Annotated in this window: 40 protein-coding genes and 2 pseudogenes (1 of these 42 cut by a window edge); 20 read left to right on the top strand and 22 right to left on the bottom strand. The window is 66.2% G+C overall.

Annotation, left to right across the window (positions count from 1 at the left end; all coding sequences use genetic code 11):
• Together NDI76_RS19280 and NDI76_RS19275 are read left to right on the top strand one after the other, a co-directional pair.
• Positions 1 to 442 (top strand): annotated as a pseudogene (locus NDI76_RS19280) (C4-dicarboxylate ABC transporter permease); the annotation flags it as partial.
• Complete coding sequence (locus NDI76_RS19275) at positions 439 to 681, top strand: hypothetical protein (RefSeq protein ID WP_310925800.1); 243 nt, start codon at positions 439 to 441, stop codon at positions 679 to 681. The pseudogene NDI76_RS19280 and the gene NDI76_RS19275, both read left to right, overlap by 4 nt.
• Positions 682 to 715: 34 nt before the next feature.
• Here NDI76_RS19275 and scpC read toward each other — a convergent pair whose 3' ends face one another.
• Positions 716 to 2191, bottom strand: coding sequence for a succinyl-CoA:acetate CoA-transferase ScpC (scpC, locus tag NDI76_RS19270; protein ID WP_310925799.1), 1476 nt, complete (start codon positions 2189 to 2191; stop codon positions 716 to 718).
• A gap of 220 nt (positions 2192 to 2411) precedes the next feature.
• Between scpC and NDI76_RS19265 the strand changes: the two genes are divergently transcribed.
• On the top strand, positions 2412 to 3200 hold the full coding sequence (locus NDI76_RS19265; RefSeq protein ID WP_310925798.1) for an enoyl-CoA hydratase/isomerase family protein: 789 nt from the start codon (positions 2412 to 2414) through the stop codon (positions 3198 to 3200).
• Between the two features lie 134 nt (positions 3201 to 3334).
• Here the strand turns inward: NDI76_RS19265 and NDI76_RS19260 are convergent, their stop codons facing one another.
• The 7 genes from NDI76_RS19260 to NDI76_RS19230 form a co-directional block, all read right to left on the bottom strand.
• Positions 3335 to 4474 carry an acyl-CoA dehydrogenase family protein gene (locus NDI76_RS19260; protein WP_310925797.1) on the bottom strand — a complete coding sequence of 380 codons (1140 nt, stop codon included), beginning with the start codon at positions 4472 to 4474 and terminating at the stop codon, positions 3335 to 3337.
• A gap of 61 nt (positions 4475 to 4535) precedes the next feature.
• Entirely contained in the window at positions 4536 to 5738 is a 1203-nt protein-coding gene (gene lhgO, locus NDI76_RS19255; RefSeq protein WP_310925796.1) for an L-2-hydroxyglutarate oxidase, read from the bottom strand.
• 121 nt (positions 5739 to 5859) lie between these two features.
• Positions 5860 to 6618 (bottom strand): IclR family transcriptional regulator, encoded by a 759-nt coding sequence (locus tag NDI76_RS19250; RefSeq protein WP_310925795.1) that lies wholly within the window; start codon positions 6616 to 6618, stop codon positions 5860 to 5862.
• Between the two features lie 468 nt (positions 6619 to 7086).
• Positions 7087 to 7794, bottom strand: a complete 708-nt coding sequence (locus NDI76_RS19245) for an IclR family transcriptional regulator (protein WP_310925794.1) — start codon at positions 7792 to 7794, stop codon at positions 7087 to 7089.
• A gap of 83 nt (positions 7795 to 7877) precedes the next feature.
• A complete protein-coding gene (locus NDI76_RS19240) occupies positions 7878 to 8792 on the bottom strand; it encodes an inositol monophosphatase family protein (RefSeq protein ID WP_310925809.1) in 915 nt (304 codons plus the stop codon).
• A 120-nt stretch (positions 8793 to 8912) separates the two neighbouring features.
• A complete protein-coding gene (locus NDI76_RS19235) occupies positions 8913 to 9332 on the bottom strand; it encodes a GlcG/HbpS family heme-binding protein (RefSeq protein WP_310925793.1) in 420 nt (139 codons plus the stop codon).
• Between the two features lie 969 nt (positions 9333 to 10301).
• The gene (locus NDI76_RS19230; RefSeq protein WP_310925792.1) at positions 10302 to 10559 is read right to left on the bottom strand and encodes a hypothetical protein; all 258 of its coding nucleotides are present in this window, start codon (positions 10557 to 10559) and stop codon (positions 10302 to 10304) included.
• A 478-nt stretch (positions 10560 to 11037) separates the two neighbouring features.
• On the opposite strand from NDI76_RS19230, the gene NDI76_RS19225 reads away from it, so the two are divergent.
• The 5 genes and pseudogenes from NDI76_RS19225 to NDI76_RS19205 all read left to right on the top strand — a co-directional run bounded on the left by NDI76_RS19225 (position 11038) and on the right by NDI76_RS19205 (position 15424).
• Complete coding sequence (locus NDI76_RS19225) at positions 11038 to 11211, top strand: hypothetical protein (protein ID WP_310925791.1); 174 nt, start codon at positions 11038 to 11040, stop codon at positions 11209 to 11211.
• 309 nt (positions 11212 to 11520) lie between these two features.
• Positions 11521 to 11652, top strand: a pseudogene (locus tag NDI76_RS19220) (DUF7121 family protein); the annotation flags it as partial.
• 352 nt (positions 11653 to 12004) lie between these two features.
• Complete coding sequence (locus NDI76_RS19215) at positions 12005 to 12724, top strand: RNA 2'-phosphotransferase (protein WP_310925790.1); 720 nt, start codon at positions 12005 to 12007, stop codon at positions 12722 to 12724.
• A 77-nt stretch (positions 12725 to 12801) separates the two neighbouring features.
• A complete protein-coding gene (locus NDI76_RS19210; RefSeq protein ID WP_310925789.1) occupies positions 12802 to 13221 on the top strand; it encodes a VOC family protein in 420 nt (139 codons plus the stop codon).
• 943 nt (positions 13222 to 14164) lie between these two features.
• Positions 14165 to 15424: a Cdc6/Cdc18 family protein gene (locus NDI76_RS19205; protein WP_310925788.1), complete on the top strand. Its 1260-nt coding sequence runs from the start codon at positions 14165 to 14167 to the stop codon at positions 15422 to 15424.
• Positions 15425 to 15728: 304 nt separating this feature from the next.
• On the opposite strand, the gene NDI76_RS19200 is transcribed toward NDI76_RS19205, so the two are convergent.
• Positions 15729 to 17327: an ATP-binding protein gene (locus tag NDI76_RS19200; protein WP_310925787.1), complete on the bottom strand. Its 1599-nt coding sequence runs from the start codon at positions 17325 to 17327 to the stop codon at positions 15729 to 15731.
• Positions 17328 to 17997: 670 nt separating this feature from the next.
• Here NDI76_RS19200 and NDI76_RS19195 point away from each other — a divergent pair.
• Entirely contained in the window at positions 17998 to 18237 is a 240-nt protein-coding gene (locus NDI76_RS19195) for a PRC-barrel domain containing protein (RefSeq protein WP_310925786.1), read from the top strand.
• Between the two features lie 84 nt (positions 18238 to 18321).
• On the opposite strand, the gene NDI76_RS19190 is transcribed toward NDI76_RS19195, so the two are convergent.
• Both NDI76_RS19190 and NDI76_RS19185 read right to left on the bottom strand, forming a co-directional pair.
• Positions 18322 to 18762, bottom strand: a complete 441-nt coding sequence (locus NDI76_RS19190; protein ID WP_310925785.1) for a DUF8160 family protein — start codon at positions 18760 to 18762, stop codon at positions 18322 to 18324.
• The gene (locus tag NDI76_RS19185) at positions 18759 to 19559 is read right to left on the bottom strand and encodes a ParA family protein (protein ID WP_310925784.1); all 801 of its coding nucleotides are present in this window, start codon (positions 19557 to 19559) and stop codon (positions 18759 to 18761) included. Before NDI76_RS19185 ends, NDI76_RS19190 begins: the two co-directional genes overlap by 4 nt.
• Positions 19560 to 19688: 129 nt before the next feature.
• Here NDI76_RS19185 and NDI76_RS19180 point away from each other — a divergent pair, with 129 nt between their 5' ends.
• The 3 genes from NDI76_RS19180 to NDI76_RS19170 are packed head-to-tail and all read left to right on the top strand — an operon-like array spanning position 19689 to position 23518.
• Entirely contained in the window at positions 19689 to 19889 is a 201-nt protein-coding gene (locus NDI76_RS19180) for a hypothetical protein (protein ID WP_310925783.1), read from the top strand.
• On the top strand, positions 19890 to 21899 hold the full coding sequence (locus NDI76_RS19175) for a hydantoinase/oxoprolinase family protein (protein ID WP_310925782.1): 2010 nt from the start codon (positions 19890 to 19892) through the stop codon (positions 21897 to 21899).
• Positions 21900 to 21934: 35 nt separating this feature from the next.
• Positions 21935 to 23518, top strand: a complete 1584-nt coding sequence (locus tag NDI76_RS19170) for a hydantoinase B/oxoprolinase family protein (protein WP_310925808.1) — start codon at positions 21935 to 21937, stop codon at positions 23516 to 23518.
• Between the two features lie 83 nt (positions 23519 to 23601).
• Here NDI76_RS19170 and NDI76_RS19165 read toward each other — a convergent pair whose 3' ends face one another.
• The 4 genes from NDI76_RS19165 to ggt all read right to left on the bottom strand — a co-directional run bounded on the left by NDI76_RS19165 (position 23602) and on the right by ggt (position 28553).
• Positions 23602 to 24264 carry an AIM24 family protein gene (locus NDI76_RS19165; protein ID WP_310925780.1) on the bottom strand — a complete coding sequence of 221 codons (663 nt, stop codon included), beginning with the start codon at positions 24262 to 24264 and terminating at the stop codon, positions 23602 to 23604.
• 256 nt (positions 24265 to 24520) lie between these two features.
• A complete protein-coding gene (locus tag NDI76_RS19160) occupies positions 24521 to 26128 on the bottom strand; it encodes a lamin tail domain-containing protein (RefSeq protein WP_310925779.1) in 1608 nt (535 codons plus the stop codon).
• A 163-nt stretch (positions 26129 to 26291) separates the two neighbouring features.
• Positions 26292 to 26738: a pyridoxamine 5'-phosphate oxidase family protein gene (locus NDI76_RS19155; RefSeq protein WP_310925778.1), complete on the bottom strand. Its 447-nt coding sequence runs from the start codon at positions 26736 to 26738 to the stop codon at positions 26292 to 26294.
• Positions 26739 to 26936: 198 nt separating this feature from the next.
• Complete coding sequence (ggt, locus tag NDI76_RS19150) at positions 26937 to 28553, bottom strand: gamma-glutamyltransferase (RefSeq protein WP_310925777.1); 1617 nt, start codon at positions 28551 to 28553, stop codon at positions 26937 to 26939.
• 270 nt (positions 28554 to 28823) lie between these two features.
• Here ggt and NDI76_RS19145 point away from each other — a divergent pair, with 270 nt between their 5' ends.
• Positions 28824 to 29945 (top strand): baeRF10 domain-containing protein, encoded by a 1122-nt coding sequence (locus NDI76_RS19145; protein WP_310925776.1) that lies wholly within the window; start codon positions 28824 to 28826, stop codon positions 29943 to 29945.
• A 61-nt stretch (positions 29946 to 30006) separates the two neighbouring features.
• Here the strand turns inward: NDI76_RS19145 and NDI76_RS19140 are convergent, their stop codons facing one another.
• The 3 genes from NDI76_RS19140 to NDI76_RS19130 form a co-directional block, all read right to left on the bottom strand.
• Positions 30007 to 30864, bottom strand: a complete 858-nt coding sequence (locus NDI76_RS19140; protein ID WP_310925775.1) for a universal stress protein — start codon at positions 30862 to 30864, stop codon at positions 30007 to 30009.
• A 54-nt stretch (positions 30865 to 30918) separates the two neighbouring features.
• Positions 30919 to 31131 (bottom strand): hypothetical protein, encoded by a 213-nt coding sequence (locus NDI76_RS19135; RefSeq protein WP_310925774.1) that lies wholly within the window; start codon positions 31129 to 31131, stop codon positions 30919 to 30921.
• 201 nt (positions 31132 to 31332) lie between these two features.
• Positions 31333 to 32286, bottom strand: a complete 954-nt coding sequence (locus tag NDI76_RS19130; RefSeq protein ID WP_310925773.1) for a nucleoside hydrolase — start codon at positions 32284 to 32286, stop codon at positions 31333 to 31335.
• 92 nt (positions 32287 to 32378) lie between these two features.
• Between NDI76_RS19130 and NDI76_RS19125 the strand changes: the two genes are divergently transcribed.
• The gene (locus NDI76_RS19125; protein WP_310925772.1) at positions 32379 to 33314 is read left to right on the top strand and encodes a PfkB family carbohydrate kinase; all 936 of its coding nucleotides are present in this window, start codon (positions 32379 to 32381) and stop codon (positions 33312 to 33314) included.
• A 27-nt stretch (positions 33315 to 33341) separates the two neighbouring features.
• Here the strand turns inward: NDI76_RS19125 and NDI76_RS19120 are convergent, their stop codons facing one another.
• The gene (locus NDI76_RS19120) at positions 33342 to 34052 is read right to left on the bottom strand and encodes a hypothetical protein (RefSeq protein WP_310925771.1); all 711 of its coding nucleotides are present in this window, start codon (positions 34050 to 34052) and stop codon (positions 33342 to 33344) included.
• Positions 34053 to 34250: 198 nt separating this feature from the next.
• On the opposite strand from NDI76_RS19120, the gene thiE reads away from it, so the two are divergent.
• The 4 genes from thiE to NDI76_RS19100 are packed head-to-tail and all read left to right on the top strand — an operon-like array spanning position 34251 to position 36975.
• A complete protein-coding gene (gene thiE / locus NDI76_RS19115) occupies positions 34251 to 34892 on the top strand; it encodes a thiamine phosphate synthase (RefSeq protein WP_310925807.1) in 642 nt (213 codons plus the stop codon).
• On the top strand, positions 34889 to 35725 hold the full coding sequence (gene thiM / locus NDI76_RS19110; RefSeq protein WP_310925770.1) for a hydroxyethylthiazole kinase: 837 nt from the start codon (positions 34889 to 34891) through the stop codon (positions 35723 to 35725). The genes thiE and thiM overlap by 4 nt, the downstream gene beginning before the upstream one ends.
• 3 nt (positions 35726 to 35728) lie before the next feature.
• Positions 35729 to 36607 carry a bifunctional hydroxymethylpyrimidine kinase/phosphomethylpyrimidine kinase gene (gene thiD / locus NDI76_RS19105; RefSeq protein WP_310925769.1) on the top strand — a complete coding sequence of 293 codons (879 nt, stop codon included), beginning with the start codon at positions 35729 to 35731 and terminating at the stop codon, positions 36605 to 36607.
• Positions 36607 to 36975 carry a hypothetical protein gene (locus tag NDI76_RS19100; protein ID WP_310925768.1) on the top strand — a complete coding sequence of 123 codons (369 nt, stop codon included), beginning with the start codon at positions 36607 to 36609 and terminating at the stop codon, positions 36973 to 36975. The genes thiD and NDI76_RS19100 overlap by 1 nt, the downstream gene beginning before the upstream one ends.
• Before the next feature lie 105 nt (positions 36976 to 37080).
• Here NDI76_RS19100 and NDI76_RS19095 read toward each other — a convergent pair whose 3' ends face one another.
• Positions 37081 to 37887, bottom strand: coding sequence for a YihY/virulence factor BrkB family protein (locus NDI76_RS19095; RefSeq protein WP_310925767.1), 807 nt, complete (start codon positions 37885 to 37887; stop codon positions 37081 to 37083).
• Positions 37888 to 38043: 156 nt separating this feature from the next.
• On the opposite strand from NDI76_RS19095, the gene NDI76_RS19090 reads away from it, so the two are divergent.
• Positions 38044 to 39057 (top strand): threonine ammonia-lyase, encoded by a 1014-nt coding sequence (locus NDI76_RS19090; protein WP_310925766.1) that lies wholly within the window; start codon positions 38044 to 38046, stop codon positions 39055 to 39057.
• Positions 39058 to 40368 (top strand): amidohydrolase, encoded by a 1311-nt coding sequence (locus tag NDI76_RS19085; RefSeq protein WP_310925765.1) that lies wholly within the window; start codon positions 39058 to 39060, stop codon positions 40366 to 40368.
• A gap of 149 nt (positions 40369 to 40517) precedes the next feature.
• Here the strand turns inward: NDI76_RS19085 and NDI76_RS19080 are convergent, their stop codons facing one another.
• Together NDI76_RS19080 and NDI76_RS19075 are read right to left on the bottom strand one after the other, a co-directional pair.
• Positions 40518 to 41510, bottom strand: a complete 993-nt coding sequence (locus tag NDI76_RS19080; RefSeq protein ID WP_310925763.1) for a ribonucleotide-diphosphate reductase subunit beta — start codon at positions 41508 to 41510, stop codon at positions 40518 to 40520.
• 20 nt (positions 41511 to 41530) lie between these two features.
• Positions 41531 to 41771: the 3' portion of a ribonucleoside-diphosphate reductase subunit alpha gene (locus NDI76_RS19075; protein ID WP_310925762.1), read on the bottom strand. Its footprint extends 2225 nt past the window's final position; only the last 241 of its 2466 coding nucleotides appear in the window; its start codon lies beyond the right edge, outside the window; it ends in the stop codon at positions 41531 to 41533.

Here is a 41771-nt window from a genome sequence, read left to right as displayed (position 1 = left end):
CTCCGCCGCTATCTTGGCGGGCATCACACCACCGGTAGCGACGGCGGCCGTCGTCGCTGCCGGCATCGCGGAGGCGAACTTCTGGCGGACCTGCGGCGCGGCGCTGAAAATCGCCGCGCCGCTGTTCGTCCTCCCCATCGCGTTCGTCTACAACCCCGAGTTGATCACGATGTCCCCCGGCCTCAACACCCTCTTCGTCGGCTTCATGGTGATGCTGGGCGCCATCTCCATCATCTACGGTCTGAACTACCCGTTCAAGCTATCGCTCGGGAACCTGCTTCTCACCCGAACCGCGCTCGCGGTGCTCGGCGTCCTCATCATGACGTACCCGATGGCGCTCGCGAAACTCGCGGGTATCGCCGTCTTCGTCGCCGTCTTCGTCGCCGAGAAGGTGATGGTCCGCGGTCTCAGTCTGCCGTTCACTAAGGAGGTGAAACAATGAGTCCGAGCAGAGAAGCCCCCGAGGACCAGGTCGAAACGTCCGACGTCGGCGGCCTCGGAGAGATCATTCCGGACCCTCTGCTGCCGGTCTGGCGACGGGTCGAACGGGTTCAGTCGTTCCGGGAAACCCACGGCAACACCTACGTCACGGCGCTGGAGGCTCTGACGGCCGTCGCGCTGGCCGTCGGCTACGTCTGGTGGGTGTACCTCTACTTCTACGGCGGCGCCGTCAGCCTGTAGACGCCTTCTACGGGCGGTTCTTCCGCGCTACTCGCTACTCGTGCCACTCGGCGGCGCGCCGAACGTCGTGCGGGATGTGGCTGTCCTGTTCGCAGACGTCGTCGAGATAGTCCCGCAGGTCCGGGGTGAACTCCGGGTGCGCGCAGTGCTCGATTATCTCCTCTGCGCGTTCGACGGGCGAGAGACCGCGCACGTCCGCGACGCCCTGTTCGGTGACGAAGACGTCGATGTCGTGTTCGGTGTGGTCGACGTGGAACGCCATCGGGACCACCCGCGAGACGTCGCCGCCGTCCAGCGTCGACGGGAGCGCGCAGACGGACACCAGCGAGTTGCGGTTGAAGTCGGCGGAGCCGCCGACGCCGTTTATCATCCGCGTGCCGCCGACGTGCGTGGAGTTGACGTTGCCGTAGATGTCGAACTCGATGGCGCTGTTGACGCCGACGACGCCGAACTGGTTGATGAGTCCCGGGTGGTTCGCCACGTCCGCCGGGCGGAGGACGACGTCCTCGGCGTAGCGCTCGACGTTCTCGAACAGGCGCGACTGCCCCTCCTCGGTGAGCGCCATGGACGTGGCGCTCGCGCACCTGAGTCGGCCGGCGTCGAGCATGTCGAGGAGGCCGTCCTGGATGAGTTCGCCGAAGTACACGACGTCTCGGTCCCCGAAGTCGAGTTCCTTCAGTTCGCCCATGAGGGCGTTGCCGAGCGACCCGACGCCGAACTGGAGGTGAATCGCGTCGTCGAACACGGGCGAGCGCTCCATCTCCGCCGAGAGGAAGGAGCCGAGATTGGTCGCAATGGCCAAATCGTCGTCCGTCGGGTCGCGGAAGGAGTACGTCGAGTCCGGAATGTCCGTCTCCACGACGCCGAGGAGTTTCTCGGGGTCGAACCGGCAGTGCGTCGTCCCGATACGCTCGCCCGCTTCGGAGAGCGGCACGGGTTCGCGGTTCGGGGGGCTCTCGGGCCGGTAGACGTCGTGGAGCGCCTGCAGTTCGAGCGGTTGCGTCCGGTTCAGTTCGACGAGGAGGGCGTCGGCCGCCTCGACGAACGCCGGCACCTGCCCGAGCGAGGTCGACGGGACGAACCAGTCCTCGCCGACGGCAACGGCCTCAACCACCGCGACGTCGGCGTCGACCAGTCCGCCGTACTGGACCTCGTCGCCGATGGCAGACGCGTTCCGGTCGCTGAACGCTATCTCCCGCCTGTTCGTCGCGTCTCGGGCGGCGCTAGAGAACTGATAGGAGAATCGGCGAGCGACGGCGCCCGACTCGACGAGGGCGACGTCAATCTCCTCGCCGACGTTCCCGCTGTGGACCAGCGTGAGTTCGAGGTCACGGTCGTCCTCCGCCAACGCGAGCGGTATCGCCTTCGGATAGCCGACGCTCCCGAACCCGCTCGTGAGCACCGTCGCGTCCGTCGAGATGCGCGCCGCGGCCTCGGCCGCGTCAACGAGCGGAAGGTCGCCGCTGAGTCGGCGCTCAACCGGTCCGGTCGGTGCCGTCCCGTCCGTCATGGGCGAGTCCCCTCGGTCTCGGCGTTTCGGCGGGGGGGAGCGCGCACCTGCGCGTCGGTTCCGTCGTCGAGGGCGGCCGTCGGACCGCCGTCCATCGAGTGAGACATTGGTCAGGATTCCGTATCTGAGGCAATAAATCGTTGGGGTGCGGTCCGCGGAGGCCGGTGACGGCGACGGCGCGAGCCCCACCTATATGTGGCGGCCGGTCGATAGCGGTAGCATGGAAGGGTACGACGACGTAAGCTACGCCGTGACCGACGGCATCGCGACGATAACCATCGAACGGCCGGACGTGTACAACGCCTTCACTCGGAACACGATCCTCGAACTTAACGACGCCGCTCGGACGGCCGAGGCCGACGACGGCGTGTACGCCGTGGTGCTGGCCGGCGCCGGGAAGGGCTTCTGCTCGGGCGCCGACACGACGGAGATGCCCGACTGGGACGAGCAGTCCCCCGAGGAGTACGGCGCGTTCCTCTGGTTGATTCAGCAGTTCGTCTACAACCTCAGAACGATGGCGACGCCCTCCATCGCGGCCGTCGACGGACCGGCCATCGGCGCCGGTTGCGACTTCGCGCTGGCCTGCGACCTGCGCGTCGTCGGGGACGGGGGCGTCATGCGCGAGGGATTCGTCAACGTCGGCCTCGTCCCCGGTGACGGCGGCGCGTGGCTCCTCCCCCGACTCGTCGGCGAGTCCAAGGCCCGCGAGTATCTGCTCACCGGGCGCGACATCACGCCCGAGGACGCCGTCGACATCGGTCTCGCGGTCGAACGGGCCGACGACGCCTTAGAGGCGGCGGGCGCCCTCGCCGCGGAGATTCGAGACAAGCCCGCGACCGCCGTCCGACATACGAACCGACTCGTCGACCCGCAGCAGAGCTTCGAGGAGTACTGTCGGAAGGCGGCCGAGTACCAGTGGGACTGCGTCGTCGACGCCGAACACCAGGAGGCCGTGGCCGCGTTCAACGAGGGCCGGGAACCCGAGTTCGACCGTTCGTACGACGACTGACCGCGGTCGTCGGAGCTAACGGGATTCCCGCGAGCGAAGCGAGCGGGAAGTCGTCGTCGGGGGAGTGAGGTCGAAGACCGAACGGACCCGACGGCAATCGGCGAGGGCCGCGACGGTCGGCTATCGGGCGTCGACTACCGGTCGGAGACGGCCGGAAGCCCGCGCTCTTTGAGCGCGCGAGCGATGGTATTCAACTGCATCTCGTCGGTGCCCGCGGCGATGCGTCTGCTCCGGGCGAACCGGTAGAGATACTCCAACGGGTGGCCCTGCTGGTACGCCCGAGCGCCGACGATTTGGACGGCCTCGCTGACGACGTCCTCGGCCACCTGCGAACAGTGGAGCTTCGCCGTCGAGGTTTGGAGGCGCGGCGGCGCGCTCTCGTGGCCCTCCGCTCCCGCCGCGGAGGCGTACGCCAGCGAGGCGGCGGTTTCGACTTCGCGGTACATCTCGGCGAGTTTCCACTCGATTCCCTGAAAGTCGTCTATCGTCTGTCCGAACTGCTCTCGCTCGCTCGCGTACGACAGCGCCCGCTCCAGCGCCGCTTCGGCCCACGCGACGGTGAGAATCGAACTACCCAGTCGCTCCCAGTTGAGCGACACGAGTTGCTCTTTGAACGCCTCCTGCCCGCGGGTCAGAACGTGCGTCTCCGGGACGACCACGTCGTCGATGGTGAATCGCGTCTGGGAGTAGCCGGCCATGTTCGTGTACACCTCCTCTATCTCGACGCCGGGGTCGTCGTATGGGATGACGACCGAGCCCAGTCCCTCCGGGAACCGGACCCACGTCACCGCCGCGTCGCCGAACGGGACGCCGCCGACCCACGTCTTCTCGCCGTTGCAGACCAACTCGCCGTCCTTCTCGGTTACCTCCGTCGCCATCGACCCCACGTCCGACCCGGCCTCGGGTTCCGAGATGGCGATGGAGACGAAGCTCTCCCCCGCCGTCACGGCCGGGAGGAACTCCTCTTTGACCGATTCGGACCCGAACAGGTCGATGGCTCGCGGCGCGACCATGCTCTGCATGTAGGTGAACCACCCCGTGTCCGGACACTCGCGGCCGACGGCCTCGGTCAGGAGCATCGCCGTCAGGTCGGACAGCCCCTGTCCGCCGTACGCCTCCGAAATCGACGGACAGTAGAGGTCCGCCTCGGACAGTCGTTCGAGGTTCTCCCACGGTACGTCCCCGTGCCACGTGTATGCGTCGTCGGCGAACTCGGCGGCGACCGACTCGGCGCGCTCCGCGAACTCTCGCTGCGCTGTCGTGAGGGTTGCCATCGTCTACCGTTCCGGGCAGGCGGTGATAAGTGGTCGGGTTCGACGCGGTCTCACGTCCGCCTCAGACCTTCGCGGCGAGCGTCTCCGCGATGTGCTCGCCGAACGGGAGCGACGAGGTCAAACCGGGGGACACCGCGTTGAGGACGTGGACCGCGTCCTCCCGTTCGACGAACAGTGGGTCTTTCACCAGTTCGCCCTCGTCGCTGACGAGTTGGGCGCGGATGCCGGCGTAACTCTCGGTCAGGTCGTCGCCTCGCACCTCCGGAACCAGGCGCTGTGAGGCTTCGACGAACTTCCGCTTCCGGTAGGATTTGTTCAGTTCTTCCCACGCCGCCGACAGCATCGTTCGGGAGGCGAGAAGCTTCCTGAAACCCTCGTACCCGAGCGTCTCGGCGAGTTCGGCCGGGTTCACGTCCGTGTTGTCGTACGCCTCGCGTCCGAACGCCAGCACCGCGTTCGGACCGACGATAACCTTCCCGTCCGTCCGGCGGGTGTAGTGGACGCCGAGGAATGGGAGGTCCGGGTCCGGCGTCGGATAGATCATCGTCCGACAGAGGTCCGCTCGCTCCGGCGTGAGTTCGTAGTACTCGCCGCGGAACGGGACGACCTGGTACGACTCTCCGACGCCGACCTGATGGGCCAGCGTGTCGGCATGCAGGCCCGCCGCGTTCACCAGATACGACGCCTCGACGTCGCTGTTGCTCGTCGCGAGGTGATACCCCTCGTCGGTGCGTTCGATTCGCGAGACGGCGTGACCGGTGTACAGCGAGACGCCGGCCCGCTGAACCTCCCGCGTGAGCGCGTACACGTACTGCTGGGAGTCCACCGACGCGGCCTCCGGCGCGTAGAGGGCGGCCCGTCCGGCGGCGTGGGGTTCGTGTTCGCGGAGCGCCGCACGGGAGTCGAGCAGTTCGTACGCGACGCCGTTGGCCTCGGCCTGTTCGGCGAGCGTTTCGAGGTGCGCCGCCTCGCGGTCCGTCTTCGCCACGACGAGTACGCCGAGTTCCTCGCACGGCACGTCGTGGGCCGCGCAGTACTCCTTCATGCGCCGGGTCCCCTCCGTGGCGAAGCGCGCCTTCTTCGAGCCGGGGGGATAGTTGAATCCCGGGTGGAGGACGCCGGAGTTCCGACCGCTCTGGTGCGCTGCGAGGTGGTGTTCCTTTTCGAGAACGGCGACGTCGAGGTTCGTCCGCGCCGCGAGGTGCTTCGCGACCGAGAGGCCGACGCAACCGCCGCCGACAATGGCGACGTCGTGGCGTATCATTGCTAATTCGTGACGCGCTTCGTCGGGAGGCGACTTAGACGTACCGCCTCCCGGAACTTCGCGGGCGAACGACATCGGGAGCGCGTACCGTCGTTTCCGAAGGCGCCCGGAGCGTCGCGCGCTACGCGTACGCGATGCGGAGTTCGAGTTCGTTCGCCGACCCCAGAATGAGGTCGGGAATCTTGGAGGTGAACCACTCCCCCTTCATCCGGTTCGAGGGTCCGGACACGCTGAGAACGCCGATCAGTTCGTCGTCGCTATCGGTCACGGGGGCCGCGGCGGCGCACAGTCCCTTGATATTCTCCTCTCGGTTGAACGCGTACCCCTGTTCGGCTATCTCGGAGAGTTGGTCGCCGAGGACGTCTCGGTCGGTGATAGTCCGATCCGTTTCCTGTGTGAGCCCCTGCGTGTCGAGAATTTCGTCCACTCGGTCGTCCGGCAGATGCGCGAGGATGACCTTTCCCGCCGCAGTCGAGTGGAGGCGGATTCGCTTCCCGACGCTGTGACCCGTCCGGACCGCCTGTTCGCTCGTTTCGACGTAGAGATAGACGCCCTCACCGTGCTCTTCGACGACGAACTGCGCGCGCTCTTGGGTCTCCTCGGCGAGTCGCTCGACGGACGACTCCGCGAGTTGGTAGGCCTCCCGTTGCGTCCGCGCGTACTCGGCGAGTTCGAGAAAGCGGAACCCGACCTCGTATCGCCCGTCGTTCGCACGAACGAAGCTGTGTTCGGCCAGCGTGGAGAGGTGGCGGTGCACCGTGCTCTTCGGCGCGTCCAACTCCGCGGCGAGTTCGGCCAGCGTCGCTCCCTGCAACCGCCGGAGCGCGAACACGGCTTCAAGCGACTTCTCGGTCGTCGACAAACGGTCGTTCATGGACATTAAATTGGTATATCGCCGACCTCTCATAAGTGTTCCGTATAATGGAACATTTTTTATCCAATTAGAAGACCCTCTTAAGTCTGAATCGGGGCTTCAGAGCCTCTAGTAACCTAATTAGGTGTTTTCCATAATACGAGATAGCTCGAAACCTCATGTAAAAGAGCTGCAAACCGGCGAGAGAAGCATATCTTGTATGTACGGTTTGTTTTCGAGTTCCACATGTCGAGAGATACCGTATCGTCGCTCTCGGAACCGGAGATGCGCTGTGAGGACAAGATAGTCATATATATCCGTTACGTTCATTCCGCTTTTCGGGACGTCCCTATTACGGTACTAATTCTGTAATATCTCTGCCAGTGCTGCTGGGACGACGACCGATCGAACCGTAAGGAGAGTGAAAAAACGGATGAATCAACGGCGAGGCCGAACGGGCGCACCAGTCGAGCGTTCAGCACGCCAAAACTGCGCTCAGTAGCGAGTGTAGCTCACGTTCAGTTCGAGTTCGTTCGAGACGTTGAGCAGCAGGTCCGCGACGTCGCGCGCGTACTCCTCGTCGCGGAGGCGGCGGGAGGGTCCTGCCACGCTGAGGACGCCCACCAACTCGTCGTTCGTCTTCGTCACGGGAACGGCGATAGAGTGGAGACCCTGGATGTACTCCTCGTCGCCGGCGAGGTAGCCGTCGGCGTTCAGCGTTTCCGCGTCGGCGGCGTCGCCGTCGGCGCTCTCGTCGAACAGGCGGAGGAGTCGCCCGGCAGTGAGACTGTCGAGGGAGACTCGCGCGCCGATGCGCATCTCGGTGTTGACGGCCCGCATCCCTTCCTCCATGAAGACGACCACCGCGACGTCCGAGTCCCGAACGAAGAACTGGCAAATCTCGCCCGTCTCGTCGGCTATCTCGCGGACTTTCGGCTCCACCTGTCTCAACTCGCCGACGCGAGCGCGGACGTGTCCCCCGAAGTCGAGGAACCGGAACCCCAGCGAGAACCCCTCCTCTTCGGGGACGACGTAGTCGTGCATCGCGAGCGTTTGCAGGTGGTTGTGTACCGTGCTCTTGGCGACGTCCAGTTCTGCGGCGAGTTCGGAGACGCCCGCCACGTCCCGTTCTCGAAGTAGCTCCAGCAGACGAAGCGTCGTCTCGACGGACCGAATCGGCACGTTCGCGGAGTCTCCGTCCATGGTCGAAACTCCTCCGTGAACCACTAAACCGTTCTGATGGACAAAACGGAAGTAGTCTGAGTCAGTATTCGGATATATTCGCGCTACATCCACCGAGTCGGCCGTCTATTCCGTTTTGGGCCGGTCAGATTCGACGCTGACCGGTCGACGCTGTTCGATTCAGCAGAACGAATCGCTCCCGAGGGGCGGGGTGAGCGAAGCTTTGATGCTGGCGGCGGGAACAGGTTCGGGAAATGAACAACACGTTCCTCGTCGGAATCGACCTCGCCCTGTCGAGCGTCCGCGTCACCGCGTACGACGGGAGCGGCGACGTCGGCGAACCGTCGGCCGAGGGATGGAAAGCGGTGCTTCGGGGGCCGTCTACCTCCCGAACCGATGCCCGCGACGGTATCCCACGAGTTCGGCGCGTCGCTCAGTCCGACGGTTGCGTCCAGCGCGCCGTCGGCGACCATCGAGAGCGTCAACTGCGCCGACTCGGTTCGTCTGAGTTCGCCGAACTCGGCGATGACGCTCTCCTCGTCGCGGAGTCGGAGGGTCGAGGCGATGAGGGACGCCGCGGGGTCGGCCGTCTCGTTGACCGCCACCGCGTCGCCGTCGCGGCGGACCGACCCCTCGTTCGCGACGTAGGTGTTACCTAGTGCCGGCGCAGCGTTGACCGATGCCACCGGCCGCCCGTCCTCGACGACGGCCACGCTGGTCACCCAGGCTCTCGTCCCGCGGGTGTAGTTCTGCGTACCGTCGATGGGGTCGATGATCCAGGCGTATCCCTCCTCGGAGACGGTCTCTCGCTCGTCGCCCTCCTCGGAGACGATTTCGTCGCCGGGGAACGCCTCGCGTATCGCCGCGACGATCCGACGCTGCGTCTCGCGGTCTATCTCGGTCACGAGGTCCACTTCGCTCGTCTTCCGTTCGACGTCCACGTCGGTTCGGAACCGGTCGTACGCGTAGTCCGCGCCGGTCGCCGCCGCGGCGCGTGCAACCTGCTCTCGGTTCGTGATGCGCGCACGTCGTCACAGGGCCACAAAAAGGCTCGGGCGGAGCCGACTCGCGGACCGGTGGAGTCGTCGGTCCGGACGCGACGCCTCGGCTCCGGCGGCGCGCGCCCGGTCGCACCTCGATTAGCTATACAGCTCTTCGAACTTGTCGACGCCGGCTTGGGCGACTTCCATGTCCTGGCTGACTTCGCCGCCGCTGACGCCGATAGTGGCGACGATTTCGCCGTCGACGGTGAGCGGGTAGCCGCCGCCGAAGATGACGATGCGGTTCTTGTCGGTCGTCTGTAGTCCGTACAGGGAGTTGCCCGGTTCGCTGGGTTCGGCCAGTTGGTCCGTGCTCGTCTCCAGCGCAGCGGCCGTGTACGCCTTGTTGCGCGATATCTCGACAGACGCGAGCCACGCCCCGTCCATCCGGTGCTGGGCGATGAGGTTCCCCTCATCGGTCGCGATGGTGACGACCATCGGCTGTTCGATTTCTTCGGCCTTTTCCTCCGCGGCGGCGATTATCTCCGTCGCCGTCTCGAGACTGAGTTCTTCTGCCATCGACAGCTTTCGCTTCGGATACGGGCCACAAATAGGTTGTCCCGGATTCGACACCGCCGATAAACGTTTTTCTTCCGCTCGGCATTCGTGCGCCCAATGAGACCGCTCGTCGTCGTTCTGTAGAACAAAACACATCGTTTCAGTCGCCTGCGACTTCTCATTACAGAACTATGTTCGTAATCCTATGTGGCAATATTTGAACTCCCGCTCAGAAGCCGTTTCAACCCGTTCGGTGGGGACGTTCGCAGCAGATGCAGTTTTCTTCCGGATGACGGAAGTAACCGCAACTCGTGTACTCGGGTCTCTTCGGGATTCTGTTCTGTAGAGTAAAACGAGAGTGAGAAGAGAAGCAGGATGTTTTCGTTCTGAGGACTCGTCGCGCGTCCTCTCGCGCACTCGTAGTCTATCACGGACGTAGGTGCTCGCTTCTGCATCGAAGAACGCGTCTTCGGAGAGTTCGTTTCTATCACACTCTATCGGTAATGAGACGGCAGGCCGGCGCCGAAGTTCGCCGTCTTTCCTGAAAGGAGAGGGTTTGAAAAAGCAAATTTTAATAGGCCGTTCTGATTTTCTCTTTGTCCGCTTTATTTCCGTACGTCGTCGTATCGAGTTCGGTTAGTACTACAGCCGGCACATTTAACAGATACGGTAGCCGAAAGCGGTTTATACTATCCTATTACGGTGGATTCGTCTGATGCGCCGTTTGTCTATTATTATTGTAGTCTCACCAACGGTACGAGAAAATAATCCAGTCAGTTTTCTCAAGGCTCTACCCGTCTGAATTCGACTATCTAAGTATTAGGTATCTGCAGCTAGTCCTGATTCATTTAGAGCCGATACAGATTCTAATCCGCATTTATAGATACTTGTTCGATTATTTGTTTCTAGATTCACTCGAACATGTGTGGAAGTGATACCGAACTTCGATGCGAACGGGCGGCGATGCGCCGTCGGGCGCTGGGTGAGCCTTCAGTCTCCCACTTCTAACCACCGTCTGAGAGTGTCTTCGTCGAGAACGACGAATTCATCCGTCTTATCGCGGAATCGTCCGCGCCGGCGGACAGTGACGAGGAGGTGGGTTGAACTCGCCGGCACCGCCGCGCCCGTCGCCTCGCAGACAAACGTCTCCTCCGAAGCGAGCGACCGGCGAGCGACCGCCGTGACTCGCCAGTCGCCGTCCCGGTCCGGGACGAGTGCTCCCCGATACCACGGATCCGAACTATCCATCTGCGTTCGACGTTCCGCGGGTGTCGCGCAGGGAGCCGTCGCCCTCGAATACTGTCGGTGACATCGGGTAGTGATACGACGCCCGGCGCTTAGTCCTACTCGCCGGAGAGACCGAACGGAGCCGACGGGTTCGGGTTCGTCGGATAGGTGGACTCGCCCGTCGAACGCGACGTATTCATACGTCTCGGAGCGGTCGTAAATCTCATGCCGATATACGGATACGACGGCTCGAAGTCCGAGACGGGGCCGCCCGCGACTGCTGACGGAGGGACGGCGAGTGCTTCGGGCGGGATACGACGGTGATGACGACTGTAGACCTGTCCAGATACGCACTGTATCGAGATATACGATAAATTTGCTATGTATGTAGAAGTTGAAATTAAATCGTTGGAGAGACGGTCGTATTATAGCGGACCGATTTCCTAATAGCTATGAGTATACGCACAACTTCGATTCCCCCGTAACCGAATGGGAGAGTATGTACACGAAAGCAGAACTCGTCGACGAATTCGGGCCGGTAGACGCGGACGAATGCGCGGAGATGCGTTCGGCCGCGGAGTTGGGGTACTCGACGGAGTCGCTCGCGGCGTGTTTCAGTTTCGGCGAGGCGCCCGTCCGATACCACCTCAGCGGGTGCTGCTCGCACCACTGACCGCCGCGTTCTCGGGATGCGCTCACGCGTCCGGAAAGTCGTAGGGTGGGAGAGACTGTTTCGCCGGCGACTGACCGGAGCGAGGGACCGCCCCGAGCGGACGGTCCGGTCGGAGAGCGAACTCGTTTAGGTTCGGCGGGGAGTAGAGGGGATACGACCGCTAACCGACTGTCGACGCTACGGGACGGCCGGAACGGGTGACGCGAGTCGCTCGGGACGCCGATGAGTGCCCGGAGCGTCGAGGACGCCGCGACGTCGTCCGGAACGCAGGCGAAATCCATGACCACAGGAACGGACGCGAACGCCGACGACATCGACGAACTCGAAGCGGAGATCGAGCGTTTGGAGTGTCGACAGCGGACGGAGGTGCTCTCTCCCGAGACCGAACGCGAACTCGTCGAGCGAATCGAGTCGAAGCGGGAGGTTCTCCGACAAAAGCGACGCATCGCGAGCGGCGACGGTCCACCCATCGTTCGCGGCCAAACCGTCCACATCCGTTCCCGCGAGCCGATACTCGTCACGCGGGCGGGCGAGTCCCGGACGTACGGCGCCTGGGACGCCGAGAACGGCGAACCCGTCGGCGAGGCGTGGTCGCTCTCGGAGGCCGCGGTGCGGGGGTTGATGCGGCGGTACGAGTGGACGCGCGTCGACGGCGAGGCGATGGCCTCGGTCGTGGGCGAGGGAGACGAGTCCCCCAGAGGAGCAGATGAACGGGAGTAGCGCACCGTCGGAACCGGTTTAGTGTTCGCGCCGTTCTCCGAAGAGGAAGTCTCGGACGGCCGACAGCCAGTAGTTGCCAGAGAGGCTACGCGTCGACGTGATTCGCGTCTGCGAGGAGCACGGTTACTTCGAGGGTAGTGACTGCCCGGCGTGCGGCGACGACGGACGGGAGGTTCTCGGCGACGGGCGCCGCACGCGCCTCTCGAAGTTCGTCAGCGGAGCGTTACGCCACTTTCCCGACGACGCCGGCCTGTCGGTCGACGACGGAGGGTGGACCGAGTACGAGGAACTCGTCGAGGCGGTCACGGACCGCTACTCGTGGGCGGATTCGGAACACGTCGAGGCAGTGACCGCGACTGACCCCAAAGGGCGCTTCGAGCGCCGCGGGGACCGGATTCGCGCGGCGTACGGTCACTCAATAGACGTGACGCTGGAATCGACCGAATCCGCCGTCCTCGAACGCCTCTACCACGGAACCGCACCTCGGAATGTCGGGACGATACTCGAAGAAGGACTCAAACCCATGAGCCGCCAACGAGTTCACCTCTCGGAGACGGTCGAAGAGGCGCGCGAGGTGGGCCGGAGACACGCCGACGATCCGGTGCTCCTCGTGGTCGACGCGGAGGCGATGACGCGCGAGGGGTTTGAGGTGAATCGCCGAGGGACAGGAACGTACACCGTCGCCCGCGTTCCGCCGGAGTTCCTCGAACGGATGGACGGGGATGCCGAAGAGACGGAGGACGGAGCGTGCCGAACGAACAGTGGAGCCGAGGAGACGGGCAGCGAGGAGTAACGAATCGCGCGGTGGAGAGGCGGCAACCGACGCGCGAGTCCGGTGCCTATTCGGGTGCTGGCGGGGAAACCCTCCCCGTGGCAGAACTCAGCGCACACCACGTTGGCGTCACCGTCGCGGACCTCGAACAGGCCGTCGAATTCTACCGGGACACGCTCGGATTCCCCGTCGAGAGCGAGTTCTCCGTCTCAGGAGAGGCGTTCGCGACGGCCGTCGACGTCGAGAACGCGACCGGTCGGTTCGCTCACCTCGACGCCGGCGGCGTCCGCGTCGAACTCGTGGAGTACGAACCGGAGGGCAACGCGCAGGCGGAGTCGTCGGTGAACTGTCCCGGGGCGAAACACCTCGGGTTCTCCGTTGACGACATCGATTCCCTGTACGAGTCGCTCGAGGGGCAGGTCGAGACGCTCAGCGAACCTCGAACGACCGACACGGGTTCTCGAATTCTCTTCGTGCGGGACCCCGAAGGGAACCTCGTCGAACTGCTGGAAACGTAACCGCTTCTCGATTCGTCCTACCTCCCCTTCCCGTCGGCTCTCGGACCCGACTGTCCCCACCCCGCGTTTCCGTCGTTCTCGCCTCGCGCTTTCTTTGTTGTCTCTGATTCGGGACGAGAGCGAGAGATGACGGGTGAGATGTCCGATTTCCGTTTTCTGTCGTTGGCAGGAGAACGGGGAACACACACACCCCACGTTTCCGTCGTTAGCCGTCTCGGGTGGGGTGGGGGGGAGGCACCAAGCGCCTCCCCCGCTAGAAATCGTAAAGCGGCTACTGGAATTTTTGGCATCCATCTATATTAAATTTTCTTTTTCAAGTGAAGCAATACCGCCTAGGGTGTGGCTGCTAGTGGTGGACGCACTAGGGCTATCTCGAATTATCTATAATTCCCTATAATAACTACGAGGGGGTTGGAAAGAGACCCGGCCCGCTTTCCTGCGGGAACGACGGAAACGCGGGGTGGGTGTGTCGTCGTTGTGGTCCTGTTCTTCGTGACGAGGAACGTCGGAAACGCGGGGTGGGTGGGTGCGAAAAAGAGAACCGAGAAAGGAAACCTCGAAACGACGGAAACGTGGGGTGGGTGGGTCGAGGGAGACGGGAAAGAGTCGAGAACGGAGTGCGTATACTCGAAGCGACTTCCGCTGGAATCACTCGCGTGTCGGAGCCGAGGATAGGTGTCGGAACCAACGATAGATGTTCCGACGATGCCCGCGGTCGAGCGATGGCCGAGACAACCACTGCAGGCCCGAGGGGACCCTCCCCTTCCCCCGGAACGACGGAAACGTGGGGTGTGTGTGTCGGAACGGCGGAAATACGGTGTGGTCCAGACGAGCTACGAAACGCCGAGTACGGCACCGAGAGAGTCCGGAACCGAGAGAAACGTCGGAAATTCGGGGATCCTCCCGGGATGGATTTATATACGATGGCTCTCACGACATTGTCATGGAGAAAGATGGGTCACAGGATATCGCCGCGGAGATTTTCGCTCAGGAAGACCCCATCTTCAGGAACAAATCCCTCGTGGAGGTAGAGCACGTCCCGAGTCCCGAACGGATCGTCGGTCGTGACGACGAGATACGCGCCCTGTCGACGGAGCTACGGTCGGCGGTCAACGGTGACTCGCCGGAGAACGTCATTCTGTACGGTGAGACGGGAACCGGAAAGAGCCTCGTCGCGAAGCACGTCGCGAAGGCGGCCAAATCGAACGCCGGCGACGTCCGCATCGGGACCGTCTACGTGGACTGTTCCACCGACGACACCGAAACGCAGGCTATCTCCAGCATCGCCCGGACCCTCAACGACGAGGCAGTGACCGACATCCGCGTCCCGGAGACGGGGCTCGCGAAGGCCGCGTACTACACGCGCTTGTACGCTATCCTCGACCAGCAGTACGACGTCGTCATCACCATCCTCGACGAGGCGGACATGCATCCGGACGACCAGATTCTCATGTCGCTTTCGCGCGCCGTCGAGACGGGCAAGACCGACTGCCGCATCGGTCTTATCGCCATCAGCAACAAGGTCCGGTGGGCGGAGGACCTGAACGACCGGGTGAAGTCGTCGCTGCAACCCCGCGAACTCAACTTCCACTCCTACGACGCGAACCAACTCCGCGCGATACTCAGCCACCGGCGCGACGCGTTCCGCGAGGGCGTCCTCTCGGACGACGTGATTCCGCTCTGCGCGGCCTACGCCGCGCAGGACCACGGCGACGCCCGCCAGGCAATCGACGTTCTCCGAAACGCCGGGATGCTCGCTCAGCGGGACGGGTCCGACGTCGTCACCCGCGACCACGTCGAGGACGCGAAGATGGAGGCCGAGAAGGACCGCTTCCGCGACCTCATCGGCGGCCTCACCGTCCAGAAGAAACTCGTTCTCTCTGCGGTGACGGCGCTCCACAAGGGGACCGACGACGACGAGTTCTCGATGGCGCAGATCATCGAGACCTACACGAAACTCTGCGAGGCGACCGGCACGTCGACGCGGTCGGACCGCCGCGTCCGCGACTTTGTCCGACGACTGGCGTTTCTCGACATTCTCGAACTCAGAAAGCAGAACCTCGGCCGCGCGGGTGGCATCACCATCTACGCCCGTCTCCAACCCGACCACGACCTCGATATCGTCCACCAGACCGCGATGGACGACGAGCAGTTCGTCGTCACGGACTCCGAGGCCGAGAACGCCTCGCTCGACTCTTTCTGAGGCGCCGCCGTACCGCTTCGGTCTACATCCCGTCGACCTCACCCCGCGTTTCCGACGTTTCTTCGATGCCTCGAGCGCTCTTTCGGCGCCTGCCGACCGTCGGATTCTCCGAGTCCCCCCGCGTTTCCGTCGTTCTCTGTCGAATCTTCTTGCCTGCTTATTCCCTTTCTCCACTCCAGTTTCGTCGTTCGTCCATTTCAGACCGGAACGGTAGCTTCGCCGAGCCACTTTTCCTTCGAAGCGACCCTTTCGTCGACGAATGTCGCTTCTCACGCCGACGCGGTTCGCCGAGGCAGACCGCCGTTCAGTACGACATCTGGGGGTGTCGACTCGCAGGGTCGTCGTCCGTCGACCCGCCACGAACTCTGTTCGCGTCGTCCGACTCGGCGCCTGCCGTCTCGGCCTCCCTCCGTTCGTCGTGCGGGGACGCCGCCTTGACGGCGGCGCGGACGTGCCGCGCCGAGATGGGTCGTCTGCTCCCCGCGTCGTACGTCTCCGCTATCGCCCGCCTCGCTGCCTCGTTCGCGACCGATTCGAGGTCACTCGCGCTGAATCCTTCCGTCGCGGCCACTGCGTCGTCCAGGTCCTCGGCGTCGAGTTCGGTCGGCCGTCCGTCGAGGTGGTACCGGAGTAGCGCCCGCCTGGATTCGGGGTCGGGGAGGGGGACGGCTATCCACTCGTCGAACCGGCCCGTCCGGACGAGCGCTTCGTCGAGTTCCTCCAGTTTGTTGGTCGCACCGATGACAACGACGTCCTCGGCGTCCAACGCAGCGAGTTCCATCAGAAGTTGGTTCTGCATCTGCCGTTCGCTCTGCGTATTGTGCGTGGCTCCGCGGTCGGTTCCGAGGGCGTCGAGTTCGTCGATGAAGACGATACTCGGCTGGTGCGCGCGAGCGACCTCGAATATCTCGGCGACGTTGTCGGCGCTCTCGCCGACGAACTTGCTCGTCACGTTCGCCGGTGTGACCCGCAGGAAGGGCCGTTCGAGTTCGCCCGCGAGCGCGCGACTCAGATACGTCTTTCCGGTTCCCGGCGGTCCGTGTAGCAGAATACCGTTTATGGTTCCGAGGCCGTACTCCTCGAACAGTTCCGGGTCGGAGAGCGGGTTCAGAACGGTCTGTCTGAGCCGCTCTTTCACCCCGTCCATCGCGGCCACGTCGTCGAACGTAATATCCGGTTCGCATAGCCACTGTTCGGCCTCGCAGTCCGCCGGTTCGTCCTCGGACGCGTCGTCTCGGGACGGGCGGACCGCCTCGGACATCTCGTCGGTCACGTCGTCGGCCGTCGTCGGCCGTTTTCGGTCGCCCTGTTGGAACCGAACCACGCCGCTGACGCGTTCGGGCGTCAGGTTCGCTACGACGGCGGCGTCCGCGTCGGATATCCACTCGAACTCGCGCGTCAGCGCGTTTCGGAGGTCGGCGTGGAACCCGTTCGGTAACGACTGCGCGAACCGGCCGTTTCGCCCGATGGGCGTCCGCCGTCGGTCCCACCCCCAGTAGAGGTGTTCGGCTGCCCCCCGGGCGGCGTTGTTCACGAACTCGGCCAGTTCCGCGGCGTGCGACCGCAGGGCCGCCGGGTCGCACCGCGCCGCCGCGTCCGAGGCGATGGTCTCCGGACGGTTCTCGCACGCGTCAGCGAAGGCACCGATGTGTTCGGCTTCCACGGCGCGCTCGAAGTGAAGCGTCGCCGCGACGTTCGCCGCGACCATCTGCTCCTCGCGGACGAGGAATCCGGCGGAGGTCACGTATTCGCGCCGTTCGCCGTCGTTGGTCGTTCGGTCCCACGCGTACTGGATGCGTCCGAGGCTCCGTATCGGCCGCGCGTCGTCGAGGCGGTACCCCTGCCGAACGGTACCGTCCGCGCAGAGGTACGCCATGTCTTCCGTTCGCCCCCCAACTATCACGACCTCTCCTTGGCGAACCCCGGTTAAAAATTCGATTCCTCGTTCTCACCGCTGATACCGGAACTCTCCGCCGAGACGGGTTCTTTCGCGCGGGAGGGTGTGCCGGCTACAACGCTTATGCAGTTGACCTTCGCAGGTGTCGACATGACGATGAAGTGGGCGTCCGCGCGAACACGCTTCACTACCACCTCAACAAACTCGAAGACGTCGGCTTAGTGCGCAAACGGCGCGAGGCGACTGCCGGGGCGAACGCGCGGGATACGTACTACGAAGTCATTCCCGACGGACGGGAGATACTCGAACACGGCGTCGTCCGCCTCATCCGTCAAACCGAGGACCACTCTCCGGATTCCGACACGTACCATTTCTATCGACCTCGATTTCCCATACTCCGCAGTTTTCCCCCCGAACCCCGGCCCTTTCTTCCATATCTGTCTTTTCCGTCCTTCCTGTTTTTCCCGCTCTTGCCATTTTTGCTCTTTTTGCTCTTTTTGCTCTTTTTGCTCTTTTCGTTCTTCGCACCGGACGCGGAGCGAGGAGTGATTCGTTACGCCGGCACCACCTGCACGAGGCGAGAGTCGGAAACTGTCAGCAGAGGTCGCTGATATAAATGATGCTTGAAAATACAGCCACACTTCACATCAGGCTCTCCGTCGAACGGTGTATCCGCATGGCGACCACCATCACGGACGACGAAACCGGCAAGCCAGTCGTTGACAGCGACGGAAACCAGATCGGCGTCGTCTCGTCGGTCGAGCACGGGACCGCACTCGTAGATCCGGACCCCGGAGTCACCGACAAACTCCTCGCCAAACTCGGCTGGGACAACTCCGACGAGGAGGACTACCCGCTCCAGGAGGCGCGTATCGACACCGTCACCGACGACGAAATCCGCCTCCGCAGCCTCTGAACTGACCCCGGCGCGGCTTTCGTCTTTTACTCGGTACGACTCACTGACCGAACCGACAGTCGGCATCGGCGCCGCCTCGCAGATTTAGCGGTCTTCTTCGAGACGAGAGCGCACGTCCTCGGCGTCGAGTTCGTCGACCGCCTCTAATCCGAGCGAGACGACGAGCGGGTAGAAGTGGCGGTTCTTCTCGAACGACTCCTCGTACTCGTACTCGTACTCGGCTTTGAGGATGGAGTAGGCGCGGTCCAAATCGCGTCGGACCCCGTGCGGGAGGTACATGTACGTCGGTTTCTGCTCGTCTTTGACCGAGGGTTTCGGCCCGTCGCTCTCGTCCGCCTCGCTCGTTTCGTCCGTCCCGTCGGTCTCGCCCGCGTCGTTCGGTTTTGCCGTCTCTGCCGATTCGGTCGTTTCGTCCGTCTCCGATTCGGCCGATTCGTCGGACTCGCCGGACTCGTCGGTCAGCGCTCTGTCCCGAGAGCGCTGACGGCGGCGGCGGAGACGGTCGGCGCGGTCCTCGCCGCTCATGCTTCCACCTCCACGTCTTCGATACCGAACTGCTCGTCGAGGTCGGCGGCGATGTCGCGGAACACCTCGCACATGTCGCAGTCGGGATTGTACTCGAGGAGCGAGACGCCCGCGTCGAGGGCCTTCTGCACGTCGGCGCGTTCGCGAATCTGCCACACCGGCACGTCGTCGAAGGCGGCGTTTATCCAGTCGACCATCTCGCGCGCCTGCGTCTTCCGCACGTCGATCCGGTTGACGACGACGCCGCGGTCGTGGATGTCTATCTCGTAGTCGTACTCCAAGGCGTCCACGTGATCGAACAGGAGTTCGAACGCCCGCTTGGAGGTCGACTCTGCGAGGGCGGGAATGAGGACGTTCTGCGTGGCGAACAGGGCGTTGTCCATGAGGTTGCCGAGGTTGGGCGGGCAGTCGACGATGACGTAGTCGTAGTCGTCCTCCACCTCGCGCAGGACGAGCGACAGTTGCTCGCCGCTCCGCCGCGCGAGCGTCAGTTCGGGTTCGGCGGCGGTCATGTCGATGTTCGACGGGATGACGTCCATCTCCTCGTGTTCGCGGACGATGTCGGCGACCGTCTCTCGCTCTTCGGGGTCCGTGAGGCAGTCGAACAGCGTCGGCGGTTCGTCGTCGTAGGCGTCCATCAGACCGAGGTTCTCCGTCGCGTTCCCCTGCGGGTCCAAGTCGACGAACAGCACGTCGTGTCCGCGGGCGCTTATCGCGCCGGCGACGTTGATGGCGATGGTCGTCTTTCCGACCCCGCCTTTCTGGTTCGAGACGCAGAGTTTTGCCGGGCCACTCATACGACACGGCTTTTCCGTCAAAACTTATACTTTCCGACAAAGACGGTTTTCACAGTTTTGCTGTCTTGTGTTGGAGTTCGTTCTCACTCGCTCTGTAAACCGTATAAGGCTCCTCCGTCTGTGGGGCCTATGGTCGCGAATCCCGTCACCGCCTTCTTCGACGCGGACGCCCGAGTCGTACCCGGCAGTCCGACCGGCCTCACCGAGAAACCGCGGCGCAAACGCGCCCGCGAAACCTTCGTCCTCGCCGCGGCGAACTTGTCGAGGGCGACGGACGTCGCGGCGACTCCGAACTCCCTCCACCGAGCGTTCCGTCCGGGGGTGTTCTGAATGGCCGACGGAACGCGCGTCGGCGTCGACGTGGGTGGGACGTTCACGGACGTAGCGCTTCTGACCCCCGAGGACCGACTCGTGACCGCGAAGGTACCGAGCACCGACGACCAGAGCGTCGGCGTCGTCGACGGTATCGAGAAGGCCTGCGCGGAGGCTGGCATCGCCCCCGGTGAGGTGGACGCCTTCACGCACGCGATGACCGTCTCGGTCAACGCGCTCTTGGAGGAGAGCGGTGCAGAGACGGCGCTCGTCACCACCGACGGCTTCCGCGACGTCCTCGAAATCGGACGGCAGGACCGCCCCGACCTCTACGACCTGACCGCCGAACGGCCCGCGCCGCTCGTACCCCGTCGCCGCCGCTTCGAGGTGACCGAACGGGCGACCGAGGACGGTATCGAGACACCGGTCGACGAGAGTGAGATTAGAGACCTCGCCGCGGAGATTCGGGCGTGCGGGGCCGAGAGCGTCGCCGTCTCCCTGCTCCACGCCTACCGACACCCCGAGAACGAACGCGCCGTCGCCGAGGTGCTCCGCGAGGAACTCGACGTCTCCGTTTCAGCCTCTCACGAGGTGCTCGCGGAGTTCCGCGAGTTCGAGCGCACCTCCACCACCGCGGTCGACGCGTACGTGACGCCGGCCATCGACGCCTACGTCGGACGCCTCGAAGAGCGGGCGGCCGAGTTGGGCGTCCCCACGCCCCGCATCATGCAGGCCAACGGCGGCCTCGCGTCCGCCTCGACCGTTCGAGAGCACGCCGTGACGACCACCATGTCCGGCCCGGCGGCGGGCGTCGTCGGCGCCGCGGAGACGGCGACGGCGGGCGACCTCGCCGGCCTCGTCACGTTCGACATGGGCGGCACGTCGAGCGACGTGAGTCTCGTCCGCGACGGCGAGGCCGAGCGTACGACGGACGCCGAGATAAACGGCCATCCGGTCAGAACGCCGATGGTCGACGTGAACACCGTCGGCGCTGGCGGCGGGTCAATCGCGTGGGTCGACGCGGGCAACGCCCTCCGCGTCGGGCCGCGTTCCTCCGGCGCTGACCCCGGTCCGGCCTGCTACGGCCGCGGCGGCACCGAACCCACGGTGACCGACGCGAACGTCGTCCTCGGCTACATCGGCGGCAGTTCCGCGCTCGGCGGCGAACTCTCCTTGGACGGCGACGCCGCCCACGACGCCCTCGCCGGCCTCGCCGAGGAGGCCGGCCTCGACGACGCGTTGGCGGCCGCCCGCGGCGTCTACCGCGTCGCCAACGCCAACATGGCGCGCGCGATTCGCTCGGTGACGGTCGAACGGGGCCACGACCCCCGTCGGTTCGGTCTCGTCGCCTTCGGCGGCGCCGGCCCCATGCACGCCGCCGCCCTCGCCGACGGCCTCGACATCGGTACCGTCGTCGTCCCGCGGGCCTGCGGCGTCCTGTCGGCGTACGGACTGCTCGCGGCGGACGAGAAGCACGACTCCGTGCGGACGCTCCGGAGTTCGCTCGCCGGCGTCGACGTCGACACCGTCGAAGGCGCGTACGACGGCCTCCGCGACGACGTACTCGCGGACGTGGAGACGCCCGCGGACGCGACGGTGTCGCGCGCGGCCGACCTCCGGTACGACGGACAGAGCTTCGAACTCACCGTTCCGGTCGGGGAGACGTTCGACCCCGAGGCGGTCGGGGAACGGTTTCACGAGGCTCACGAAAGCGCCTACGGTTATCGGCTCTCCGACCCCGTCGAACTGGTCAATCTCCGCGCCACCTCCGTCGTCGAACGCGGTGCGGTCGACGTCTCCTACCGCAGCACCGGCGAGGCGCGCAAGGACACTCGCGAGGCGTTCTTCGACGACGGCTTCCGCGAGACGCCGGTGTACGCCCGCGAGGGACTCGACGTCGGCGACGACGTGTCCGGCCCGGCCGTCCTCGAACAACCGGAGAGCACCGTCGTCGTGCCGCCGGAGTGGCGGGGAACGGTCGGGGCCGACGGAACGCTCGCGCTGACCCGAGGGGGTGAGGGGCAGTGAGCGACGCAGACGCCAATGCGGGCGTGGACGCGGTGATGCTCGAAATCGTGCGCAACCAGTTCGAGAGCGTCGCCGAGGAAATGGGACAGGTGCTCATCACCTCCTCGTACTCGCCGAACATCAAGGAGCGGCGCGACTGCTCGACGGCGCTTTTCGACGCCGACGGGCGCCTCGTCGCGCAGGCCGAACACATCCCGGTCCACCTCGGTGCGATGCCCGAGGCCGTGGAGACGGTGCTGGAGTACGACCCCGAACCCGGCGACGTGTTCGTCCTGAACGACCCCTTCGAGGGCGGTACGCACCTCCCAGACGTGACGATGGTGTCGCCGCTGGCGATAAACGGGGAGATTCTCGGATTCGCCGTCTCCCGCGCCCACCACGCCGACGTGGGCGGAATGACGCCGGGCAGCATGCCCGCGGGCGCGCGAGAGATATACCAGGAGGGTCTCCGCCTCCCGCCGGTGCGGTTAGTGTCGGGCGGGAAGACGAACGACGACGTGCTGTCGCTCATTCTGGCGAACGTCCGAAATCCCGGCGAACGCCGCGCCGACGTCCGTGCGCAGATAGCCGCGAACGACCGCGCCGAGGAGCGACTCGCCGATCTCGTGGCCGAACACGGCCGAGAGCGGATTCTTGCGGCGTTCGACGCGGTCATCGACTACTCGCGCGAGCGCGTCGCCGCGGAACTGCGCGACCTGCCGGAGGGCGAGTACCACGCCCGCGACGTGCTCGAAGGTGACGGACTGACCGACGAGGACGTGCCCGTCGAGGTGACGGCGACGGTGGACGGCGGCACCGTCGCGTTCGACTTCGAGGGCACCGCCCCGCAGGTGCCCGGCAACGTCAACGCGCCGCTGGCGGTGGCCAAGAGCGCGGTCTACTTCGTCGTCCGTTGCGTGACCGACCCCGAGATACCGCCGAACCAGGGCTGCTACGACCCCATCGAGGTCTCGGTGCCCGAGGGGTCGCTGTTGAACCCGAACGCGCCCGCGGCCGTCGTTGGCGGCAACGTCGAGACGAGTCAGCGCGTGACCGACGTAGTGTTCACCGCCCTCGCGGACGCCGCCCCCGACCGCGTCCCCGCGCAGGGGCAGGGGACGATGAACAACCTCACTATCGGCAGCCGCGTCGGCGGGTCCGAGGGCTTCACCTACTACGAGACCATCGGGGGCGGGTCCGGCGGCCGCGCCGGCGGCGACGGCACCGACGGCGCGCAGGTCGGGATGACGAACACGCTCAACACGCCCGTCGAGGCGCTGGAGGCGGAGTACCCGCTGTACGTCGAGGAGTACGGCCTCCGCGCGAACAGCGGCGGCGACGGCGAGCACCGCGGCGGACTCGGCATCGTCCGCTCGGTCACCGTCGAGGCCGACGCCACCGTCTCGCTGCTCACCGAGCGTCGCCGTGTCGCGCCGCGGGGCATCGCCGGCGGCGAGAACGGTGCGGTGGGCGAGAACCTCCTCGACGGGTCGCCGCTCCCCGCGAAGACGACCCGCGACGTGCCGGCGGGGACGACGGTCACCGTCCGGACGCCCGGCGGCGGCGGCTACGGCGACCCCGAGAAACGGAGCGCGGAGGACCGTGAACGGGACCGGGCGGACGAAAAAGTAGGGCGCTGACGTGTGTACGGTCGCGCGCCGGACTCGCGACGACGCGGTGAGTGGATTCGGAGGCTCCCCCAGAAAACGGATTCTGGAGCCGATTACTGACCGGGCTGGAACTCCTCGTACGGTTGGATGACGACGAACCCGCCCTCCTGTGCGAACTCCAGTTGGAACGTCTCCCCGGAGGAGCGTCCGAGTAACCCTTTGATGTTGATGTCGCGCTTCGCGCTCGGCGAGACGTCGCTGCTCCACGCGACGGTGGCGTTGGGGTCGGTGCTGACGGGCGTCGGGACGACCAGCGGCTTGCCGTGCGTCGTGATGGCGATGTGGCCCGGACCCTTCAGGTAGACGTTGAACAGTCCCCCGGACGAGGCGCCCGCGATGCTGTTCATCATCTTGATGTCCCAGTCGACGCCCTCCTCGAACGCGAGCACGTCGTTGCCATTGACGCTTATCTCGTCGGTCTCGCTCAGTTCGAGTATCTGCACCTCCTTGCCCTGGTCGGCGAGGTAGAGGTGGCCCTCGCCCGTCGCCTGCATCATCACGGTACCCTCGCCGGTGGCTCGCTTCTTCAGCATCCCGGTGAGACCTCCCTCGGACTTCCGCTCGAAGGAGATGTCTCCGGTGTAGCCAACCATCGACCCGGCCTTCGCCATGACGCTGCCGCTGACGGCGACGTCGAGCAGTTTCGAGTTCTCCAGTTGAAACGCCTCTCCGCCCTCTTCGGGTGCGTGTGCGCTGACAAATTCGTCGAGATTCATGGTGGTTCGAGTCGCCTGCGAGGAGACTCTCACGGGGAGGACTCTCGCGGGACAGTATAAACATGGCCGACGGTTTCGGTAGCTTAGCGGCGGAACGCGGCGTGATGGGTCAAAAAACGGACGGCGGAGTGCGGTGAGTGGCAGGGACGACGAGCGGACGAGCGTTCGACTCGGTCGCGGCGGCCGAGGCGAATCGGTTCGAGCGACGCCGATACGGTCGAGATTCGGCGTGCGAGTCGCACTATCGCCGGTTCGGTCAGTAGGAACGTTCCGCCACGAGGTCACCAGCCTCGTCGTACACGGAGACGGTGTCGCCGTCGTCGTTCCAGACGCTCCGTTCTCTCCCCCAGTGGACCGTCACTTCGTCGTCGCCCTCGCCCGTGAGGAGATGGACGGTCGCACCCGCGGGAACGACTGTCCCCTCGGGGAACTCGTACTCGTGCCCGGCCTCGTCGGCCACCGCCCACCCCGAGAGGTCCACCGGGGCGTCGCCCTCGTTCGCGAGCGAGATGGACTCGCCGGCGCCGCCTTCCGCCCCGGACGGGTCGACGCCGACCACGCTCAGCGACGGACCCGTCGACCCGTCGGGCGTCACGGGACCGAACAGGTCGAACGAGTCCTCGAAGTTCGACGTGCGGGGGAGCGTCTCGTCGTCGTTCAAATTCGACTCCGCGTCCACGACTCGGTCGTCGCCCAACCGCAGGTCCGACCCGAGGGCCTCGGCGAGGGCGTTCAGGTTCTCCCGCGCGTCCGCGGGCATCCCCTCGGCGCCGTGACCGAGGAGGAGGACCACCCCGCCGCCCTCGACGAACGACCGGAACGCGGACAGTTCCGAGTCGCCGTACGCCGCGGCGGGCGCGCACACGATCAGCGCATCGCCGTCGATTCCGTCCGCCAAGTCGTTCTGCTGGACGAGCGCCGCGTCCTGTCCCTCCAGAAATCTGAGATAGTAGGCCATATCTTCACAGGAGAGGGCGTACTCGGCGTTGAACTGCCCGTGGCCGCCGTCGACGACGACGCGTTCGGGTCGTTCGGACCCCTTCGAGAGGAACACGAGGACGTTCGTCGCGAACGGGTAGTTGCCGAAGCGACTGGTGTCCGCCTCGAACCCCTCCGCTTCTTCGTAGCGTTCGTCGAGGAGGGGACCGCCGACCATCGCCACTCGCGCCTCTCCGTCCACGGCGACGAGGGGTATCCGGTCCCCGTAACTCACCTCCCCGCCCTCCCGCGTTGCGGACGGCGAGGCGAACACGGGAACTCTGTCGTCGGGAACGGCTCCCGACGCCGTCCGGACGCTCGCCGCCTCCGGAACGAACAGTCGCTCAACCTCCCTGTCCCTCACTTCGGGCGACTGCGAGGGGTCGCTGCGCTTCCACACGCGCGTGCGTCCCTCGCGGGCGGAGCGCTCCCGGTCGAGGTAGTCGTCGTGGCGGGCGAACCCGGAGTCGTACACTCGGGCGTACCCCTCCGCCACCGCCGCTCGGTTGTACACCGTCGACGCGTCGCCGGACGCGGAGTCGCTCCCCTCTCCGCCTTCGTCCTCCTCGCCGCTTCGGTCGTAGCGTACGTAGCGGAGGAGTCGTCCGAAACTTCCCCGGTCGGGTTCGTTCGCGTCCGCTTCGAGTTCGACCGTCGCGTCCGTCAACTCCCGCTTCGCGAACTCGCTGGCTCTGTCCCCCCAGCGCCCGAGGTACGAGAGGTCCTCGATTCCTTCCCATTCCGCGCGGCGCTCCGCATCGGCGTTATCCGTCGTCTCGGGGGTATCTATCCCGATGATTCGAACGCGCTCTTCGCTTCCGTCGTCGAGGCGGACATCGATGGTGTCGCCGTCGACGACGTCGACGACCGTCGCAGTTTCTCCCATGACTCGGGCTCTCGCTCCCGTCGTATTATCTTTAATTCCGCTTCGCTATAGTCGGTATTTACCGATACGTAGTAGAGTAGAAAAGACGACCCTTCTATCTTTTCCATCCCATCTGTCTTTTCTGTCTTTGCTGGTTTTGATATCACTCCTGGACGAACCGTCTCTACTCGTCGGTGCGACGACCCAGGAGAGAGGAAATCTCCATCTCGTAGAGCACGAGGTCGATTTCGTCGACGTTCTCGTCGAACACCCGGAGCGGACCGAACCGTTCGTTGAGTTCGGTGGCGTCGTACGCCGCTTGCTCTTCTTCGGAGAGTCGCCGGAGCGACCCGGTCACGACGACGCTCCACGAGAGGTCCGGACCGTCGGCGTCGAAGAGGACGAACGACGCCTCCGTCGTCGCCTCCGCGACGTCGAGTTTCCTGCTGTCGTCGTCGTCGTCGGAGAGGCGGAACAGCAGCGAGTCGCCGTCGTAGTAGTGGGAGACGGGTATCCCGTACGCGGCGCCGTCGTCGGCCAGCGACAGCACGCCCGCCGACTCCGACCGAAGCCGTTCGTCTACCTCGTCGTCGCTCATCCCGAACGTGTACACATACTCAATGCGGTCCATACGTATCTGAGACTACGCTGTCCCGCGGTATCAATCCGAGTGCGCGCCTCGTGGTCATCGAATCTTGGGTACCTTAGGCATCTTGGATATTCTGGATGTCTTTTCTCACAAAACCGGAAGGGACAGTCGAACTAGTTTTGCCGGATTGGAAACGACCGGGGCGGTTCGTCGGATGCGTCTCGGGTCAGCGCCGTCCCGTCAGTACGTCCCGACGTGGCCGTCCTTCCGCGGTTCGGTCGCCCCCGAGAGCGTGCCGCCGTCGTTCCGGACGAGTTGTGCGCCCCCGAACATCCCCGTGTGGAGGAGCGACACGTCGTGGCCCCGCCGGTTCAGCGTCGCGCCGACCGACCCGGCCAGCGCTGGTTCGAGCGCCAAGTCGCCGCCCTCGCGGTAACGCCACCGCGGGGCGTCCAGCGCCGCCTGAATCGGCATGTCGTAGTCAACGATGTTGGATATCACCTGCACGTGCCCCTGCGGTTGCATGTACCCGCCCATGACGCCGAACGCCGCCCAGTCGTCCTCGCCGAACTTCGCGAGAGCGGGGACGAGCGTGTGGAACGGCCGCTTTCCCGGCGCTAATCGATTGGGGTGGTCGTCGTCCAACGAGAACGACGCCCCCCGGTTTTGGAGGGCGATGCCGGTGTCGCCGGCGACGACGCCCGACCCGAACCCGGCGAACCGAGAGTTGATGTAGGAGACGACGTTGCCCTCGTCGTCGGCGACGCAGAGTAGGACCGTGTCGGCGTCCTCCGCGTGTGCGTCCGGCACGCCGAAGGAGACGTCGCTCGGTTCGTCGGTGATGTCGGCCGCGCGCTGACGAGCGTACTCCTTCGAGGCCAGCGGCGGCACCTCCTCGTACTCGGGGTCGGTGATGTAGCGGTGACCGTCGTGGAACGCCCGCTTCATCGCCTCGCCGAAGTAGTGGATACGGTCCGCGGAGTCGTAGTCGGCGTCTCCGGCGGCTATCTCCTCGGCGATGTTGAGCGCCTCCAGGGCGATGAGTCCCTGGTTGTTCGGCGGGAGTTCGTACACCTCCGTTCCCCGGTACGTCGTGCTCACGGGGTCGAGAAACTCCGGTTCGAAGGCGGCGAGGTCCTCGACGGTCATGAACCCGCCCTTCGACTGCACCTCCTCGGCGATGGCCTCGGCGATTTCCCCCTCGTAGACGGCATCGGCGCCCTCCTCGGCGATGGTCTCCATCGACCGACCGAGTCGGGGGAGCGCCACCGTCTCGCCGACCGTCGGCGGTCGGTCCCCCGGCAGGAACGCCTCTCGGGCGTGCTCGTCGGTGAACAGGTCGTCGCCGTGTTTCCACTGCGCCGCGACGACTTCCGTCACCGGGTAGCCCTCGGTGGCGTACCGAATCGCCGGCCGGAGGTTCTCGCCCAGACTCAGCCGTCCGAGTTCGCGCGTCGTCGCCTCCCACCCGCGCGCCGTTCCCGGAACGGTCACGGTGTGCGGCCCTCGCATGGGCATCTCCGCCTCTTCGGGCGCTTCACCCTCGTCGGCGACCGCTTCGCGGACGCGCTCTCGGGTCGCACCGCTGGGCGCGCCGCCGCACGAACGCATCGCGCCCACGTCGCCGTCGGCGGTGCGATAGAGGGCGAACACGTCGCCGCCGAGGCCCGTCGACGTGGGTTCGACGACGTTTAGCGCGGCCGCCGTCGCGACGGCCGCGTCGAAGGCGTTCCCGCCGTCGCGGAGCGTCTCGATACCCGCCTGCGCGGCCAACGGTTGGCTCGTCGCCACCACGCCGGACCGACCGTACACGGTCGACCGCCGAGAGATGAACTCGTCTAGATTCGGCTCGCTCATACCTGACTTACCTCGCCTCTCCGCAAAGTACCTTCCCCGGACGCATCCGACCGCCTCTTTCGAGTGCGGGTCGGCGGAGCCGACGCGTGTGAGGGCGGTTCGGAGGCTGGGTTCCCTCCCCGCACCGTCGCGGTTCTCCCGACCGAACCTCGCACAGCGGTGGGTGTCACCCCTTCACACCGCCGAAACGGCGATAAGGTATTTCCACGCGACGGCAGAAAAAACGGCCACCACGAGCAGGTGCGACACCTGCGTCCGACTCACCCAACCATGTCTTCGACAGCCAGCGACCTGCACGACCGGATCGAGGCGGTATCGAACGCGGACGCCGACGGCGAGCAACTCGTCTCCGTCGCCGTCCCGCCCGAGGAATCGCTCGAAGCGACGCGCCGGCGCGTCGAAGAGGACCACGCCGAGGCGGAGTACCTCGACGTCCGCGAGGAGGTCCGCAAACCGCTCAAACAGGCGCTCGAAGAGACCCGCCGCGTCCTCCACGAGTACGAGGAGACGCCCGAGAACGGGCTGGTCGCCTACGTCGGCGTCGTCGACACCGAACTCGTGACGCACGTGTTCGACGACCTGCCGACGCCCATCTCGACGGGGACGTACGAGTACGGTAACGAGTTCGACACGGACCCGCTCTCGCCGGCGACGACGCAGACAGACACGCACGGCCTCCTCGTCGTCTCCCGCGACAGCGCGACGCTGGGCCGGTACGACGGCGAGACCATCGAGCACGTCGACACCGTCGAGAGCGACGTGCCGAGCAAGCAGACCGCCGCGGGCGGCCAGGAGGACGACTTCCAGGGCCGAAGCCAGGAGCGGGCCGACGAGTTCTACGACGAGATCGGCGAGGCAGCGGCCCGCGTGTTCCTCGACGACGCGCCGTCCGACGCCGTCGACGACGCCTCCCCCGGTACCGAGTTCGCGGGCGAGGCGCTCCTCGTGGGCGGCAGCGAAGTGACCACCGAGCGGTTCCTGGAGGGCGACCACCTCTCGGAACCGCTCGCCGACGCCGCCGTCGGCCCGTTCGACGCGGAGTACGCCTCCGAACAGGGTCTCCGCGAACTCGTCGACGCCGCCGAGGAGTCGGGCGAACTCGGCACGACCGACGCCCGAGGGACGCTCGAACGTTTCTTCGCGGCGCTCGACGACGACGAGGAGACCGCCATCGGCGGGCGCGAGGACGTTGAGCGAGCGCTCGAACTCGACGCGGTCGACACGCTCGTCGTCGCCGATTCGCTCGCCGAGGAGGAGGTCCAGTCGCTGGCCGAACGCGTCGAAGAACAGGGCGGCCAGAGCGTCGTCGCGCCCGAGGGACTCGACCGGACGGAGCGCCTCGAAGCGGCGTTCGACGGCGTCGGCGCGCTGCTCCGGTTCCCCATCGAATAACGCCGCTCCCGCCGCGCGACCGTCTCCGCTTCGACTGATGCTCGTCGCCGCCTCTCCCCGTTCAGCGCTTGGGGGCGAGGAACTCGCCGAGCCATCGGTCGAGCCGCGACACCTCCACCTCACCGCTCCGGACGGTGACGACCGCGTTCTCGCACAGCGACTGGACGATTTCGGTCGTTGACCCGTCGACGAACTCCCGGAGTCGACCCTTCTGCGGGGCGCCGACGACCGTCGCGTCGTAGTACGACGACTGTTCGACGATGGCCTGCGCGGGCGACTCTCCCTCCTCGCCCTCGTAGCGCCAGGTATCGAAGTTCGCGAACCCGAGCAGCCGGTCCGAGCAGTACTCGAAGAGGTCGTCGACGTCGCTCTCCGTCTCCTCCTCTTCGACGACGTGGAACAGGTCGACCCAGGCGTCGGACGACTCGGCGAACGCGCGCGCCATATCGAGCGTCGCGTCGAGGTGGGGGCCGCGCGCGACGGGGACGAGCACCGAGGAGATGCCCTCGAGTTGCGAGTCTCGCGTCACCGTGACGTGGGTACCGCCCGAGGCGAGGGCGAGTTCGCCGCCGCCGAGCATCGCCTTCCGGTCGCGGATGTCGAAGATGACGGTGATGTCGAAGCGGTCGACGACGTCGGTCACCCACTCGGCGGTCACCGTCGACGGCCGTTCCAAAAAGCGCGTCTCGTAGTCGGCCGACGCGTCCGACGACGAGGGCTTCAGCGACTCGGCGACGCTCGCGTCCCGCACGGGGACGACGAACCGACCCCCGTCCGCCAAGGACTCGGCTACCTGCAGGAACTGTCCATCCGCCGGTTCTCCGGGGTCGAACAGACAGAGCACCCGCTCGCTCGTCGTCCGTCCGCCGTCCGAGGAAGCGTACCCGGCGATCTGACTCCCCCCGAGACGGTTAGGCATAGGCGACTGTTGCATTGAGAGTTGATAAACCTCCGGACCGGTCCACGAGCGTCGCTATTCTTCGGAAGCGGCGCGAGTCCCTCGCCAACGGGCCAACACGACGCGCTCTGCGCGTTCCGTCCCGGCGTCGTCGACCCACGTCTCGGCGTCCGATTTCGAGCAGGACCGAAGCTCCATAACGGCCGCCACGAGGTCGGCGTACGGGCGCGGTTCGACGGGGTCGTCGCTCACGTCCAACTCGTCGACGTTCGGCGGGGGAACGGGCATCGTCGGCGTTACGCGCGCGGCGTTCAACAGTGGTTCGGTCGACCGTTCGGCGGACGCGACGGCGGCGCGCGATAGAATCCGTCGCCGCCGACCCGTCAGCGGGGGTTTTGACAGCAAAGCTAGTTTTGCTGTACCGGACGTAGTGGCCGTCTCGTCCGACGGTCAGAACTGATTCCTCCGCAAACCGGGATTGCGAGGCGCCTACAGCGACCGCTCCGGGTCCGCGTGGCGGAGCATGTCGAGGAACATCGTCTCGAAGCGGTCGGCGTCGACGGACTCAACGACGCGGGCGTTCGGTTCGCCGTCGGTGACGCCGAGTTCGTCGACGAGGCTGTAGCCGCGGGTCATCCCCTCGCGTTCGTCCACGTCGACGTGGTACTCGCTCGACTCGGTGATCAGGTCGGGGTGGAGCGCGGAAGCTACCGTCAGCGAGTCGGGTTGACTCGTCGTCTCCTCGCCGTACTGCTCGACGGCGAACTCGCGGGCGCGTTCCATGATGGTGGTGAAGAACTCGGCGTAGTCGGTGTCCATCGCGTCTATCTCTTCGAGGGTGTCGGCGCCGAACGTCCCGTCGCGGAGCGTGAGACCCCAGTCGACGAGTGTCACGTCGAGTTCGTCGACGACGACTTTCGCCGCGTCGGGGTCGACCCAGAAGTTGAACTCCGCAGAGGGAGTGTCGTTGCCGAGCGTGTTCACCGCGCCGCCCATCACGAACACCTCGTCGAGGAGTTCGTCCAGTTCGGGTTCGAGACGGAGGGCGAGGGCGACGTTCGTCAGCGGACCGATACAGACCAGCGATATCTCGCCGGGCGACTCGCGGGCGCGTTCGACGATGGCGTTCGCGCCGTGACCCTCGGCGGACTCCACGTCCGTCTCCGGGCGGAGTTCGCCGCCCAACCCGCCCTCGCCGTGGACCTGTTCGGCGTGTTCGTGGTCCTTCACGAGAGGCGTCCGCGCGCCCTCGTAGACGGGCACGTCCGTCGCGTCGGCCACGCCCAAGGTGTGCTTCGCGTTCTCGACTTCCTGTTCGAACTCCACGTTGCCGGCGACCATCGTTAGCGCTTCGAGGTCGAGCGAGTCGGCCGACGCGGCGAGGAGAATCGCCATGGCGTCGTCCCCCGCGGTGTCGGTGTCGAGGATGATTCGTCTGCTCATGGCTTCCCTTTTCTCCCGGCGTCGTTTAATCGCATGGAAACGGAGCGAACGCGGAACTGAAGTGACTTATCCCACCCGCCTCTCTGGCGAGTATGGGCCGCGTCGTGAGTCTCGGGAGCATCAACGTCGACCATATGGAGTACACCTCGACCGAGTGGGTTCGGTCGACGGCGGAGCGCTACGAGTGGTTCCCCGCGCCGGGCGAGACGGTGTCCGTCGGGTCGGTGCCCGACGCCCTCCGGGAGTCCTACGCGGAGACGTATCTCGGCGGGAAGGGGGCCAACCAGGCCGTCGCGGCGGCGGCGGCCGGCGCGGACGCGGGACTTCTCGGCATGGTCGGCGACGACGAGGGGCGCTACGACGTGCTCGACTCGCTGTCGGACCGCGGCGTGGACGTGACCGGCGTGGCGCGGACCGACGGGCCGACGGGCGCGGCGTACATCGCCGTCGACGAGACGGGCGAGAACTACATCGCCATCCTCGCCGGCGCGAACGGCCGCGTCGACGACGGCTACGTCGCCGACCGCCTCGACGCCTGCTGTGCCGCCGACTGCCTCCTCGTGCAGAACGAACTCCCGCCCGAGGCGGTCCGCGCGGCGCTCGACCGACTGGCGGACCGCCCGGACCGACCGACGGTCGTCTACGACCCCGCGCCCGCCGCCGGCGCCGCGGAGATTCTCGCTCACGACTGCGTCGACGTGGTGACGCCCAACGAGGGCGAGTACGACCGACTTCGCGGCGACATCGACGCCTTCGAGGGGACCGTCGTCCGCACTCGGGGAGAAGACGGCGTCGTCGTCGACGGCGAGCGAACGCTTTCCGTCGCCCCGCCCGCCGTAGACCCCGTCGACACGACGGGCGCGGGCGACGTGTTCGTCGGCTACTTGGGCGCCGAACTGGCCGCCGGGGCCGACTTCGAGGCGGCCGTCAGGCTGGCAACCGTCGCCGGCGCCCTCTCGACCGAACGCGAGGGCGTGCAGTCGGCCGCCCCGTCGCGCGAGGCGGTCGAATCGGTCGCCGTGCGGTAGCCGGTTCTTTCGGTCTCCCTTCTTCGCTCATTCCAAGAGGACGCCGAACCCCCAGGTGAACGAGGACTGCTCCTCGCCGCCCGCCTCGTCCATCACCGAGAACGTCGACTCGAAGCGGTACTCGCCCACCGGCAGGCAGACGTCCTCCTGCGTGGGCGCGCCGTACAGACCGAGGTCCTGACTCGTCGACTCGCCGGGTTCGAGCGTCACCGTCCGGTACTCTTCGGTGACCGCGATGCCGTCCGTGAGCCGCCAGCATCCCGCTTCGGCCGGGTAGTCCTCGTCGGCCGGCAGGAGCATCAGGTGCTCTTCGGTGTCGTACTGGTAGGCGAAGACGATAGCGCGCCCCTCGCCGAGCGTCACCGCTTGGTCGCTCTCGTTCGTCACCGTCGCGCGCAGCATCGGCGGGTGCTCTTCGGTGGCCGTGTCCTCGATGACCTCGACGGACGGACGGACGGGCGCGTCGGGGGCGTCGTCCGTCGACGCGATGTTGATGCCCGGCCCGCCCGTTCCCTCCGGGCGCGTCCCGCCGGTCTCGTTGCCGGTGCCTTCGCCCGGCGGCGTTTCCGTCTCGGCGTCCGTCGGCGACTCGGTCCCGGTTGGCGTCTCAGTACCCGTCTCCGTTCCGGTGGTCGTCTCGGTCTCCGTGTCTCCGCCCCCGTTGCCCATGCATCCGGCGAGGAGGGCGAGCGTTCCGATGCCGCAGGTACCGACGAGGGACCGTCGTGTCGTGTTCACGTCAGATGTATCGACCTTGAGGGGCATAACCCCAACGTAGACGCAAGCGAGCATTTGTGCTACCCCTCGGCCGTCGCCCACCGTCGCGTGCTCCGATTTTGACGCCGTCGTTTTCGACCGCGGTCGGTCTCTTCCGCTCCCGTCGCTCCGACAGTGTTTTGCGCGGAACACTCGAAGATACAACCAATGAATACGGAGATGCGAACGTACCTCGTGACGCAGGCCGACCGTTCGCGGGGCCGCGGCACCGTCGCCACCGTCCGCGCCGCCCTCGCGGGCGGCGTCGACGTCGTCCAGATGCGCGAGAAACACGCCACCGCCCGAGAGCGGTACGAACTCGGTCGTGAACTCCGAGCACTCACCCGCGAGGCGGGCGTCGCGTTCGTCGTGAACGACCGCGTGGACGTGGCCGCCGCCGTCGACGCCGACGGCGTCCACCTCGGCGACGACGACCTGCCGATAGCCGTCGCGCGCGAGCAACTCTGTCCGGACGCCGTCGTCGGTCGGTCGGTTTCGACGGTCGAAGGTGCCGTCGCGGCCGAACGCGCGGGCGCGGACTACCTCGGCGTCGGCGCCGTCTTCGCCACCGACACGAAGGACGTCTCGGACGACGAGTCGAACGTCGGCACCGACCGAGTGACCGCTATCGCCGACGCCGTCGAGATTCCCATCGTCGGCATCGGCGGTATCACGGCGGCGAACGCGGCCGAAGTGGTCGGAGCGGGCGCGGACGGCGTCGCCGTCGTCTCCGCCATCACCGACGCCGACGACCCCGAGGCGGCCGCGCGCGACCTGCGTCGCGCCGTCGACGGCGTACGGACCGGGAGGGTCGAGCGATGAGCGACCCGACCGTCGACCCCGACGAAGCGCTTTCGACCGTCCGGCGGGAGCAACCGCTCGTCAACTCGCTCACTAACGCCGTGACCGTCAACGACGTGGCGAACGCGACGCTATACTGGGGCGGCCTACCGGTCATGTCCGATGACGAACGCGAGGTGGCCGACATGGTCGCGGGCGCGCAGGCGTGCCTCCTCAACATGGGGACGGTCAGCGAGGCGGGCGAGGCGGCGATGGTCGCGGCGGGCGAGGCGGCCAACGAGAACGGCGTCCCCCTCGTCGTCGACCCCGTGGGCGTCGGTGCGACGCCCACGCGGGACCGCGTCGCCGAGCGTCTGGTCTCCGAGGTGCGACCGGACGTGATAAACGGCAACTACGGCGAGATATCCGCCATCGCGGGCGCGGACAGCGAGGTGCGCGGCGTCGAGTCGGTCGGCGAGTACGCCGACATCGCGGAGACGGCGGTGGCAGTCGCACGGCAAGCGGACGCCGTCGTCGTCGCCTCCGGGGAGACGGACGTCGTGGCGACGGACGAGGCGGCCTTCGAGGTGCGCGCCGGTCACCCGATGATGGCCGAAGTCGTCGGCACGGGCTGTATGCAGGGCGTCACCGTCGCGACGTTCGCCGGGGCGATGGACGACGCGCTGACCGCGGCGCTCGCCGGGACGCTCGCGTTCGGCGTCGCGGGCGAGGCGGCCGCGGACGGCCAGTTCGGCGAGTACGCCGGTCCCGCGAGCTACAAGATAGCGTTCCTCGACGCGATCGCCGGCCTCGGCGGCGTCGACCTGCCCGACGGCGACGAACGAATCGAGCGGGTCGTGGAGACGGAGGCGTAACCGATGACGGACCCCGACCCGCAGACCCCGCCGTACGCGTTGACGATAGCGTCGAGCGACTCGGGCGGCGGCGCGGGCATCCAGGCAGACCTGAAGACGATGACGCGACTCGGCGTCTACGGCGGGTCAGTCGTCGTCGGCGTCACGGCGCAGAACACCGCGGGCGTCCGGTCGACGCACGTCCTCCCGACAGAGGAGATTCGCGCGCAGTTCGAGGCGGTGCGCGAGGACTTCGACGTCGGCGCGGTGAAACTCGGGATGTTGGCGACGGCCGAGGCCATCGAGACGGTGGACGACTGCCTCGACAGCGTCGAGGAAACCTCGACGAGCAGACGGACGCAGTCCGTCGACGGCTACGGCGGTCCCGTCGTCGTCGACCCGGTGATGGTCGCCACCTCCGGCGACCGACTGCTCGAAGCCGACGCCGTCGACGCCTACCGGGACCTGTTCGCGCACGCGACGCTGGTGACGCCGAACGCCGACGAGACGGAGGAACTGACCGGCGAGTGGCCCGACTCCGAGCACTCGCGGACGGCGGCGGCCGACCGGTTCTTCCAGTGGGGCGCTGACGCGGTGCTGTTCAAGGGCGGGCACGTCGAGGACGCGGACGGCGAGGTTCGCGACGTGTTGGTCACGCCCGACGGAGCGGAGACGTTCGCGTCGGAGCGAATCGAGACGGACGTGACGCACGGGTCGGGATGCACGCTCGCCAGCGCAATCGCCGCCCGACTCGCGCGCGGCGACGCCCTCCCGACGGCCGTCGAACGCGGCATCGCCTTCACCCGCGCGGCGATAGCGAGTCCGGCGGCCGTGGGCGAGAACGGGAGCGTAAACCACCTCGTCGAGCGCGAGGGAACGGTCGGCGAGTTCGGCGACGAGTGATGCGGTCCGGCAGCGCCGACGTGTTCGACGAGTCCGCCGTCGCGTCGACGAAGCCCGGCCTTCGACCGACGTACCGCCCGGACGTCGTCACGGTCTCTCTTTTGAGAGAAAAACAGTCGCTCGCCCGGCGTCCGTCGACTCAGATCATCAACTGGATGTCGGCGTCGGCCAGACTGATCCGCGCGGCCGCACGGCCCGCACCGTCCCCCGCGTTTCTCTCCTTCCGAACGCTACGTCGTCGCTCCGTCTCGCAGCGAGCCTCTCCGTCGCCGCTCCCGGCTCACGACGACGGCGGGTACTACCGCGTCTACTCGCCGACCGAGTCGTCGGACGCCGCCGACGGTACGCGGCATCTGCTCGACGATTAGTACGCGGAGATGAGAGGATTCGTCAGCGAGTTCGAGCGCACGTACGCGAGAAAGTCGGGCGGCGACGTCGCGGTCGACGACACCGCCCGCGCGGTTCAGACTGCGTTAGGTTCGCGACCTGCTCATGTGCTCCGTGTACCCGCCGAGTACGGCGTTGACGACGGCTCCGAGGAGGAGCACGACGCCCGTGAAGTACAGCCACGTCAACAGCAGCATGATGCCGGTGACGATGTCGGCCCCGCCGGCCGTCGAGCGGGCGACGTATATCTGGAAGACGCCCTGCAGGAGCGCCCATCCGACCGCCGCGATGACGACCCCCGGGAGAATCTCCCGCGCGGACACGTCGACGTCCGGGAAGACGTAGTAGATGGGGAAGAACGCGACGATGAGACCGAGGGCGAGACCCACCGGGAGGAGCAGACCGAGATACGGAATCACTCCTTGGAACGCTCCGAACACGCTGGTCACCGCCACCATGGCAGCGAGTGCGAGCGTGAGACTGACGAGGACGACGAGGCCGTCCTTGATTTGGTCGACGATGGAGCTATCGGGGGTGACCTCGTAAATCTCGGAGAAGGCGGTGTCGAGACCCCGGAATATCTTCAGCGCGCTCCAGACCAACACGACGAAGCCGATGACGGACGACCCCGTCGCGCTGCTCGACTGCGTGGCGAAGAGGCGCTCGATGAAGTTTCCGATGGCGGGCGAGACGTTCTCGGTGACGACCGACAACACCTGCTCTTGCCATCCCGCTCCGAAGAACGCGACGACGAAGACGGCGAAGAGGAGAATCGGTACCAAGGAGACGAACGCGTTGTAGGCGATGCTTCCCGCGAGGAAGGTGACGTTCTTCTCGCGGAATGCCTCGCCTACCGCCTTGGCTTTCGAGACGGTGCCTGTTGAGTTGCTCATGGGGCATTGTCCCTCTACGCTCACAAAGAACTCATGGCAGGTAGGGGGCGCTCTCGGCGAACGTCACGACTTCTTTCAGTTCGACCGCAACTCGCCGGATTCGCTCGCGATTCCACCTCCCCCGGTCTTTATACGTGCCACCGCGTATCACGACCGATGACAGCGTACGACACTGTGGAGTCGCCGGACGAGACGACGGTGTTCGGGTACCACGACCTGACTCCGCCGACGCTCGCGGACGTCTACGAGGCGCGGTCGGTCGTCGCCCGCCACCTCCCGCGAACGCCCCTCGTCCGGAGCGAGCACCTCTCCGCGGAACTCGACGCCGACGTCTACCTCAAGCGGGAGGACACTCTTCCCACGGGCGCGTTCAAGGTCCGCGGCGGGGTCAACCTCTGCGCCGGTCTCGACGAGGAGTTTCACGACCCGGGTCTCATCGCGGCCAGCACCGGCAACCACGGCCAGTCCGTCGCGTACGCGGGACGAGCGTTCGATATTCCGGTCCTCGTGGCCGTGCCCGGCGACCCGAACCCCGACAAGGTGGCCGCGATGGAGCGGATGGGGGCGGAGGTACACCCCGTCGGCCGCGACTACGACGACGCGCGCGAGTGGGCCGAGGAACGGGCCCGAACGGAGGGCTACCGCTACGTCCACTCGGCGAACGAACCCGCACTCGTCGCCGGCGTCGCCACGGCGGGCCTCGAAGTCGTCGAGGAACTTCCCCGAGTGGACACGCTGTTCTGCCCCGTCGGCGGCGGCAGCAGCGCCTCGGGTTACTGTCTCACCGTCGGCGAGATGACGGACGCGGACGTCGTCGGCGTCCAGTCGGCCAACGCGCCCGCGATGTACCACGCGTGGGCCGAAGGCCACCTCCGGCCTCGGGACGACGCCGACACCTACGCCGAGGGCCTCCAATCGCGCGTTCCGTTCGCCCTGACGACCGAGATACTCCGCGACCGACTCGCCGAGATGGTGCTCGTGAGCGACGAGCGAATCGAGGCGGCGGTGGAGACGATGCTCCTCAAAGAGCACCTCGTGTTGGAGGGGGCGGCCTGCGCGCCCGTCGCTGCGGCGCTCGAACGAGGCGACGAACTCGCCGGTCAGACCGTCGTGCTCCAAGTCTCGGGGCGCAACCTCGCGGCCGAGAAACTCCGGGCGGTGCTCGACTGAATGAGTCACGGGGGCGACCCCGGCGGGTCAGCGTCGCGGACGGTTCGAGACCGGTTGTGCGAGGTTCGCCGGGAGTTCCACCGCTACCCCGAACCGGCGTGGTGCGAGTTCGCCGCGACCGCTCGCGTCGTCGAGTACGCCGAGCGAATCGGCGTCGACGAACTCCGCTACGGGTCGGATATCACCGACCCCGAGAACCGCCTGTCGGTGCCGCCCGAGGCGGAACTGGAGCGGTGGCTCGAACGAGCGCGAGCACGCGGCGTCGACCCCGACGTGCTCGAACGCCTCCACGGCGGCCACACCGGCGCGGTGGCGGTTCTCGAACGCGGCCCCGGACCGACTATCGCCCTCCGCGTCGACATCGACGCCCTGCACGTCACCGAGTCGGACGACCCGGACCACCGTCCGACGGCCGAGGGCTTCCGCTCGGAGAACCAGGGGCTGATGCACGCCTGCGGCCACGACGGGCACGCGACCATTGGTCTCGGTGTCCTCGAAGCGGTGAAAGAGAGCGACTTCTCGGGGACGCTGAAGGTCCTCTTCCAACCCGCCGAGGAGGTGGCCGGCGGCGCGAAGGCGATGGCGACGGGCGGATGCGTCGACGACGTCGATTCCCTCTTAGCCGTCCACCTCGGCCTCGACAGACCGACGGGCACCGTCGTCGCCGGCGTCGTCAAGACGCTCGCCGTCCGCCGGTTCCGCGTCGAGTTTTCGGGAACGTCCGCCCACGCGGCGAAGAACCCCGAAGCGGGCGACAACGCGATTCAGGCCGCGGTGTCGGCGGCGTCGGACCTGTACGCGATTCCCCGTCACGGCGGCGGCGCGACGCGGGTCAACGTCGGCCACGTCGAGGGCGGCGCGCCCGGCCACACGAACGTCGTCGCCGACCGCGCCGCCTTCGAGGCGGAGGTCCGAGGCGAAGAGACGGAACTGATGGAGTACATGTTCGAAGAGTGCTCGACGGTGATTCGGACCGCCGCGGAGCGGCACGGGTGCGACGTGAGCGTGACCGTCGAGGGCGAGGCGCCGCGGGAGGACAGCGACCCGGCGACGGCGGGGGCCGTCGAGGCGGCGGCGCGGGCGCACCCCGACGTGACCGAGACAGTACCGTCCGCCGACTTCGGCGCCAGCGAGGACGCGACGTACCTGATGAAACGGGTGAAGGAGAACGGCGGAAACGCGGCGTACGCGGTGGTAGGCACGAACCACCCGGGCGGGCACCACTCCCCCACGTTCGATATCGACGAGCGGAGCCTCGACATCGCCGTCGACGTACTGAGCGACGCAGTCGTGCGGTTAGGAGGCGAGTAAGCGAGTACTCAGGCCTCGACTCGGAGGACGTCGACGCGATGCGCGACGCCGTCGACGAGGTCGACTCGCAGCGCGGTTGAACGTCCCTACCGGGGCGTAGCGACTCATTACACCTCCGTTCGGACCTGCCTACCGCGGACCGACCGGCCTCACCAATCCAGCGACCCGCCGCTCTGGTACTCGGTCACCTGCGTCTCGAAGAAGTTCTTCTCCTTGTTCAGGTCGACCGCCTCGCTCATCCACGGGAAGGGGTTCTCCGTTCCGTAACTCGCCTCGAGGTCCAACTGGCCCAGTCGGCGGTCGGCGATGTACTCGACGTACTCGGCGAACTGTTCGGAACTCATCCCGAGCACGTCGTCGGGGCAGGCCTCGCGGGCGTATATCTGTTCGAGGTCGACGGCCCTCTCCACGAGGTCGCGCACCTCCGCGCCGAACTCGTCGGTCCAGACGCCGGGGTTCTCCGTGCGGATCTGGTTGATGAGGTCGACGCCGAACCCCACGTGCAGCGACTCGTCGCGCATGATGTACTCGAACTGCTGGCCGATGCCGACCATCTTGTTCTGCCGTCGGAGCGCGAGCATCATGGCGAATCCGGCGTAGAAGAACACCCCCTCCATGACGACGTAGAACCCGACGAGGTCCCGGAGCAGGTCGCGGACGTCTTCGGTGTCCTCGACCTCGAAATCGGGGTCGTCGAGGTTCCGCGTCAGGTCGACGACGAAGTCGTCTTTCTCTTGGATGGAGGGAACGCGCTCGTACATCCCGTAGAGGTAGTCGGGGTCGAACCCCAGCGAGTCGCAGCAGTAGATGAACGTGTCCGTGTGGATAGCCTCCTCGTACGCCTGCCGCAAGAGGTACTGCCGGCACTCCGGCGCGGTGACGTACTCGTAGAGGGCGAGGACGATGTTGTTCGCCGTCAGCGACTCGGCGGTGGAGAAGAAGCCGAGGTTCCACTCGACTAACTGCTTCTCCGAGTCGGTGAGTTCGTCGCCGTTCCACTGGGCGACGTCGTCCTGCATCGGTATCTCCTCGGGCACCCAGTTGTTGGCGACGCCGTCGCGGTAGTACTGGCGCGCCCAGTCGTAGTCGATGGGCAGTATCTTGTTCGGGTCGTGTTCCGCGTCGTGATTGAGTATGGGCATTGGTAATCGAGTTCAGACGTTCACTGACAGGCGTCGCACGTCGGGTCCTCGACGCGGGCGAGACCGGAGTCGGGGTCGGAACCACCGTCGGTCGCCGCGCCCTCGTCTCCGTCGGCCGCGTCTCCGCCCCGTCGCTGCGTCCGGCCGTACTCGTCCATGTCGAGCGTCGACTTCTCTATCTGCGAGGCGCCGAGCGTCCGCAGGTAGTACGTCGTCTTCATCCCGAGTCGCCACGCCGTCTTGTACACGCTGTCGAGGAGG

Source organism: Halogeometricum sp. S1BR25-6 (assembly GCF_031624495.1).
Taxonomy (GTDB): domain Archaea; phylum Halobacteriota; class Halobacteria; order Halobacteriales; family Haloferacaceae; genus Halogeometricum; species Halogeometricum salsisoli.
This window is presented reverse-complemented; position numbering and strand designations above follow the sequence as displayed.

Coding starts and splice junctions, on each gene's coding strand:
- NDI76_RS19160 (WP_310925779.1), bottom strand. CDS start 26,128: ATGGGAGAAACTGCGACGGTCGTCGACGTCGTCGACGGCGACACCATC.
- lhgO (WP_310925796.1), bottom strand. CDS start 5,738: ATGATACGCCACGACGTCGCCATTGTCGGCGGCGGTTGCGTCGGCCTC.
- NDI76_RS19235 (WP_310925793.1), bottom strand. CDS start 9,332: ATGGCAGAAGAACTCAGTCTCGAGACGGCGACGGAGATAATCGCCGCC.
- thiE (WP_310925807.1), top strand. CDS start 34,251: ATGCGAACGTACCTCGTGACGCAGGCCGACCGTTCGCGGGGCCGCGGC.
- thiM (WP_310925770.1), top strand. CDS start 34,889: ATGAGCGACCCGACCGTCGACCCCGACGAAGCGCTTTCGACCGTCCGG.
- NDI76_RS19140 (WP_310925775.1), bottom strand. CDS start 30,864: ATGCCTAACCGTCTCGGGGGGAGTCAGATCGCCGGGTACGCTTCCTCG.
- NDI76_RS19180 (WP_310925783.1), top strand. CDS start 19,689: ATGGTCGCGAATCCCGTCACCGCCTTCTTCGACGCGGACGCCCGAGTC.
- NDI76_RS19175 (WP_310925782.1), top strand. CDS start 19,890: ATGGCCGACGGAACGCGCGTCGGCGTCGACGTGGGTGGGACGTTCACG.
- NDI76_RS19265 (WP_310925798.1), top strand. CDS start 2,412: ATGGAAGGGTACGACGACGTAAGCTACGCCGTGACCGACGGCATCGCG.
- NDI76_RS19205 (WP_310925788.1), top strand. CDS start 14,165: ATGGAGAAAGATGGGTCACAGGATATCGCCGCGGAGATTTTCGCTCAG.
- thiD (WP_310925769.1), top strand. CDS start 35,729: ATGACGGACCCCGACCCGCAGACCCCGCCGTACGCGTTGACGATAGCG.
- NDI76_RS19185 (WP_310925784.1), bottom strand. CDS start 19,559: ATGAGTGGCCCGGCAAAACTCTGCGTCTCGAACCAGAAAGGCGGGGTC.
- scpC (WP_310925799.1), bottom strand. CDS start 2,191: ATGACGGACGGGACGGCACCGACCGGACCGGTTGAGCGCCGACTCAGC.
- NDI76_RS19245 (WP_310925794.1), bottom strand. CDS start 7,794: ATGGACGGAGACTCCGCGAACGTGCCGATTCGGTCCGTCGAGACGACG.
- NDI76_RS19125 (WP_310925772.1), top strand. CDS start 32,379: ATGGGCCGCGTCGTGAGTCTCGGGAGCATCAACGTCGACCATATGGAG.
- NDI76_RS19225 (WP_310925791.1), top strand. CDS start 11,038: ATGTACACGAAAGCAGAACTCGTCGACGAATTCGGGCCGGTAGACGCG.
- NDI76_RS19155 (WP_310925778.1), bottom strand. CDS start 26,738: ATGGACCGCATTGAGTATGTGTACACGTTCGGGATGAGCGACGACGAG.
- NDI76_RS19195 (WP_310925786.1), top strand. CDS start 17,998: ATGGCGACCACCATCACGGACGACGAAACCGGCAAGCCAGTCGTTGAC.
- NDI76_RS19260 (WP_310925797.1), bottom strand. CDS start 4,474: ATGGCAACCCTCACGACAGCGCAGCGAGAGTTCGCGGAGCGCGCCGAG.
- NDI76_RS19095 (WP_310925767.1), bottom strand. CDS start 37,887: ATGAGCAACTCAACAGGCACCGTCTCGAAAGCCAAGGCGGTAGGCGAG.
- NDI76_RS19275 (WP_310925800.1), top strand. CDS start 439: ATGAGTCCGAGCAGAGAAGCCCCCGAGGACCAGGTCGAAACGTCCGAC.
- NDI76_RS19170 (WP_310925808.1), top strand. CDS start 21,935: ATGCTCGAAATCGTGCGCAACCAGTTCGAGAGCGTCGCCGAGGAAATG.
- NDI76_RS19130 (WP_310925773.1), bottom strand. CDS start 32,286: ATGAGCAGACGAATCATCCTCGACACCGACACCGCGGGGGACGACGCC.
- NDI76_RS19250 (WP_310925795.1), bottom strand. CDS start 6,618: ATGTCCATGAACGACCGTTTGTCGACGACCGAGAAGTCGCTTGAAGCC.
- NDI76_RS19230 (WP_310925792.1), bottom strand. CDS start 10,559: ATGGATAGTTCGGATCCGTGGTATCGGGGAGCACTCGTCCCGGACCGG.
- NDI76_RS19080 (WP_310925763.1), bottom strand. CDS start 41,510: ATGCCCATACTCAATCACGACGCGGAACACGACCCGAACAAGATACTG.
- NDI76_RS19090 (WP_310925766.1), top strand. CDS start 38,044: ATGACAGCGTACGACACTGTGGAGTCGCCGGACGAGACGACGGTGTTC.
- NDI76_RS19135 (WP_310925774.1), bottom strand. CDS start 31,131: ATGCCCGTTCCCCCGCCGAACGTCGACGAGTTGGACGTGAGCGACGAC.
- NDI76_RS19100 (WP_310925768.1), top strand. CDS start 36,607: ATGCGGTCCGGCAGCGCCGACGTGTTCGACGAGTCCGCCGTCGCGTCG.
- NDI76_RS19085 (WP_310925765.1), top strand. CDS start 39,058: ATGAGTCACGGGGGCGACCCCGGCGGGTCAGCGTCGCGGACGGTTCGA.
- NDI76_RS19145 (WP_310925776.1), top strand. CDS start 28,824: ATGTCTTCGACAGCCAGCGACCTGCACGACCGGATCGAGGCGGTATCG.
- NDI76_RS19190 (WP_310925785.1), bottom strand. CDS start 18,762: ATGAGCGGCGAGGACCGCGCCGACCGTCTCCGCCGCCGCCGTCAGCGC.
- NDI76_RS19165 (WP_310925780.1), bottom strand. CDS start 24,264: ATGAATCTCGACGAATTTGTCAGCGCACACGCACCCGAAGAGGGCGGA.
- ggt (WP_310925777.1), bottom strand. CDS start 28,553: ATGAGCGAGCCGAATCTAGACGAGTTCATCTCTCGGCGGTCGACCGTG.